Below are 56,300 nucleotides of genomic sequence, written 5' to 3'. Positions count from 1 at the left end.
CCGCACTCTACGCCACCGTTGATGATCTGGGTGGTCACGCCGAAGCCCGGAACCAGGCCGTTGGCTTTATCGTGATCGTTTGGCTGCCAGGTGCCGTCGATAACCTGCAGCATGCTTGGTTTTGGCGGCTGCGGATAGGCGAAGAAGAAGATCGCACTCGCCAGGTTCAGCCAGGTATCCGCCACCAGCTCAGGCTTGTCGAGCAGGGTGCGGACGGTGCCAAACATCGCTTCAGAGAACGGACCGTAGTTGTAGTTGTAAGACAGCTGCTTCGCGCCGCGGCCAAAGTAGCTTACGAAGTCGCCGTCTTTGTCTTTACCGCATGGCCAGGTCTGTCCCTGCCAGATGTCAGGGTTACATTCGCCGTTATAGCCGCCTTTCTGGCCTTCGGTCCACCCCATTTCACGGACGTGAACCAGAGCCTGACGCCACTCGGCTTCTGGACGCCAGCTCTCATGGCCTCCGGTTTCCTGCGCAAAGTGGGCGAACATGGTCGCCAGCTCTTTGCGGCAGATGGCGTCGCTGTCGCGACCATCGTTATAGGTCTTACACAGTGCCGGGAATTTACCAACAGCCTTCAGGAAGTTACTGTAGGTATAAGACTGAGCGCGCAGCGGGAAGAGATATTCCCAGTCGCTGGCCTTCACGATCCCTTCAACGCGCTTGACGTTGTCAGGGTTCGAGGCACGACCTGGCTCAATCTGCTCAACGAGGCTATTGTCCAGGGTCGCAATGGTATCCTTCACCGAAACCATCAGCGGGAAATTGGTCAGCTCTTTTTCCTTTTTCGCCAGATCGCTGGCTTTCATGGTGTACGGCTCACTGCTGGCCGCCTGCAGTGATGCAGCCTGGGCCATAAAGGGTGCAATACATGCCCCCGCCACGAGAACGCTCAGTAATGTCCTTTTCGTCATTTCAAATAATCCTGTATTTAAGCAACTAGGGTGAGTACATTCCCGGCTTATGTATTACTCCCTTAATAAATAAGCCAGAGAGTGTGGTTCTTTTTCATTTTCTGAAGAACACCGAAAGGAATTCTTCAAAAAATAAAAATAATGCTACGGTTATTTACCCGATTTTATTTGCTGATACTTCGCCCACACTTTATGGGCATAACGCATGCGCTGCGGATAATTTTCTTTTTTCAATCCGGCGTTATACGCGCCCACCGCTTCCCAGTTATAGCCATACACGTTTATCATCCCGGACAGGATGGAGGCGCCGACCATAATGGAGGTACAGGGCTCATTAATAAGCTGATTCTCATCAATACCCTGACGTTCTAACTCACTGAAGTGTGAGCTGTTAATCTGCATCAACCCGACGTCACGCGTGCCGTCGTGGTTCCAGCCTACCGCGTGGGGATTCATTCCGGATTCGACTTTGGCAATTGCATACAATAACCACGGATCGACATGATAATAATGTCCGGCGTTATCCCAACAGTTCGCGAATACGCTTTGACTAAACAGCAGTAAAAATATAATCACGCGTTTCATGAGCACCTGCTTTTTAAATACTGAACCTCTTTCCGCTCATCATTAGCGATAATTCTGAAGTGTTGGTCACACCCGAAGTGGGGTGTGACCAACTATTGCGGGTTGATATCATTCCCGCAATCCACGGTTCAGAAGGTTATTTGCAGTCTGTTGAAGGACCTTCTTTCACCCATACATCGCTGTTAGCCGGGTTGTCACCGCGGGTCCACCATTTGGCACGGTAAACGTTACCCTGGTAGGTTGTGGTTTCGCCGCCGTTATAAACCAGGTCAGAACGCCAGTTCATCTTCACGTTGCTGACCAGCTCCCAGGCATCCACACCGAAGCCAGGCTGGTTGCCTTGCGTCCAGTACTTCGCTTTCCACACCAGATGGTCGAAGCTCACGGTATCGCCACTGTTGTAGATTTTGCTGGCATCCCACGCGGCATATTTGCTGGCGTTAGCATCGACAGGCGCATCGCAGCTACCGGTTGCAGACCCTTCGTCAGATGGCGGGGTCACGTCATCAGACGGAGGCGTAACTTCATCAGAGGGTGGCGTTACGTCATCAGACGGAGGTGTAACCTCATCAGACGGCGGTGTAACGTCAGCCGGTTTCGGATTCACGGTAACCTGCACGTTAGACTGCACGCTGGTTTTGCCGTCGCCTACAACTACGCTCAGCGTATAGGTAGACGTGGTGGCAACGTCTGGTGCAGTAATCGTCACGTTCGCGGTATCGGTACCGGTTGCATGCATATCCGCTGGCACGCTCCAGGAGAAGGTCATCGCATCACCGTCTGGATCCACAGCCTGCGCGTGCAGAGCATAGGTTTCTCCTGCCTGCAGCGTCACTGCCTCCATTGCGTTCACGACTGGCGCCTGGTTAGCTTTTGGCGCTTTATTCACAACCTGCACATCAATGGCGTTGCTCAGGCCTTTAGCATCCGTAACCGTCAGGCGGAACACCATGGTCTGATCGCTGGTCGCTGCCGCAACGTTGAAGGTGGCTTTCGCTTTGGTGCTGTTGGAGAGAGTCACAGATGGGCCAGAAACCTGGGTCCATTTGTAGGTAATCGCATCGCCGTCTGGATCGCTGGAAGCAGAACCATCAAGCGTGACGGTTGCCGGGCCAGAGACGTTCTGATCCGCAGAAGACGCGATTGGCGCATGGTTGGTGACGACCGGATCGACCGGGGTAGAACCGCCCAGCAGACTTTCGTTCATCGCGTTCAGGATGTCGCCGGTATCAGAGTCAATAGACCAGGCAAAGAGTCCGCCCAGGTTTTTCGACAGCACATACTTGCCTTTAGCGGCGGTAGAGCGTGCATCTTCATAGGTGATCAGGTCGCCGGTAGACTTATTGAAGACATATGGCGCTTCAGCATTCGCGTCGTAACCATATTCCCAGCCAGGCTTGCCTTTGTACTCGTTAACGATCTGACGGTAGTCGACCACGCCAGGTTCCCAGGTACCTTTCACCATACCGGTTGCGGTACCCGTGAATGGATTGTCACCGGTGTAGCCATGCACGCCAGTCCAGCCGCGGCCATACATGCCCGCACCCACCACGATCTTGCCTGGCTGTACGCCCTGAGCAAGCAGCGCGTCCACGCCGTTCTCGGTGGTGTAGTTTGTGTCCGGACGCCATGACGGCGCGCGCAGTGCGGCCTGGTGGCCCAGCTCGGTGTTGCTCCAGCCACCGTAGAAGTCATAGCTCATCAGGAAGATGTGGTCGAGGTACTGCTGAGCAGCGGTGTAATCCACGTCTTCAATCTTATCGCGGCCCGCACCGATGGCGCTGGTCAGTTCATAGGTACGGCCAGTCTGTGCAGACAGCTCGTTCAGCATGGTGCGCAGGTCATGCATCAGGGCGGTATACGTCGCTTTATCCTGCTGCGGGTTACCCAGGTGTTCGCTCACGCCGCCGCCGCCAGGGAATTCCCAGTCGATATCCACACCGTCAAAGAACTTCCAGGTCTGCAGGAAATCTTTCACAGAGGAGACGAAGCGGGCACGGATTGCCGGGTCGCCCATGTGGAAGAACGGATCGGACAGCGTCCAGCCACCGATGGATGGCAGCACTTTCAGGTCCGGATGCGCTTTTTTCAGCGCCATCAGCTGGCCAAAGTTACCTTTGTACGGGTCGTCCCAGTTGGAGACGCCAGACTGCGGTTTTTGCAGCGCAGCCCACGGATCGTGAATGGCGACGGTATAGTCCGGACGGCCCGCGCAGTCGCGCTGCAGTACGGAGAAGCTGTTACCGCCTTCAACGGTTTTCAGGCCATCGTTGATGCCGTCGCCGCCACAGATTGGAATGAAGCCATAGAGGATGTGGTTAAGGTTAGCTGCCGGGATTTTATCAACCGGGAAGTTACGATCGTAAACGCCCCATTCAGGGAAATACGCCGCAACCACTTTATCAGTATGTTTGGCGAACGTTTTGTTGTTCTCCTGCAGCGGCGCGTTCAGCGGCAGCAGATGGCTGCCGTCGGTGTCCGCCACGATGATCAGCTTGCTGGCGCTTTTGGTACAGCCGCTGGCATTACAGACTTCCACCTGCTCCTGATAACGTCCGCCCTTTTTCACTTTAAAGGTGGCTGAGCCGCTTGCACCAGCTGCGCCGGTCCACACGGTTTTACCATCCAGCAGCACTTTTGCAGACGTTGGCGCGTCGCCGCTCCACACGTTCCACTCGACTTTCACATCCACGCCGTCGTTATGTACCTTGACGAGGCTGTTGTAATCCTGCGCGGCCTGATCCACCTCGACCAGCGCAAATTTGTCATTGCCGGAGCCGATGGTCGGCGCACCTGGCGCAGCAGCGAATGCAGAACCGGTTGCCGCTGCAATAAAGAGCGCCAGATATTTAGGCTTAATAAATTTCATTTTTCTTTCCTGATAAATTTATTCGTAAACGAAATTGATCCATGTCTTCCTTTAGAACATGGAATGATATTCACATAGTGCGTTTTTAAATACGCAGACAGCCGTTATCCAAACCTTAAAGACGCGTTGTATTCCTCCATTAAAAGATACAAGCTAAAAATCCGTGTAGCTTATGCCTTTTACGATACACTGAGGATAAAAGGTCGTCCTTCTCTTTCCTCGTCGAAAATATTGATAAAAAAACTTGACCCGGTTATTTAATAGGTATTCACAAATAGCTGGCAGGTATAGAGCGCTATTCCAGCAAAAGCCAGATAAGGTCCGAAAGCGATGGTTTGGTTATTTTTATTCGATTTATTTAATAGCAAATAGCCCACTATGCCACTTAATGCGGCAATTAATTCAATCGCAGGCAGTGACTGCCAGCCGCACCAGGCGCCCAGCGCCGCCAGCAGCTTGAAATCGCCGTAGCCCAGCCCTTCCCGACGGGTAAGCAGACGAAACGCCCAGTACACCAGCCAGAGCGAAAGATAGCCTGCCACCGCGCCGAGCAGCGCATCACGCAGGAGCAGCCCGTGGCTGAAGGCGTGGAACAGCAGCCCGGCCCAGAGCAGCGGCTGCGTCAGGCAGTCGGGCAGCAGCTGGTGCTGTCCGTCAATCATCGCCAGCGGCAGCAGAAAGGCCGCCAGCACCCACAGCGAGAAAAGGGATGCTAAGTCCGGTATCCACCGGGCGGTGAGGGCAAAGAACACCGCCGTCAACAGCTCGAGTAAAAATAACCGCAGCGGAATCGGCGACTTGCAGCAACGACAGCGTCCCCGCAGCGCCAGCCAGCTCAGCAGCGGGATGTTCTCCCATGCGCGCAGAGCATGCTGGCAGACGGGACAGTGTGACGCCGGGAAAAGCAGGTTGCTGCGGCTCTCCTCCTCTAGCACCATCCCCGGCACGCGATCCACCACAACGCCGAGAAAACTCCCCAGGATCGCGCCGAATACGCCGCTCATCGCGGCAAACCCGACGGGATAACTCTCCCGGACGAGTATCAGCCCGTTCATGCCACTTTTTTCCAGGTCAGCTGGATTTCGGCCTTCACGTCGCTCAGGTGATCCACGGGCGTGAGGTTCATTTTCTCCAGCCTGACGCCTGACGCGAGGTTCATCTCTCGCAGCCAGTTTTTTAATTCATACACGTTGACCCGGTTCACGACAAAGGCCAGAGTCTGACCGTCCTGACGAATATCGGTCAGCGTCAGGTTGATTTCATGCGCGCTATTCTCCACCACGCTGCGTGGATTATCGGTTTTCACCTGTAGCACCGGCAGATGATTTTTATCAATTTCTGTTTTCATCCAGTTTACCGTTTCAATTTGTCGCGCCAGCGTCGCCTGGCTATTTTTTATCATGTTATCCAGGGGAATTATCCCTGCGTAATAGATGACGGCGCTGCATAAAGCTCCCGCCGCTATTTTTAAAATGAATTTTTCTCTGGTGCTGTATTGTTGATAACGAGATGTAAACTGTGCAATTCGCGCTTTCATTTATATTTCCCTGTAATCATGGCCGTATACGGCGCGTCCTTTGAAATAGGCTGTAACGTAAAATCAAAATTCGGGCTGGCCTGATGAATGAATTCCTGTAATGCCTGCGCGTTTTGCGCACTCACGCTTAATGTCAGAGCTCCCTGCGTGTCGTCATATTCAAACAGCGTAATTTCCATCGACGGAACGGACTGACGGATCTTTTCCAGTTCGTCCATCTGCAAAAAAATGCCTTTTGGCTGCTTCTTGATGTTCTGTCCAAAATGGTACTTAAGGTTGGTCTGATGACGCATACTCGGAAAATGGTGTTGATAAAGCTCGACCATCTCCTGCTGCACCTGATTTTCCCGATCTGCCAGCATCCACGCCAGGGTGATGCGGGGGCCGAGCAGCAGGCCCAGAGAGAGAAGCCCCATCACCGCGATGGCGGCCTTCATCCCTTTCGCCGCCCTCGCGCTGGTCGCTTTCGCGCTGAACGCACCGTGCAGCACGTTGACGCGGCACGCCCGCCACTGCGGCTGGATCAGCACCAGCGGATGTTCTGCCGCCAGCTGTTCGTCAACCTCAATGCCTGGCGGGATGTCCCCGTAGCAGCGGACCTCGCCCTCTCCGGCTTTTTGCATCAGCAGCGGCAACAGGCCAACCTCAACGTTACAGGCGATATGCGGCGACAAGCGCAACCAGTAGTTCTCTTCCCGCGCAACCAGCGTGCTTCCACCCGCCGTGACCGGCAGCAGCCAGGCGTCAGGCAGGACCTGAATGACCTTCAGCCCCGCCTCGTGAAAGCGGGTCAGCCACTGCTGCAGGCGGGCGGAATCTATCGCCACGGCGTCCACCTCGGCGCCTTTTTTGTTCAGCACCGTCCAGTGGAGATCGTCCACCTCACCAATCAGAGTCTCCTCCGCCATCCACGAGAAGGCGGTCGCCTGCGACGCCATTTTCTTCGGCAGCGTAAAGTGGCGGAAGATCATCTCACTGGCGGGCAGCAGCAGACACACGCGCGCAGCAAGAGGATGGTCGGCAAGGGTATGCAGCGCCTGCGGGGTGTCCAGGGTTGTAACCTGTTCGCTTCCCGACTCACACCACATGATTTTCCCGTCCTCACGGCTGTCGGGACGAACAAAAAGGACCTGTTTCATAGCGTTCTACTTTTCTTATTCAATCATTCGGTAACGACGTTGCCACGTCACAATTTCACCGGCTTCGTTATTCACCTGAAGCTGGCTCACCACGCGAAGCGTTAACTCATCGGTATTGCCGGTGTAGTTGACGCGAAAATACCGGCTGTTGATGGAGAGCAGCCCGGCCACCTGCGGCAACTCTTCCTTCAACTGCGGGAAGGCCTGTTCCAGCGCTTTGCTGAAGACGTCCATACTTTCCCAGCCGGTTTCCGGCCGCGACGCAATCAGGCGTACGGCATCTTCCGCGGTGAGTTTTCCCGGGAACAGGGCTGCCAGTAAGGGCGCCTGCTCCGGCGTCAGAGTATTGACATCCACCTTGCTGGCCGAGTCCGGCAGCGCGCATAAGAGCTTGCTCACTTTCGGGTACGCTGCAGCAGGAAACGCCGGCAGCAGCTTGATCTCGGCAAGGGTGCGCATCATCTGATTCGCAGGCTGACGCGCCGGCACTACGCCAGACCAGGCGTCCATCTCCGCGCCCTCTTTCACCGTCGTGGCGTCGCCGTCGAGATAATCCACCAACTGCTGATAAATTTCTTCCGCCGCCGTCTGGCTGATGCCGCCGTCCGTCAGGATCTGCTCGACAATCTTCTCTTTTCGCGGTTTTTCCGGCACGGTTGACGCATTTTGATCCTGAGCCACTTTGTCTGCGGCCAGCAGGTTATTGACGTTGAAGCAGTCCTGCGCGTCGTCGACCTGGCTGACCACCGTATAGTCTTCACCCTGCGTCTCCAGCGGCTGGTGCCAGTCGCCCGCCGGGTCGAGCGGTTTGCTCTCGCCGCTGGCGTCGTTCTGCAACCGGTCTTTCACCACTTTTTCCTGCGCCTGCATTGCCCAGCGCAGCTGCTGCTGGCTCACCTGATAGTGGGTTTTCTGCAAATTACGGCAGAACTGCTGGCTGATTTTGGCCGCCAGGGCCGACATCATGACCAACAGGATCAGTACAACCAGCAGGGCAACACCGCGTTGCTGATGGACCCGGCTCATGGCTTCACGTCCGGCGCAGGCGCATTTTGCGGGGCAGGCGCGTTTTCTGCCGCCGGTGCCGCCGCTTCTGGTATCTCTCCCGGCGTGGTAAACACCCAGCGCCAGGTGTCGCCATTTTCCATGGTCAGCGTAAGCTCCACGCCGTCTGGCAGATGGGCAGAGTCACCCCAGCTTTTTTGCCAGCCCTGGTGATAAAACCGCCATTGCATCGCTTTCACCTCGCTGACGATAGGCACTTCATCGGGTTTGACGTCCGCCGGGCTGTCAATCACCGGCCAGACGTCGCGATACAGACGCCCTTCTTCCAGCCGCCAGCGCACGCGCTCCAGCTGGACCGTGCCACTCACGCCGTTCAGCGTGGTAAATTCCACGGCATCGCCATCCTGTAAAAACAGATCCGGCGCGTTGCGCGGCGCCCGCGCCTGCAGCTGGAAAAAATCGCGCTCCATCAGGCTCCAGGCACGCTGAAGCTGATTAAGCTTCGCCGCGCGGGTATCGGTTGCCGAACTGGTGCGCATCGCGCCGTCGAGAATTTGCCAGGCCAGGGTGCTGATGACCGCAAAAATGGTCAGCGCAATCATGATCTCCAGCAGGGTAAAACCGCGCTGGCGTCGACTCGTCTTCACTTGCTCTCTTCTCCCGGCCCAATGATCTGAAGCGAAATGACCGGCTGGCTTTTATCGCCTTCGGCGTAAACGCGGATGGCATTGGCCCAACCGCTATTGGCGGTTTTCACCCGCTGCTTATGCCAGTACCAGCTGCGCCCCCCCATGATTTCCGTCCCCTGCTCCTCGGCATCGGGAAAATCGGTTTTGCTAAGCTGGGCTTCAGCCAGCTGATTTTCTGCAACCCAGCTGGCCTGCAGCGTTTCGGCCAGCCCGTGGGTGAAGCGCACGTTCAGGGAGACAGAATTCATCAGCGCCAGCGCGGCGGTGGAGAAAATGACCAGCGCCACCATCACCTCCAGGAGCGTCATCCCGTTCTGCTTAACCTTGCCTTTAGTCATCGTTCTCTACCGAAACCGGGGCCGCGCCCTGCGACACCACGCGGAAGTGATGCTGTTTGTCGTAACTTTGCAGCGTCAGCGTAAAACGGCCAATCTCACCGTCCGGCAGAAAGAGGATCTGGGGGTCGGCCTCGACGTTAGCCGCCAGACGCTGAGGCGAGAGCGACACGTGCATCTCTTCCGGGAAATCGCCCTTCGTGGTAATACGGCCGGCGGATAACGGCACCCAGTGACGTTCGCCGTTTTTATCGTCGAGCGTGACCAGCTGATATTTATCGGTAGCGATCACCAGCCCGACAATATTTCCGTCCATGACCGCGCGGTCTGAACCATAATCAACGAGGGCTTTTAATTGCTGACCAAATATATCCGCACCGCTGCGTGAGGGTATTGTTGAGACAACCATCATGGCGCAACTGGCAAATATCACCAGCGCCAGAATAATTTCCAGCAACGTAAAGCCGCGTTGATTCTTCATTATTTCTCTTTCTTATCCAGAGACCAGTTCGTAATATCGTCTGCGGTGTTGGCTTCGCCATCAGGACCGGCAGAGAAGACGTCTACGGCGCCGTGTTCACCCGGGCTGACGAGCAGATAATCGTTGCCCCACGGATCCTGCGGCAGGCGGCGAATATAGCCGTCGGCGCGGTAGCCGTTGGGAATAGGCGCGATCTCAGGCTTGGTCACCAGCGCCTGCAGACCCTGCTCGGTCGTTGGGTAGCGGTGGTTATCGAGCTTATACATATCCAGCGAGCCTTCGAGCGCAACAATATCGCTGGTCGCCTTTTGCGCGTCCGCTTTTTCTTTATTACCCATTAAATTGGGCACCACCATACTCGCTAAAACGCCGAGAATAACGATCACCACCATTAATTCGAGCAAGGTGAACCCCGCCTGGCGAGCCAGACGTTTTGTTTTTATAGCCATGATTTAACCTACCATATTATTAAGTTGCAGAAGCGGCTGTAATATTGACAGCACGATGAATAAAACAATCGTCGCCATGGAGACCACCAGCGCTGGTTCAAATACCGAGAGCGTTAACGTAATACGATGCTGTAGCGCCGACTCCTGGTTTTCCGCCGCGCGGTCCATTAAGTTGCCTAACTCGCCGCTCTCTTCGCCGGAGGCAATCATGTACAGCATGGTGGGCGGGAATAATTTCGCCTGCTCCAGCGCGGCATAGAGCGAGGCCCCCTGACGCACGGTATCCGCCGCCTGCTCCAGCACCTGCCGGGCGTAGAGGTTTTCGATACCGTCCATCGCGATATACATCCCTTCAAGCAGCGGCACGCTGCTCGCCTGCAGGATGCTGAGCGTGCGGATATAGCGGGCGCTGTTGATCGCGCACACCAGCTTTTTAATCGGCGAGCCGTTCACCAGCCAGCTGTGCCAGCGAAAACGGTTTTTGGCGTTTCTGAGCCAGGTCTTAAAACCAACAAACCCGCCGCCGAGGATCCCCACGATGTAGATCCCGTACGCCTGCAGGAAATCGCTCACCGCAATCAGCGTGCGGGTGGTGATCGGCAGCTGCTGCTTCATGTGGGTGAACTGCTCGATCACCTGCGGCACCACCGCCACCAGCAGAATGCTGATGACCGCGATGGCGACCACGGTGAGGGTAATCGGGTAGACCATCGCCTGCGTCAGCTTGCTCTTCATCTTCTGGCGCTGCTCGTTGTACTCCGCTAGCTTCTCCAGCACGTCGCCAAGGTGGCCGGTTTTTTCACCGGCCATCACCAGCGTGCAGTAGAGCTTGTCAAAGGTGCGCGGGAACTGGCTGAAGGCGTCGAACAGGGTGTGACCTTCCACCACCTTCTCGCGGATCTCAACCACCATTGCCGCCAGCTTTTTGTCTTCCGTTTGCTTCGAGATCGCCTTCAGCGCGCTCTCGAGCGGCAGTGCGGCGTTGACCAGCGTGGATAACTGACGGGTAAACATCGACAGCACCGGCGTGGAGAGCCTGGCTCCGGTTTTTGCTTTTCCGGCAGACGCCGCTTCACGGGTTTCGCTGATGCTGACGGGCATCAGCTTTTGCTCGCGCAACATCTGGCGAACCTGCTTTTGCCCCTCGGCCTGCAGCGTGCCGCGCTGGGTTTTGCCTGCGACATCCGTCGCCGTCCAGGCGTAGAAGGCCATTACGCATCCCCCCGCGCTCGGCGGTCACACGCATCACCTCTTCCAGCGAGGTGACGCCGCTAATCACCTTCAGCAGCCCGTTTTCGCGCAGGCTGTAAGCCTGCTTAAAGAGCTGCGTCTCAATGGACATTTCGTCTTTATCTTCATGAATGGCGCGGCGCATGGCGCTGTCCACCACCAGGAACTCGTGAATACCGGCACGGCCCTGATAGCCGCTCTGGCGGCAGTGTTCACAGCCCACCGCGCGATAAATGGCTTTTGGCGGCGCCTCCATAAAGCTGAACAGCGCTTTTTCATTGGCATCCAGCGGACTGGTGGTCCGGCAGTGCGTACACAGCCGACGCACCAGACGCTGGGCAATGACACCGAGCAACGATGAACCGATTAAAAAGGACTCCAGCCCCATGTCCCGCAGACGCGTAATCGCCCCGGCGGCGCTGTTGGTGTGCAGCGTAGACATGACCAGGTGACCGGTGAGCGACGCCTGTACCGCAATTTGCGCGGTTTCACCGTCACGAATTTCCCCGATCATCACCACGTCCGGGTCCTGACGCAGAATAGCGCGCAGCCCGCGGGCAAAGGTCATGTCCACGCGCGGGTTAACCTGCGTCTGCCCCACCCCTTCCAGCTCATATTCGATCGGGTCTTCCACGGTCAGGATGTTGCGTTCGTGACCGTTCAGCGCCGAAAGAATGGCGTACAGGGTGGTACTTTTACCGGAGCCTGTCGGCCCGGTGACCAGGATAATGCCGTGCGGGCGCTCAATCAGCCCTTTTAACTTCTCCAGCTCTTCATCGATCAGGCCCAGCTTGTTGATGTCGGGCTTGAGATTGCTTTTATCGAGCAGGCGCATGACCACGCGCTCGCCGTACTGGGACGGAATGGTCGAGACGCGCACGTCGATCGCCTTGCGGCCAATGCGCAGTGAGATACGGCCATCCTGCGGCAGACGTTTTTCGGCAATGTCGAGTTTCGACATCACCTTGATACGCGACACCAGCAGCGGGGCGAGCTTACGCGCCGGTTGCAGCACCGGGCGCAGCACGCCGTCAACGCGGAAGCGAATGCTCAGCGTGCGCTCAAAGGTTTCGATATGGATATCCGACGCGCCGTCCTTAACCGCCTCGCCGAGAATGGCGTTGATCAGGCGGATCACCGGCGAGTTTTCGTCGTTATCAAGCAGATCTTCGTTATCCGGGATCTCCTCGGTTAACGCCATCAGGTCGATATCCGCATCCATGTCGTCCACCAGCTGCTGTGAAACGCCGCTGCTCTGCTGCCAGATTTTGGCCAGCATCTCGTCAAACGCTTCCGGCGTCACAGTAACCGGGACGAACGCGCGGCCCAACACCCGGCGCACTTCCAGCAGTGCTAACGCCGGGGTGTCCTCACGGATATAGACGTCATTGTTGTAAAGCAGAACGCCGTTATCTTTTGCGTAGCTGCTGCTACACAGTGTTTTACTCAGTTCGTCCACGTTGCCCCTCCGCCTTACTCTTTAAACGGATTGCGTGTCGCGCGGGTTTTCACCGGTGCGGCGTGAGGGCTTGCTGAAGGAAACGCGGGCAGGACGGCATTGTCGCTCGGCTCAACAATACCGAGCTTTTTCTCTTCCACGCGCTGCATCTGGCGCACCCGGATCTGGTCATATTTCTCTTTCGAGGCCGCGCTGTAGTTGTCGTCGTCACGCAGAACGGTGGTATGAATGAACACCATCAGGTTGCGCTTGGAGGTATCCTGGGAGGTGTAGCGGAACAGCTGACCGACCAGCGGGATATCGCCGAGCAGCGGCACTTTGGACACGGACTGTTTGGTCACATTTTCCATCAGACCGCCAAGCACCACCGTCTGGCCACTGTGGACCATCACTTCGTTATTGATCGTGCGCGTATTGAAGGTCGGGCCGAGGCTGGAGTCTTCCGTCGCGCTGTTGTCGACGCTGGAGACTTCCTGCTCAATCTTCAGATGGATCATGTCGCCATCGTTAATCTGCGGCACAATTTTCAGCTTGGTACCGACCGTCTTACGCTCAACGGAGTTAAAGACGTTATCACCGCTGGTGGTTTGCGAACCGGAAAGTACCGGCACATCCTGGCCCACGTTGAACGACGCTTCTTTGTTATCCAGCGTGACCACGCTTGGCGTGGAGAGGATGTCATTTTTGCCGTCGGTGGAAAGCGCAGTCACCAGCGCACCAAAATCACCGTTAAAGAAGCCGGTCGCCAGGCCAGTGAAGCTTGCCCCTTTCATGGTGCCATTTTTAATCTGGCTGATTGGCAGGCCGGTGGAGCCGAACTGCACGCCGCCGTGCTTGCTGGTCCACTGCACGCCGAGATCCAGGCCGTTCCCGTCCTGCACTTCCGCGATGATGGCTTCCACCAGCACCTGCGGACGACGGATGTCGAGCTTGTCGATCACCTTCTCAAGGGAGTTCATCACGTTAGGCTGGGCGGTAATCACCAGCGAGTTGGTTGCTTCGTCGGCGGTAATGTTCAGATCGCTGGACGCTGGCGCAGTTTTCGACTTCGGCGCGCCGGCCTTGTCCTTCAGCTGCTCGCCGATGCCGGTGAGTACCGGCACCACCTTGGTGGCGCTGGCATACTTGAGATAGAAGACGCGGGTATTCCCCTCGTTGTTCTGCTCGCGATCCAGCTGATGGATCAGGGAGCGGGTCCGCGCGCGCGCATCTTCCGAACCGCTGATCACCAGGCTGTTGGTTTCGTCATCGGCCACCACTTTGGTCGCCAGCTGCGGCGCGTTCTGCCCTTTCTGCTCTTCGTTGTTGAGGTTATTCAACATCTCCGAGAGCTCTTTGGCGGACGCAAAGCGCAGCGGCACGATTTCACGACGCTGAATACCGTCTTTGTCCACGCGCTGGACCAGATCCACCAGGCGGTTCACCACCGAAGCTTTACCGGTTAGCAGCAGGACGTTGGACGGCTCAAAGTGGACCACGTTACCGATGCCGGTGGCATCGTTGAGCTGACGCAGCAGCGGCGCCAGCTCGCGAACAGGCACGTTTTCCATGCGCACCACGCGGGTGATGATCTCGTCGCCTTTACCCGGATTTTTACCGTCGGCCAGCGGCGCACCGGCGGTGCGGGCAATGCTCGAGCGCACCACTTTAACCATGCCGTTATCCATCGGGATCACCGACAGGCCGTACAGGTCCAGCACGCTCAGGAAAAACTGGTAATATTCGTCTTCCGTCAACACGTTATAGGTTCTGACCGACACCGTGCCCTGAACGGACGGGTCGACCAGAATGGTTTTGTTCAGATTGCGGCCTACCGTATCAATAAATTCGCGGATATCGGTGTTTTTAAAGCTGGCGCTAAAGTTAGCTGCGAGCAGCGAACTGGAATATAACGACAATGCGGTCAGCGCCACGCACGCCCAAGGAAATTTCTTCATGTCTGTACACTTGTTAATTGTTTAGAACATTGACCCGAATATTTTCAAGGTGAGCGTGACGTCTGACGACGACCTCCGCTTCTTTCATTTTCGACCAGTTGGCAATAATATCTTTTGCCTTTTCTGCATCGGTCATATCGACAGAATTTACTTTTACCGCCACATCACCTTTTTCCAGACCGGCATGACTGTAGAAGTCAGAGGCATTCCTTGGATTAATGTTGTAGCCTTCCAGCTGGCCCTTTTCGATAAGTGGCTTTAACACCAGATAATCATCCAGATGCACGCTTTCAGCACCAGCATCTTTCGTCGATTGGGTTACCGGGCCGCTGTCAACGCCGCCCTTAAAATAGTCAGGTTTATTTAACGCCAGTACCTGCGTAGCACCTTCGTAATTAACCACCACATTGTCTTTGTTTATTTCCTGAATAAAGGCATCGTTAAAACCGGTCAACGCCTCGCCTTCGCGATAGCTCTTTTGACCACCCGGCGTTTTGATCACGGCGAAGGACAACCAGGCATCGTCGCTGCGGACGATCCCCTCAATTTCGGCAGCGAGCGGGGCTTTTCCGGCTGCTGGCAGGTTGTCCTGACGCACGGCGGCGGTGAAAAGTGAAAATGTCTTTTCTTCCTGACGTTTTTTTTGCGGTTTCGCCGCTGCGTTCGTGAGTTTATTCGTCACTTTTTTATAATCTTTAAAAATGACGTAGCCTTGCTGACCGCAAAAAATCAGCAATACAAACATAATACAGGGCGTTATCCACCGTGAAAAAAGTGAGAGCCTCATTATTCATCTGGCCTTTAGCAAAGCGGAAATAAGCAGCGTCATGCTGCGCCAATATGTGACATAAATAGTAATTAGCGGCCTGACAATCGACCACCTGCTTCGCCGTTAACTTTGATAAAGAAAAAGATTGACCGTCAAAAAAACCAGTGTTAGAGGTAGCCGACAGGTTATTTTTACCCTGCCCGTAAATTGACCATGACGCACCCTTGCCGTACTTTTCTGGACCATTGCTATTCATGCCCAGAGACGGTAAGTCGTTATGTATCAGAGTCATTTTAAATTTAATCACCCGCCTTTTCGAAAAATTACCCGCGCCTCGGGCGATTTCTTCGTGCCGTATCACCAGGATATTTTCAACCTGCTGAAAGAGAAAACCCAACAGGCGGGGATTATTGGGCTCTTTGCAGACGATGCCCCGCTGCTGGGCCAGTTCAGCGACGCCCTGAAATCCGCAACCCCTGACGTTGTTGCCATCAACGCGTTTCCAAAACTGAGTGCCAGTAGCCTGCTGTATAAACTCAACCCGGGAACGAAAGAGAGCAAAAACCGGCTTCAGGCGGTGGATGCCATCCTGCACCAGTGGCAGGGGGGAAAAAGCAGGACGAAAGTGCTGGTGATTAGCCATACCGATGCCATGAAAGAGACCTGTCGGGAGGTGCTGGCTCTGCTGCTGACGCGCGCGCAGGAGCTGGAGTTTCGTCTGTCCGTCGTACTGATGGGTGCAGCGGATCGGGAAGCCGTTCTGATGCAGCAGTCTGAACTGCGTGAATATGCGCATACCTGCCACACCCTGCGCCCCCTTACCTGCCGGGAGTTTCTCAGCTACGTTCAGGCGCAGTGTGAAGCGCACGGGTGTGAGCACTCGCCGTTGACCCCGGCGCGCGTGCGTAAAATGCATGCGCTGACCAAAGGGAATATCAGCAAGCTGAACGAGCTGGCGCACCTGTCGATGCTCGCAGCCTGGACCGAACGTGCAGAACAGGTTAGCCCGCGTCATCTGCGCCTGGCGGCCGGTGAGATCCTGCCTGCGAAAAAACACGGTATGCGCCTGGCTACCGTGGGGCTGTTCGCCTCCGTGCTGTTCGCTGCCTGCGGCTGGTATTTGACCTCCTCGATCGGAGCAAGACTTCCGATTCAACTGCCGGTGCCCGCGAACTGGAAACAGCAGACGCCCATCGAGCAGGCGCCGGTGGTGCCGGCTATCGACAACGAGGTGGTTAATCAGCCGGATGCGATGCATCAGCTCTATCTGATGTGGGGGTATGACGCCTCGGCGGACGATGCCCTGTGCCAGAACGCCGCGAAGGTGAACCTGATGTGTAAGCAGGGAAATGCCTCACCGGACGCGCTGGCCCAGGAAGGATATCCGTGGGTGAGTGAACTGAAAACCGGCAACCACCTTAACTATGCCGTGGTCGCCCGCGTCGGGGATAACTCACTCGACCTGCTGATGAATAACCGCACCTGGCAGGTAAGCCGTCACTGGTTTAACCAGCATGCCACCGGCAATTATACCCAGCTCCACCGCCTGACGCCGGAAGGCAAAGACGCCATCAGCGCCACCAGCGATGCGAAGGACATGGGGTGGCTGGATCAGCAGCTGAGCCAGGCCCTTGCCGAGCCGGAAACCCACGCTCAAACCTGGACGACGGAGATGGTGAAACGTACCCGCGAGTTCCAGCAAAAAATGCATCTGCGCGTCGACGGTATCCCGGGTGAAGAGACGCTGATGCAGTTGATGCGCGACACTAACACCACGCCGAGCGTGCTGCTTCAGACCCCCCATGCCGCACCGGACGCGAAAACGCAGGAGAAGCATTCCTAATGTCTACCATCTGTCTTGCGGCTCAGCGCAGCTACGTTTCCGGGGAGGCGGTCTGGTTTTCGTACCGCATTCCCCGCCTGAGAAAAATCGCTTCTAACGCCTTTTTAGGAATATTAAGCCTCTGCGTCATGCTGATGGCGGGGCTGTACGCCCACGTATACTGGCAACTGCGCCACCCTGCGCCGGAGCCGGTAAAAAAAGTGAACGTGGCGAAGCCTGAGACGCAGCTTTCCGATATGCACTACGTGTACGTGAGCAAGCCGTTCCCGCATCCGCATCCGCACCCGAAACCCGTCCCGGTGCAGGCCGACGTCCCTGCCATGCAGGATCTGCCGATTAACAGCGACGACGCCGACTGGCAGCAGATGCCTGACGGCACGGTGCCGCACGATACCTCGCGGGATACCCTCCCCGGAACGGAAGCGCACGACGATGCCGTCTCCCCCCGCACGGAGGGTGACGACGCATCATTAACCGAACTGTTTAAGCAGGCGTTAAAAGAACAAGAGCAGGATTATTCGCAAGGGAAAATACCCGCACCGCCGGTTGACGAAACGCAGGATAATACTCAGGCGGGCGCATTACATAAAGAAAGTTCCCGGTCTCCATTAAGTAAAAAGGGAGACCGGCTGGAATAGTTAATATTTTTCAGGCAGGTTGGTGATATTAAGGAGTCGACCCTTTTCCACTACAATGTATTGACCTTTTTTCAGATCGGAGAGGATTTTTATAATCGTACTGCGCGCCAGGCTGGTGTATTCCTGAATATAATCATAAACATTAATATCGCGTTGATGATGTACAATCAGTTCATTAATTTCCAGCAAAAATTCGCGCACGACAGAATAGGCGCTGCGGGCAACCAGCACGTCATCGCGCTTGCTCAGGAGACAGATATACCAGGCCAGCACCTTGGTGAGTTCAGGCCACAAGCCTTTCTCGGTCATCAGTTGAGAGAAAACGCTTTTCGGAATCGAACGCACCACGGTATTCGAGCGGACCAGGCCATACATATGGGACGAATGATAAAAAATGGAAGAGAGTCCAAAAATGCACTGCCCCTGCAGGGCGAACAAGCAGAGCTCGTCGGATTCGCGGCGGAATTCCACTTCACCGCTGACGATAATATGAATAAATTCATTATCGACGGTGGAAATTTTTTGCCATTTCTTTAACGATTTTTCTTCAAATCCTTCCGTTGCGGAAATGATTTTTTCTATTTCATGATGAGGACGTAATTTTCTGCCGTAAATACTTAACATTGTTATACCCGAATTAAGATGTAAATTTTAGATAAAAAATGGCCACGATGGAACCACCGAAACTATTCGTATAATCCTGATAAAAAACTTCAAGGAGAAGTGATAATAAAAATCACTATGCAGGTGTTATTTTTTATAAATACTTAGCAAGCTATACGTCTATCTTAAATGAGGGTACTTTTAAGTCAATTAACTAAAAATGAATTGAGAATGTACTTAAGATTAATCTCAAAAAAACTAAGGTAATACGGCCTGGTCAGGGGCAGCCCTGAGGACTACCCTTGCCCGTACTTCTCTAAAAGCGCCTCGGCGATGGCCAGGGTTTCTACGTCAGCCACGCCGTTCCACAGCGCGGGGCGGAAGTGCATCTGAAACGCGCTGATCACCCTCTTCTGCTGCTGTTCCGTGGCGTTGTCCGGCACCTCGTAGCCATAGCGTTTCAGCACATCAAGCAGCGCACCGCGCTCGACCTCCTGATAGCGCGGCCGCCCGTTAAGATAGAACGCCACGCGCGCGGGATCGGGCCAGGCTCCTATCCCCTGCTGCGCCAGCTGCTGCCACGGAAACAGCGGGCCGGGATCGTCTTTACGCTGCGGGGCAATGTCGGCATGGGCAACCACGTTCTGCGGCTGAATGTCATAGCGGGCAATAATGTCCCTGGCAAGCGGGATCAGCGCTGCAATCTGCGCAGGCGCAAACGGGGTAAAGGTTTTCACGCCGTCACGCGTTTGCCAGCCGCGGTTCTCGAGCTCAATCCCCACGGACGTATCATTAATCCGGTTGGTGCCGCGCCAGAAGCTAATGCCCGCATGCCAGGCCAGCTCGCTCTCGGGAACCAGCTGCCAGATGCGCGGCTTGCCGTCCGGCACCGGGGGGTTGGCAGGGATCAAATAGTGAGAGCTAACGTTTTTATCCGTCAGCGTGGCCAGCGAGCTGTCAAAATCATCCGCGGTGTAGTGGATCACCAGCACCTTGATGCGCGGGTAAGCCGCCTGCGCCTGATGACGCGTATCCAGCTCGTAGGCACCTTTATCGATAATCCCCTTTTCCGTAACGCATCCTGCCAGCAGCAGCGCCAGCAGGAGCGTGGCAAACGCACGCCTCATCGCAGGGTTTTCACCGCCGTACCGCTTACGCTCACCATCAGCATGCTGCCGTCTTTCCCGACCGTTTCGTAGTCAATATCGATTCCCACGACCGCATCCGCGCCGAGGGCTTCCGCCTGCTCGCCGAGCTCTTTAAAGGCGATTTCGCGTGCTTTGCGCAGCTCTTTTTCGTATGCGCCAGAGCGGCCACCCACGATATCGCGGATACCGGCAAAAAAGTCACGGAAGATATTGGCGCCGAGAATCGCTTCGCCGGTGACCACGCCGCAGTACTCGGTTATTGTCTGTCCTTCCAGGGTTGGCGTTGTTGAAAACTGCATGGTTTCTCTCCTTCTTTAGCGTTCAATGCCTTAGGCACAGCATTATCGGTTCGTTACGCTATGATTGAAAGGATAGTTAATAAATAAGGAAATCAACATGCGCTATTCAGCTTTAACACTTTTAGTGCCCTGCGCGCTGGTGCTCAGCGCCTGTACCACCACGGTCACGCCAGCCTTTAAGGATATCGGTACCCGCAGCGGCCCCTGCATTGAGGGCGGCCCGAACACCGTGGCGCAGCAGTTCTATGATTACCGGATTCAGCACCGCAGCAACGACCTCACCGGCCTGCGCCCGTATCTGAGCGATGGTCTGGCAAAACTGCTTAACGATGCCACCCGCGATCCGCAGCACAACGCGCTGCTGAAATCCGACCCGTTCTCCAGCCGCACCACGCTGCCGGACAGCGCCGAAGTGGCCAGCGCGTCAACCATCCCGAACACGGATGCCCGTAATATTCCGCTGCGCGTGAAGCTGACGCAGGGCAGCCAAACCTGGCAGGACGAAGTGCTGATGATCCGTGAAGGCCAGTGCTGGGCGGTGGACGACGTACGCTACGTGGGCGGCAGCGTGCATGCCCCGGCCGGCACGCTGCGCCAGTCGATTGAGAACCGCTGATTCATCAGTGATAAAAATGTTACCCCCGTAAAATGTCCGGCATTTCTCGCGGAATGCCGACATTTATACTCACCGCCTTTGCCCTTCGCTATTTTGTGCTATGTTTAAGAGGAAATACGGGTTATATTTAACTTTTAACGCAGAAATATTGCATAACTATTCTGTCAACGGTACTATCTGCGGCCTCAATTGCTATAGATTGCCTGGATGAGTAAAGACTGCCCCGATGAGTATTAAACTAAACGGCATTAACTGCTTCTACGGCGCACACCAGGCGCTGTTTGACATCACGCTGAACTGCCCGGAAGGCGAAACGCTGGTTTTGCTTGGCCCAAGCGGTGCAGGCAAAAGTTCCCTTCTGCGCGTCCTTAATCTGCTTGAAATGCCTCGTTCAGGTACGCTGGCAATTGCCGGTAACCAATTTGATTTCGCAAAGACGCCGTCTGATAAAGCGATACGCGAGCTGCGTCAAAACGTCGGCATGGTCTTCCAGCAATACAATCTCTGGCCGCACCTGACGGTGCTGCAAAACCTGATTGAAGCCCCGTGCCGCGTGCTGGGCTTAAGCAAAGATCAGGCCATCGCGCGTGCCGAAAAGCTGCTGGAGCGTCTGCGCCTTAAGCCCTACAGTGACCGCTACCCGCTGCACCTGTCCGGTGGTCAGCAGCAGCGCGTGGCCATTGCCCGTGCGCTGATGATGGAGCCTGCGGTACTGCTGTTTGATGAACCCACCGCCGCGCTGGACCCGGAAATCACCGCTCAGATCGTCAGCATTATTCGCGAGCTGGCGGAAACCAACATTACGCAGGTTATCGTTACCCACGAAGTGGAAGTGGCGCGTAAAACCGCCAGCCGTGTGGTGTACATGGAAAACGGGTATATCGTTGAGCAAGGTGATGCGAGCTGCTTCGCTAACCCGCAAACCGATGCCTTCAAAAACTATTTATCTCATTGATTGTGTCAGGGGAAATATAATGAAAAAAGTATTACTTGCCGTGCTGCTTGCTGGCGTTACCCTTTCCGCTACCGCAGCTCAGACCATTCGTTTCGCCACGGAAGCCTCTTACCCTCCGTTTGAATCCATTGATGCAAACAACAAAATTGTTGGCTTTGACGTGGACCTGGCTAACGCCCTGTGTAAAGAGATCGATGCGACCTGCACCTTCAGCAACCAGGCGTTCGACAGCCTGATCCCAAGCCTGAAGTTCCGCCGTATTGACGCCGTGATGGCCGGTATGGACATCACCCCGGAGCGTGAAAAGCAGGTGCTGTTCACCACCCCTTACTATGACAACTCTGCCCTGTTCATTGGTCAGAAAGGCAAATTCACCTCTGTCGATCAGCTGAAAGGCAAAAAAGTGGGCGTGCAGAACGGTACCACGCACCAGAAATTCATCATGGATAAGCATCCGGAAATCACCACCGTTCCGTATGACAGCTACCAGAACGCGAAGCTGGATCTGCAGAATGGCCGTATCGACGGCGTATTTGGTGATACCGCTGTCGTGACCGAGTGGCTGAAAGCCAACGACAAGCTGGCGCCAGTGGGCGACAAAGTGACCGATAAGGACTACTTCGGTACCGGTCTGGGGATTGCCGTTCGTCAGGGCAACACTGAGCTGCAGCAGAAATTCAACGCTGCGCTGGAAAAAGTGAAGAAAGACGGCACCTACGAAACCATCTATAAAAAATGGTTCCAGAAGTAATTCCTGATGAATGAAATTTTTCCTTTAGCAAGCGCCGCCGGGATGACCGTCGGCCTTGCCGTTTGCGCACTGATTATCGGCCTGGTGCTGGCGATGTTCTTTGCGGTGTGGGAATCCGCGAAATGGTTCCCCGTCGCCTGGACAGGCTCCGCGCTGGTCACCGTGCTGCGTGGGCTACCGGAAATTCTGGTGGTCCTGTTTATCTATTTCGGTTCCTCGCAGCTGCTGCTCACGCTCTCGGACGGCTTCACGATTAATCTCGGCTTTGCGCAGATCCCGGTGCAGATGCAGATCGACAACTTCGACGTCAGCCCGTTCCTGTGCGGCGTCATTGCGCTCTCCCTGCTCTACTCCGCGTACGCGTCGCAAACCCTGCGCGGTGCGCTGAAGGCCGTGCCGCAGGGACAGTGGGAGTCGGGTCAGGCGTTAGGGTTGTCAAAATCCGCCATCTTCTTCCGTCTGGTGATGCCGCAGATGTGGCGTCATGCCCTGCCGGGCCTCGGCAACCAGTGGCTGGTGCTGCTGAAAGATACCGCGCTGGTGAGCCTGATAAGCGTTAACGATCTGATGCTGCAAACCAAAAGCATCGCCACCCGTACCCAGGAGCCGTTTACCTGGTACATTGTGGCGGCGGCAATCTACCTGGTGATCACGTTGCTCAGTCAGTACATCCTCAAGCGTATTGACCTGCGAGCGACGCGCTTTGAACGGAGACCAGGCTGATGCTTGAATACTTTCCCGAGTTGATGAAAGGGCTGCACACCAGCCTGACGCTGACCGTGGCGTCCATTATCGTGGCGCTGATCCTGGCGCTCATCTTCACCATCATCCTGACGCTGAAAACGCCGGTGCTGGTGTGGATTGTGCGCGGGTACATCACCCTGTTTACCGGTACGCCGCTGCTGGTGCAGATCTTCCTGATTTACTACGGCCCGGGCCAGTTCCCGTCGCTGCAGGAATATCCGGTTATCTGGCATCTGCTCTCTGAGCCATGGCTGTGTGCCCTGATTGCCCTTTCGCTGAACAGCGCGGCCTATACCACCCAGCTGTTCTTTGGTGCGATCCGCGCCATTCCGGAAGGCCAGTGGCAGTCCTGCGGGGCGCTGGGCATGAGCAAGAAGGACACGCTGGCGATCCTGCTGCCGTACGCCTTTAAGCGCGCGCTCTCCTCCTACTCCAACGAAGTGGTGCTGGTGTTCAAGAGTACCTCTCTGGCCTATACCATCACCCTGATGGAAGTGATGGGACACGGACAGCTGCTGTACGGGCGCACCTATGACGTGATGGTGTTCGGCGCGGCGGGCGTGGTCTATCTGGTGGTGAACGGTCTGCTGACGCTGATGATGCGCCTTATTGAGCGTAAAGCGCTGGCGTTTGAGCGCAGGAATTAACCACGCAAGTGCATAAAACGGTATTCATGGAGCGGGTAACCTGATGGGTTATCCGCTTTTTTTCGCGCTCAACACAATACTTAATCATTTTTATTGCATATAAATTCATTAACTGGCATTGTACATCCAGGCCGCAGACACGGCGCATCAATAAGACAGACGGGAGCATTACAATGAAAAAGTTAGTTCTGGCCGCATTACTCGCCACCTTCGCCGCTGGCGCATCCGCTGCGGATAAAATCAATTTCGGCGTGTCCGCCACCTATCCGCCGTTTGAGTCGCTGGATGCCAGCAACCAGATCGTGGGTTTTGATATCGATCTGGCGAAAGCGCTGTGCAAACAGATGCAGGCAGACTGCACCTTTACCAACCATGCCTTCGACAGCCTGATCCCGTCGCTGAAGTTCAAAAAATACGACGCGGTGATCTCCGGGATGGACATCACGCCTGAGCGCAGCAAGCAGGTTGCGTTCACCGACCCGTACTACGCCAACTCGGCGGTGGTGATTGCGAAGAAAGGCGCTTATACCTCTTTCGATCAGCTGAAAGGCAAACGCATCGGGATGGAAAACGGCACCACCCATCAGAAGTACCTGCAGGACAAACATCCGGAAGTGAAGACCGTGGCCTATGACAGCTACCAGAACGCGATTATTGACCTGAAAAATGGCCGTATCGACGGCGTCTTCGGCGATACCGCCGTGGTGAACGAATGGCTGAAAACCAACCCGCAGCTGGGCACCGCAACGGAAAAAGTGACCGATCCGCAGTACTTCGGCACGGGCCTCGGCATCGCGGTACGTCCGGATAATAAAGCCCTGCTGGAAAAACTGAACGGCGCGCTTAAGGCGATTAAAGCGGACGGAACGTACCAGAAAATCAGCGAGCAGTGGTTCCCGCAGTAATGTCTTTTGCCGGGTGGCGGCTTCGCCTTACCCGGCCTACGGGGGGAGTTGTAGGCCGGGTAAGCGCAGCGCCACCCGGCACTCTCTCACAGCGGCACAAAGAACCTGAACCGCGCCCCGCTCGCCGACTCCATCAGCCTGATCCCGCCGCCGTGCAGCTCCAGCATCCGTTTCACGATTAACAGCCCCAACCCGCCGCGATTCTCTCTCGACGCCTGGGTGTTGAGCGCCGACGGCCGCTGGAACAGATCGTCGCGCAGCGAGGCATCCACGCCCGTTCCGCTGTCGGACACTTCGACCTGCAGCTGTTCATTTTCCTGCCACACCGCCAGACGAATTTCTCCGCCGCCAGGCGTATGGCGCATCGCGTTATCCAGCAGGTTGGTCACCACGCGTTCAATCATCGACACATCGGCGTTTACCATCGGCAGCGGCCCCGGCACGTCAATATGCAGATTGACCTCTCGCGTGCGGGCCGTGAGCTCAAACTTCTGCGCCACGTCGGAAATCAGCTCCGCCATTGCGAACCGCTCGCGCTGGGGTTTAATACCGCCGTGTTCAAGGCGCGCCAGCTCAAACAGCTGCTGCGAAAGATGCCGGACCTTTTGTCCCTGACGCAGGGCGGTGGCGAGATACTGCTGGTGCTCCTGCGGCGTCAGGGTGGCGGATTTGAGCGACAGGGTTTCGAGATAGCCCAGCAGCGAGGTGAGCGGCGTGCGGAGATCGTGCGAAATATTGGCGATAAACTCACGACGCTGACGATCGCTGTCGGCCAGCCGATCCCACTGTTGGGTGATTTTGCGCGCCAGCTCGATAAAGCTGTTGCGCAGGATCGCCACTTCATCTTTTGCCGCCGCGTCCGGCGTCTGTCCCGCCAGCAGCCTGATGGCGCTTAAGCTGTCCTGCTCCAGCCCGGCGACCTCCACCGTCAGCTGTTTGACCGGGCGCGTGACCCAGTACCAGACCAGCAGCCCTGCCAGCAGCCCAAACAGCGCGACCCACAGCAGCGACCACAGGACGGTACTCCACAGCGCCTTGTGCCAGGCCATTTCCGCCAGGGCGTTTGACTCCTCGCCCTGCAAAATAATGTACAGATAGCCTTTTAGCTCGCCGTCCTGCCGCAGCGGCGTGGCGCTAAAGACTTTTTGATTTTGACTGCGCGGATCGTCGCCCAGTACCGGCATGGCGGTGCCGCTCAGGAAGCTCTGCACCGGCGCCAGATCGATTTTTTGCCGCTGAATATGGCCCGGCGGGGCAGCGTCGGCGAGGATATCGCCGTCCGGGGAGACAACGTACAGCTCAACGCTCGGATTAAAGGTCATCAGCCGGCCAAACAGCGGTTTCAGCGCGCTGCGGTCGACCCTGCCCTGCGCGTCCAGAATCGGTTCGCGCTGGACGATCTGCTGCGCCAGCCCGCCCGATAACCGCTGCACCATCGCATTACCGTACTGCATGCTGCTGTAGAGCTGGACCGCGCAGGCGACGGCGGCGCAGAGCATCATCAGCAGGATGAAGAGCAGCGTCAGGCGCTGGCTCAGGCTAAAGCGACGCATCATGCTGCGGCTCCGCAAATTTGTAGCCCTTGCCCCAGACGGTGCGAATGATCTCCGGCTCGGCGGCGTCCTTCTCTATCTTGATGCGCAGGCGGTTGATATGGGTGTTGACGGTGTGCTCGTAGCCTTCGTGCTGGTAGCCCCAGACCTGCTCCAGCAGCGCCAGGCGGGAGAACACCTCGCCGGGATGACGGGCAAAGAAGTAGAGCAGCTCGAACTCGCGCGGGGTGAGGTCCACCACCTGGCCGTGAAGCAGCACGCTGCGCGCCAGCGGATCGATGGTCAGCCCGTGCGCCTGAATGTGTCCGTCGGTTTGCGCCTGCCCCATCGCCTGCTGGCGACGAAACAGCGCTTTGATCCGCGCAATCAGCTCCTGCACGGAGAACGGTTTTGCCAGATAGTCATCGGCGCCGGTTTCCAGCCCGGTAATGCGGTCGGTTTCGCTGCTGCGGGCGCTGATGATGATCACCGGCAGGTAGCGCGTCATCTGACGGATGCGGCGGCAAATCTCCAGACCGTCAACGTTGGGCAGCATCAGGTCGAGGATCACCGCATCCCACGTCTGGGCGTCAAGACGCTGTAAGGCGTTGCCCCCGTCGGGCTCGTGGGTGATGGCGTAGCCTTCGTCTTCTAAATTGAGTCGCAGAAGCGCCGCGATATCGTGGTCGTCTTCTACCAGCAGGATCTGCTTCATGGGTAAGCCTATATTCATGTCTTATGACGTAAGCTTACCTGATTTCGCCGGGATGAAGAGTTCACATTTTGTTGAACATTGTGCGGGGGTCATGCCGGGTGGCGGCTACGCCTTGCCCGGCCTACGGGTTAACAACGTCAACACTTCATAATGCGCGGTGTGCGGGAACATATCAAAAAGCTGAACGCGTTCAACGCGATAGCCCGGCAGTTGAGCGATGTCTTTCGCCATGGTCTGCGCGTTGCAGCTGGAATAGATGATGTATTCCGGCGCCATCTGGCTCAGGTAGTCGCACAGCGCATTCCCGATGCCGCGGCGCGGCGGATTAACCAGCACCAGTTCCGGCACGTTGCCCTGGCCGGTGGCGAACTGCGTGGAGTCGAGCGCCTGGAAGCGCAGATTCGTTAACCCCAGCTCAGAGGCAGACTGCTTCGCGCAGGCAATCGCTTCGGCAGAGATCTCAATCCCGGTGAGCTGCATCTCCGGCGTGGCGCAGTGCAGGCCAAACCCGCCCACGCCGCAGAACAGATCCCACATATGATGGATGTTCAACGCACGCACCCAGTCGCGGGCGGTGGCGTACAGGCTGCTTGCCACGGTCGGGTTGGTCTGGAAGAAGCTTTGCGGGCGGATCCACAGCGGCACGCCGTTGAAGCGCTCCGCCAGCGCGTGCTGGTCGGTGAAGAAAATCTCTTTCTCCCCTTCCATGATCGCCATATGCACCGGCTGAATGTTCGCCGTAATGACCTTCAGCTGCGGAAGCTGCGCCTGCAGCCAAGGCAGGGCCGCGCGCAGCTGCTCAAGCTTAGTTTCAGAGCGCAGCACGAAGCGCAGCATCATGCCGCCGTCGATCTGGCTTTCGGTCAGCAGAAGGTATTTCAGCTCGCCGCGCTTGCGGGCCACGCTGTAGGGCGTTAACCCTGCTCGGGCAATAAACGGCTTGAGTGCGGCAAAGACCGGTGCAAAGGAGTCGGGATACAGCGGGCAGCCGGTTAAGTCTTCCGGCGTGCCGTCGCGGTGCAGCATCCCCAGCAGCGGTTTTTCTACGCTGCCGCTGACCACCATTTTGGCTTTGTTGCGAAAACCCTGCTCCGGGCCGCTGACGGGTGCACACCACTCGCCCACCGCGTGTGCTGCCAGCAGCTGTTGCAGGTCGGCCATTTTGGCGGTGAGTTGTTGAGAGACCGGCTGTTCTATCCACTGACAGGAGCGGCAGCGTCCGGCGTCATAGAGTGCGCACTGCATATCAAAACCTTAAGAATCACGAGGGCTGCGATTATACACATTATTGCAGGCGGAAGAACCGCCGACTGGAGGCCGGAACGAAGAGGAGACAGAGCACCAGCATATCCGGCAGCTTTTGCATAAACAGCGCGCGCAGGATCTCGCGTTTGGACTCACCGGCAATACTGAACAGCTCCGGGTAGCCGTAGCCCAGCGAAGCGGCCCAGAGATAGCTCGCCGCGGTAATCTGCGTCAGCAGATAGATCCAGCGCGCCCAGTTTCGCCCTTTAACCAGCGAAAACGCGCAGTAGATCTCAATAAACACAAGCACCAGACTACTCAAAAAGACCAGCGTCAGATTCCACGTCTGCACGCTGCGGTGAATGAATTCACCGATGCCGCGCACGCCCAGGGTATTCAGAATCATCAGCACGTCCAGGCAGCGGATCATAATAATGGCGAGCGCCGCCACCTGAACCAGTGCAGGTACGTTAGGACGCGCGTGCGTAATACGTGATTTTTTTAATAATCCCAATGTTTTACTTCCCTGAAAAACAGTGCCGCGTCATGCGCGGCACATCACTGGAAATTTTAAATCCTTCAGCCGCGTCTTGCACGCTGGATATCGCGCACGCGCTGTTTTTCCGCGCGCGCCATCAGATACCAGGCGATAAATCCGACAATTCCGACCACGCCGAGGATGATAGAGGCCAGGGCGTTGATCTCCGGGTTGACCCCCATGCGCACGCTGGAGAAGACCAGCATCGGCAGCGTCGTCGCCCCCGGGCCGGAGACAAAGCTGGCGATAACCAGATCGTCGAGCGACAGGGTAAACGCCAGCAGCCAGCCAGAGATCACCGCCGGCATAATCATCGGCAGCGTGATGATGAAAAAGACCTTCAGCGGCGTCGCGCCGAGATCCATCGCCGCCTCTTCAATGGAGCGATCCAGCTCGCGCAGGCGCGAGGCGATCACCACCGCGACATAGGCGGTACAGAAGGTAACGTGCGCCAGCCAGATGGTGAGCATCCCGCGATCCGCCGGCCAGCCGATGGCGTGCGCCAGGGCCACGAACAGCAGCAGCAACGCGAGACCGGTGATCACGTCCGGCATAACCAGCGGGGCGGTGATCATAAAGGCGAAGCCGTTCGAACCGCGAAAACGCCCGAAGCGCACCATCACCAGCGCGGCGATCGTGCCCAGCACGGACGCCATGGTCGCCGCCAGCGCCGCAATGGTCAGGCTCAGCCCCACCGCGCTCATCATCGCATCATCGTGGAACAGCTCGCTGTACCAGCGCGTCGACCAGCCTGCCCAGACCGTCACCAGTTTGGAGCTGTTAAACGAGTAGATCACCAGCATCAGCATCGGCGCATACAGGAAGGTAAAGCCGATGACCAGGATCGCAATTCGCCACGGGGAGCGCACTACCGGTAAGTTGTTCATCCGCGATCTCCCATCTGTTTCTGCTGATGCTTGTGGAACCACATGATCGGCACGATCAGCAGCAGCAGCATGACAATCGCCACCGCCGACGCCACCGGCCAGTCGCGGTTATTGAAGAACTCCTGCCACAGCACGCGGCCAATCATGATGCTGTCTGGCCCGCCGAGCAGTTCCGGGATCACAAACTCCCCCACCGCCGGGATAAAGACCAGCATCGACCCGGCGATAATGCCGCCTTTGGTCAGCGGGACAATGACGCTGAAGAAGGTTTTTAACGGACGGGCACCGAGATCGAGCGACGCTTCCACCAGCGAGTAGTCGATACGCGTCAGCGCCGTGTAGATCGGCAGCACCATAAACGGCAGATAGGCGTACACAATTCCAATATAGACCGCGAGGTTGGTGTGCAGGATCGTCAGTGGCTGATCGATAACGCCTAACCACATCAGAAAATTGTTCAGCACGCCGTTGTTTTTCAGGATCCCCATCCACGCGTAAACGCGGATCAGGAACGAGGTCCACGACGGCAGGATCACCAGCAGCAGCAGGATGTTTCGCGTCGACGGCTTGCTGTGCGCCACCGCCCACGCCAGCGGATAGCCCATCACCAGACAGCAGAGCGTCGAGATCGCCGCCACCTGCAGCGATTGCAGATAGGCTTCGAAATAGAGCGGATCGTCGGTGAGCTGCAGGAAGTTACCCAGGTTTAAGGTCAGCGTCAGCTGCCCGTCGGCCCAGTCCAGCAGGTTGGTGTAAGGCGGGATCGCCCGCGCCATTTCCGCCAGGCTTATCTTGAAAACAATCAGGAACGGCAGCAGGAACAGCAGGATCAGCCACACGTATGGCATGGCGATCACCAGTTTGCGGCCGTGCTTCATCTGCATGCGCGTCAGCCAGTGGGCAAAGCCGCCCGGCTTTTCGACGCGGGCTGGAGGTTCAAGTGTACTCATTGGCCGCTCCTTATACCGTCAGCACAACGCAACTGTCTGCATCCCAACACAGGCGCACTTCGTCGCCCCAGGTCGGCTGCCCCTTGCGGTAGCGATGTTCGTTCTGTAACTGCGCGCTGAGCATCTGCCCGCTTTTCAGGCGCACGTGATAGATGGAGAGATCGCCCAGATAGGCAATGTGCACCACTTCGCCCACGGCAAAGTTATAGCCATCAGCAGGCGGATCCTCACAGAGCATGATCTTCTCCGGACGCAGCGCGACGTAAACCGGCACGTTATCCACCACCGAGTTATCCGGATCGACCTTAAGCGGATGCTGCAGCCCCGGCGATTCGATGACCAGACCGTCTTCCTGACGATCTTTCAGCAGCCCCTCGAAGACGTTAACCGAGCCGATGAACTCCGCGCTGTAGCGGGTGGTCGGATGCTCATAAATCTCTTCCGGCTCGCCAATCTGAACGAACTTCCCGCGGTTCATGATGGCGATACGTCCGGCCATGGTCATGGCCTCTTCCTGGTCGTGGGTGACCATCACGCAGGTCACGCCCACGCGCTCGAGGATATCGACTACTTCAAGCTGCATACGGTCGCGCAGCTTTTTATCCAGCGCGCCCATCGGCTCATCAAGCAGCAGCAGTTTCGGGCGTTTTGCCAGGCTGCGGGCCAGGGCCACGCGCTGGCGCTGGCCGCCGGAGAGCTGGTGCGGCTTACGCTTCGCGAACTCCTGCATGTGCACCAGGCTCAGCATCTCGGCCACGCGCGCGGTAATTTCAGCCTTCGGCAGCTTGTCCTGCTTCAGGCCAAAGGCGATGTTCTGCTCCACCGTCATATGCGGGAACAGCGCGTAGGACTGGAACATCATGTTGATCGGGCGCTGATACGGCGGCACGCTGGAGAGGTCCACGCCGTCGAGCACGATCTGCCCGGCGGTGGGCTGTTCAAAACCGGCCAGCATACGCAGCAGGGTCGATTTACCACAGCCAGAGGCCCCCAAAAGGGCAAAAATTTCGCCTTTATAGATCGTCAGGCTGACGTCGTCCACGGCATGCTGGCCATCGAAAGATTTGGTGAGGTTACGAATTTCAAGCAGCGGGGTCAGCGCTTTACGGACTTTCGCCTGCGGGCGGGGGATCGCGTCATTCACGGGGTGTTCTCCGGTAGAGATCAATACTGGTGCAAACGCACCGTCAGGGTGCGCATCGCCGGGCGGCGCGAACGCTTGCCCGGCCTACGGGTTGTAGAGGCCCGGTAAGCGATAGCGCCACCGGGCTGCAATACCCAACGCCGTTATTTACCGCTTTTCACCTTGGTCCAGGCGCGGGTACGCACGCGGTCAATTTTTGGATCCTGGACTTTCAGGGTGAAGAGCTTGGCGAACACATCCGCTGGCGGATAGATAGCCGGGTTATTACGGATTTCTTCGCTCACCAGCGGCACGGAGGCCTTGTTACCGTTCGCGTAGTAAACGTGGTCGCTGATGTGGGCGATAACCTCAGGACGCATCAGGTAGTTGAGGAACTGATACGCTTCGTCTTTGTTCTTCGCATCAGCAGGCATCGCGAAGACGTCGAAGAAGGCCAGCGCCCCCTCTTTCGGAATGAAGTAGGAGACGTTCACGCCGTTTTTCGCCTCTTTCGCGCGGTTTGCCGCCTGCCATACGTCCCCTGCCCAGCCGATCGCGACGCAGATGTCGCCGTTCGCCAGGTCGTTAATGTACTGGGACGAGTGGAAGTAACGAATGTTTGGACGCAGCTTCAGCAGCAGATCGGTCGCCGGGCCGGTGTAATCATCGGCCTTATTGCTGTTCGGATCTTTGCCCAGGTAGTTCAGCACGGTCGCGAAAATCTCTTCCGGCGCATCGAGGAAGGAGACGCCGCAGCTTTTCAGCTTCTCGAGGTTTTCCGGCTTCAGCACCACGTCCCAGCTGTCCAGCTTCACGTCCGGGCCCAGCGCGGCTTTGACTTTATCCACGTTGTAGCCGATACCGGTGGTCGCCCAGAGATACGGCATCGCGTATTTGTTGTCCGGGTCGTGCTTAGCAACCAGCTTCAGCACTTCCGGATCGAGATTTTTCCAGTTCGGTAATTTGCTCTTATCCAGCGGCTGGAAGACGCCTGCCGTCAGCTGGCGCTCCAGGAAGCTTGCGGAAGGCACCACGAGGTCAAACCCGGTGCTGCCCGCCATCAGCTTTCCTTCCAGCACTTCGTTGGAATCGAACACGTCGTAGACGACTTTAATGCCGGTCTCTTTTTCAAAATTTGCCACCGTGTCCGGCGCAATATAGTCAGACCAGTTATAAACGTGCAGCGTTTTTTGTTCCGCAGCGAGCGTGCCGGCAGAGACGGCCATCAGAGCACCCGCAACCAGACCCGATAACCATTTTTTATTCAAGGCGATCATAGTGTTATTCCTTCTGAAAGCTCGTTAACAAACGAACTAAAACTGTGCAATCAGGATATATGCAAAAATCATGCATAGTTTGTCGCTCTGCTCAAAATAAAAAGAAACCTCTTTACCCGGCAGCTTCCGCTCGCTTTTTTAAGCATCGCAAGAATAACTGTAGCCCGTGTCCCCGGCTATAGCCCAGACGAAAAAACGCCTTTTATCAATTTTTTATGCAGGTTAAGTCTACGTGATAAGCCGAAACGGCCTTCAGGGAGGTGAATAATTCTTTAAAGAAAGGTTAAAAGCAGCAGAAAAAATGGCCTTCTGCAGCCGCTATGGCAGCGACTGCGCAAAAGTCAGACAGGCTTAGTGAAGAAAATTGGGAGATGCATCATTATTCTCTGCATCATCTTCCGCGCTATACAGCAGATGGTGTGCATTGGCTTCCATCATAACCATGGAAATTTGCTCTTCGCTCAAGCGCATAAACCAGGCGAACTGCTTGAACGACAGCCCTGCCCCGGAGAATAAAGACTGGCAAACGACCAGTTTTGGCAGATTATCATCCTGTATGTCGAGAAATGCCTTCACCGTCAAAGAACTGGCATTGATTGCCGACAGGTCGGAAGCCAGCGCCAGCAGCGCGGAGGGCTTCACTTCGGCCAGCGCGGAGAAAAGGATCACGTCGTTAATCAGATCGATTTTGGCATCGAAAATGCCGTCGAAATTCTGCATATGAGGCAGATGCAGCGCCTGGCAGGAATCACATTCGAAGAACGTAATTCCGGCATCATCAAGCCATTGACGTAACGTATCCAGTGTAGGTACGACCTGTAAATCCATCGCGATGGGGCCTCTTTAATAAAAACTTCGCATAGGGTACTTAAAAAGCGCGCGGTAATCCATTTAACCACCCGTTTTCAGACAGTAGCCCGGCGTCGCATGACGCTCGATCCATAAGATCATTTTACCCGCAATATCGACCCCTGTGGTTTTTTCCACACCTTCCAGCCCCGGCGAGGCGTTCACCTCCATGACCAGCGGCCCGCGCGTCGCGCGCAGCAGGTCTACACCCGCCACGTCCAGCCCCAGGGTTTGCGCCGCTTTCACGGCAATTTCCCGTTCGCGATCGCTGATATCGGCGATTCTGGCAATGCCGCCGCGGTGAAGGTTAGAGCGGAAATCGCCCTCTTTGGCCTGCCGCTCGATAGCCGCTACGACCTCGTTACCCACCACAAAACAGCGAATATCGCGCCCTTTCGCCTCTTCGATATACTCCTGCACCAGAATGTGGGCATTGAGGCCCCGGAAGGCATCAATCACGCTCTCCGCCGCCTGACGGGTCTCCGCCAGCACCACGCCAATGCCCTGCGTGCCTTCCACCAGCTTGATCACCAAAGGCGCGCCGCCCACCATGTCGATCAGATCGCTGGTGTCGTCCGGGGAATGGGCAATCCCGGTGACGGGAAGATCGATCCCCTGACGGGCAAGAAGCTGCAGCGAGCGCAGCTTGTCGCGGGCGCGGGAAATGGCGACGGATTCGTTGAGCGGGTAGCTGCCCAGCATCTCGAACTGGCGCAGCGCGGCGGTGCCGTAATAGGTAATCTGGGAGCCGATGCGGGGGATCACCGCATCAAAGTGCGGCAGCTTGCGGCCTTTGTAGTGAATCGACGAGGCGGCCGGATCGATGTTCATATAGCAGGACATCGGGTCGAGGATTTCAACCTGATGCCCGCGTTTCGCCGCCGCTTCTCGCAGGCGCTTACATGAATAGAGCGTTCCATCCCGGGACAATATGGCAATTTTCACCCTGCACCTCTCTGAAGACATGGAAAAAGCCTGCGTATCATATACGCAGGCAGGCGCAGGATAAATGGACTATCGCGTCGCCCAGCCCTGTTTGTGCAGGTAATCAAGAATAAACGGGCGATTTTCTTTAATGATGGTGCGGCGAATATGGTCCGTCCAGGTGTCGCGACGGTTATTGCTGCCGCGCGTCATGTAGTAATTCGCCAGCTCTTCATCGTAGTGATTCAGGACATCCTGATCGACCGGCTGGTAGTGGTTTTCATGCACCAGCATCGCCGCAGGAATGCGCGGCTTCAGATCCGGGTTATCCGCCGGCCAGCCAAGGCACAGGCCAAACAGCGGCAGCACGTGTTTTGGCAGCTTCAGCAGGTCGGTCACGCTTTGAATGTTGTTACGCAGCCCGCCGATATAGACGCCGCCTAACCCCAGCGACTCCGCCGCCGTAAAGGCGTTTTGCGCCATCAGCGCGGTATCCACCACGCCCAGCAGCAGCTGTTCGGCCAGCCCCAGCTCGGCCTCAGGGCAGATCTGCAGGTGGCGGTTAAAGTCGGCGCAGAATACCCAGAACTCGGCTGCCTGAGCCACATGCTTCTGCCCGCCGGTCAGCGTCACCAGCTGTTCACGCATCGCCGGGTCGGTAATGCGGATAATGGAGCTGCACTGCAGGAAGCTGGAGCTGGAGGTCGCCCTTGCGCTGTTAATAATCGCTTCGCGCTGCGCATCGGTAATCGGCTCATCGGTGAAGTGGCGAATGGAACGATGGGAAAGGAGCAGGTCTATGGTTGGCGTCATCTTGTCTCTCTTTGTCTTGCTTAAACCGTATGGCAGCCAGTATAGGCAATGATATGCGCGGTGTAATTGGCGAAACATAGCTCTTAGATATTATAACGACAGGCGAAACCTTCTTTAATGACGACAGGTTATGGGGCACTATACGTGTCATTCGCCGTCAGGCTTGTTTTTTTGAGGAGAGAGAAATGTTTGCAGTTATTTTTGGTCGTCCAGGGTGCCCTTACTGTGTGCGCGCGAAAGAGTTGGCTGAGAAACTGACCGAAGAGCGCGATGACTTCAACTTCCGCTATGTGGACATCCACGCGGAAGGCATCACCAAAGCCGATCTGGAAAAAACTGTCGGTAAGCCGGTTGAAACCGTACCGCAGATCTTCCTCGATCAGAAACACATTGGCGGCTGCACCGACTTTGAAGCTTACGCCAAAGAGCACCTGGGCCTGTTTGCTGCCCAGTAATGAAATGAAAGGACGCCCTCACCGAGAGGGCGTTTTTATTTGTGGTGCCGTCGGTTATGAAGCAGACTGCGCACAAATAAGTAGCAGAGCGCGCCAAGGGCGCACCAGAAAACAGCGCTCATCAACCACGCCAGCTCCTGCCAGAAACTCCGCGTAGAGATATACAGCAAGCGCATCATCAGCAAACAGAGCGGCGCGGCCAGCATGGCGCCCAGCAGTGGCTTCACCACCTCCCCTTTACGGGAGAGAAAACTGGCAGCTGCCCCCGGCAGGGTAAAAAAGAGCAACCCGAGCTCCGGATGACCCGACGCCCTGAATGCCCCTTTCACGTTAAAAGCAAGCGACATGCATACGACCGTGAACAGCAAAAAGCAGCTGATCACCCCCGCCCAGTTTCGTTTCATATTCAACCTATCCTCCTGACTTATCTCTATCAAATACACTTTCGTCGGGTAGACGCCCAGTCAGATAAAGCAGTGCGGCAATCCTTGCCAAAGTACGCACAGGGTGATGCGATAATCAGTAGCTGTCAGTAGCTAATGCGATTAAACTACACGCCAGCTAATGTTTTAGGGAATAAAGCAGGAAACAGGGAGCGTTAACGCTTTTCCCTGACCCAAAAAACAGTAGCCCAAAAAGTCCTTTCATTCAACAACTTACTGGTAAACAAGAAGTTAGCCTCCGTGAATATAAACGTCGCAGACTTGTTAAATGGGAATTACATCCTGTTATTATTTGTGGTACTGGCGCTGGGCCTTTGCCTGGGTAAATTGCGCCTGGGTTCGGTTCAACTCGGTAATTCCATTGGCGTTTTAGTCGTCTCCTTATTATTAGGGCAGCAGCACTTCAGCATTAACACGGACGCGCTCAACTTAGGTTTTATGCTGTTTATTTTTTGTGTTGGCGTGGAAGCGGGGCCGAACTTTTTTTCTATTTTCTTCCGCGACGGCAAAAATTATCTGATGCTGGCGCTGGTGATGGTCGGCAGCGCGCTGCTGATCGCGTTAGGGCTGGGTAAACTGTTTGGCTGGGATATCGGGCTAACGGCCGGTATGCTGGCAGGCTCGATGACCTCCACTCCGGTGCTGGTGGGTGCCGGTGATACCCTGCGCCACTCCGGTATGGCCGGGGAACAGCTCTCCACCGCCCTCGACCACCTGAGCCTGGGCTATGCCCTGACCTATCTGATTGGTCTGGTAAGCCTGATCGTTGGCGCACGCTACCTGCCAAAACTACAGCATCAGGATTTGCAGACCAGCGCCCAGCAAATCGCCCGCGAGCGCGGTCTGGATACCGACTCCAAACGTAAAGTTTATCTCCCGGTGATCCGCGCCTACCGCGTCGGGCCGGAGCTGGTGGCGTGGGCTGACGGCAAAAACCTGCGCGAACTGGGGATTTACCGCCAGACGGGCTGCTACATCGAACGTATCCGCCGCAACGGCATTCTGGCGAACCCGGACGGCGACGCGGTGCTGCAGATGGGCGACGACATCGCGCTGGTCGGTTACCCGGACGCCCACGCCCGTCTCGACCCGAGCTTCCGTAACGGCAAAGAGGTGTTCGACCGCGACCTGCTCGACATGCGCATCGTCACCGAAGAGATCGTGGTGAAAAACCATAACGCCGTGGGCCGCCGCCTGGCGCAGCTGAAGCTGACCGACCACGGCTGCTTCCTCAACCGCGTGATCCGCAGCCAGATTGAGATGCCGATCGACGACAACGTGGTGCTCAACAAAGGCGACGTGCTGCAGGTCAGCGGCGACGCCCGCCGCGTGAAAACCGTGGCCGACCGCATCGGCTTTATCTCCATTCACAGCCAGGTCACCGACCTGCTGGCCTTCTGCGCCTTCTTTATCGTTGGCCTGATGATCGGGATGATCACCTTCCAGTTCAGCAACTTTAGCTTCGGCATCGGTAACGCCGCCGGGCTGCTGTTCGCCGGGATCATGCTGGGCTTCCTGCGAGCGAACCACCCGACCTTCGGTTACATTCCGCAGGGCGCGCTGAACATGGTGAAAGAGTTCGGTCTGATGGTCTTTATGGCGGGCGTGGGCTTAAGCGCGGGCAGCGGCATTGGCCACAGCCTGGGTGCCGTTGGCTGGCAGATGTTGGTTTCCGGACTTATCGTCAGCCTGGTGCCGGTGGTGATCTGCTTCCTGTTCGGCGCCTACGTGCTGCGCATGAACCGCGCCCTGCTCTTCGGGGCGATGATGGGGGCGCGTACCTGTGCGCCTGCTATGGAAATCATCAGCGACACCGCGCGCAGCAACATTCCGGCGCTGGGCTATGCGGGCACGTACGCCATTGCCAACGTACTGCTCACGCTGGCGGGTACGCTGATCATCATCATCTGGCCGGGGCTCGGATAACTCCTAAGAATGCGCGTGGCGGAAAATATTTTCGTTACGCGCAGAACTTTTTTATCAGGGGGCAGTCATAACTAGTGCCACTGCTTTTCTTTGATGTCCCCAATTTGTGGAGCCCATCAACCCCGCCGTTTTGGTTCAAGGTTGATGGGTTTTTTGTTGCCTGAAATTCCCTCACTCTCAGAATCAATCGCTTACAGCCACGCTTCTGATGTTGGGCGTCAGCTCCGGAAAAAAACCTATCCCATTACTTTCTCCTTCCAGACTTCAGAAAACTATCGCTCCCTGAAAGCAAAAGAATAAAATCAGAAAAAACGTCAGCAAGGAAAGCCGCATGTTCGATTTTTATCCCGAGAAAACCTATAGCAGAACAGAAGTAATGAGCAAACCATCGCCAGTTCCGCCAGTAAATGGCGTCTACTTCTGGTGGTTTAAGGAGATCCCTCCAGGTGTGCCGACAGAGGGCTGCATCACCTCAGACGGCTACACGCTGCTATACGTTGGTATTTCGCCCGACCAGAGAGGGAAACCTAACAGCCGTTCGAACTTAAGGAAACGAATCAAAACGCATTACAGCGGCAATGCGGCTGGATCAACACTCAGGCGCACGCTGGGTGTGTTATTGAGTGGTTTAAGTGGCTTTCCCCTGCGGCGCGTGGGTTCAGGATCCAGAATGACATTTACTCACCCTGGCGAGCAGTGGCTTGACGCCTGGATGGAAAAGAATGCAAAGGTTCACTGGCATCCTGTCGAAGCGCCCTGGGAACTTGAGGATATGCTGATTGCATCGCTTTCCTTACCACTAAACATTCAGGGAAATGCTCATGGCTTTAAAATGACGCTTTCAAGAATGCGTAGTCAGGCTGCTGCGGAGGCAAGATGGATGGAGATTGCTGATGAGCGGGGTTCCAGAAGAAGAGTAGTGGTACAGTAACAAAAGCTACGCCGGTGCGCCTGGCTCTATAAGCTCAATTTTCCTGCATTTTGTCCAGCGACTGCTTGCCCGCCAAGGCCGGATTTGCCAGCGGCGCTTTTAGTAACAACGCGTTAGTGAATATGGGTATGATCATCTACCCGCTCCCGCTGGAACTCATCGGACCGCCGCTTTGGGTAACAGTGCCGTTAATATTCATCTCGCTGTTGATGCAAGTGGTATCGGCCTCTACGACAAATCCAGCGGTTTTGAATGTGACATTGTATGTCACCTCGAACACCATAGATTTGATGCCCTAACGTGCCAGCGCACGATGGTGGGTTCGTACTCAAACAAGCTGCGGGTAATACGTCACGTTACCGCCTGCGGAATACGCAGACGGCGCAAACTGGCTGAAGGAAATAACAGGCAGTGTGAATGCAGTTTCTAAATTAATTGCCCCATCTTAATAACTACAAGCTGCCCATCCGGCTACGGACGCCACCAGGTATGAGCCCCCCACGCAGTGTAAGGCAGTTAATCTAGTTAGTTTCATTTGAAATTCGCCTACCTTTATCTGGCACAACCAGTTGCCTCGCGCCACTTCGGTCACGGTGCCGGTGCGCATTAGGTTGGGAGTAAAGCGCATGAATTCTGTGGGTTATGCGTTCAGAACAGACAAGGTGTCACAATCTAACGTTTCCGAAAATCACGAGCAATTGTATCAAGCCCCAAACAATCCTCTTTAGGAACAAGCGAATGAGTAGTAAAGTATTTCAGTTCTGACAACGAAGTTCTCAGATTAAGCAAAATAATAGGGATTTCACAATGCATATAAAAAAGGTTGAGCTAAAAAAATTCAAAAAATACAAAGACTCCTCAATAAAATTAAATAATGAGCTGAGTCTTGTAGTGGGAGGCAATAACTCTGGAAAGTCGTCTTTACTTCAAGCGATGGCAACATGGCAGTTTTGCAAAACTTTATTGGAAATTGAAAAAGGAAGATTAAGCTGGACAAGGGGAGCGACAAATCAAGGTCTGGGATTAGGTATAGTTGATTTCACCCCAATGTTCATCCCATCCCTAAGCCATTTATGGACGAATTTAAAATCCCAAAAGCAAACAGAATCAGATGGGTATACTCTTAAAATAAAATTATACTGGGATGATAAATCGGGTAATGAAAAACATTTAGAAATGGGATTATCATTAGCCAACGACAGACTTTTCATCAAAAACACAGCCAGTAACCTATCCATAACTGAAATTCAGAATACTGATGGTTCTCCAAACAATGAAAACATCCCTCAAATTGCTTACCTGCCACCTTTCGCTGGAATTACAGACCGCGAAGTCAGAATGAGCCCAGCAATGCGAAATAGATTAATAGGGCAAGGTTTGTCCGGCGGAGTAATAAGAAACTCTCTATACGACATCCATCTATCGAATCATCTCAAACGCCAAAAACTCAAAGGAACAGGAGACAGAATTTCAACAAAGAACTTAAACGAATTACGATCCCGAGATGCGTGGGAAATTTTACAAAAAACACTATTTGATATTTTTTCACTTAAAATTGAAGTCACACCATTCAATGAACAATATCATAGTTATTTAAAAATAGAATGCGTTTCAGGCGTTGCCAATGGATATCAATTCGCTAAACATAAGAATTTTAATGCTAGAGACATAATGGTTGAAGGAAGTGGCTTTCTTCAATGGTTGAGTGTTTACACCCTAGCGTTATCGGAAGAATTCAATGTGATTTTACTTGATGAACCGGATGCTCACCTACATACGCAACTGCAGAAAAACCTTACAGAACGCTTAGAAGAAATAACCATCAGGAATGGTAAGCAAGTATTATTGGCAACACATTCAACAGAGCTTATTAGAGCATATGAACCGTATAAGATACTTGCTCTTTCAAATGCAAAAGGTAAATACCTAGGCTCTGATGATGATAAAATTGGGTTGCTGAGTGGCATAGGCACAATGTTTAGCCCTAAAGTGCATAAATTAACAGAACAAAAACGATTATTAATAGTTGAAGGTGTTAGCGATGAGAGATTTTTGAAGAAAATTTTCACAAAATTAAATCTTGAATGGCCTAAAAATCTTGTAACTTGGTTTTGGACCGGAAAATCCTCTGAGAGATTTCAGCTTTACAAACAACTCAAAGCCGAGATTCCCGATTTAAAAACCATTAGCATAAGAGACCGAGATGATGACAGCGATGGTTCCGTTGATATCAATCTAAAAGATAAAGGTACTACTTATAACGACCCTAACTTCCAAGCAATGAAGTGGAGGCGAAGACACATCGAAAATTATTTCTTGGATGTTACAGCCATATCCTTAGCTGCAAATAAAAGTGAACAAAGCGTGCATAGTTTCTTTGGTCTTAGACATGCTTTGTTCATGCCGCCATCAATAGTTTCTTCGGATATAGCTCATGCCCTTAGAGATGCACGAGGTAAAGAAATTTTCATTGATGGAAAAAATAGCCTTAAACATGAATTCTCAATTACAAGAGACGATGTCCTTGAGCATATGAGCACGGATAGAATATGCGATGATATAAAAATCTTTTGCCAAAGCTTAATAAGCTTTTCTAATACATAAAGTTTTTTCTTAACAAATGGAGGACGGTATTACGGACAATGATCACAACGGCATTATTAATGCCTAAAGATCTGCGCCCCGCATACAGTGCCTCCAGCCCACCACGGCTTACATGATCATGCAAGCCGTAATGATGCACCCGCGCAATCGACAGCACCTTCCCCTCAAACTGCACACAGTTAGAATTTGCTCTGGATCTAAAACGCGCCAAAAGGTCGGGCAACTTCCACCACAACCTGTGTATGTATTTTCTCAATGGTAAAAAGGATGGCATTCAAAGCATCCCGCAGTCAGAGGTCGCGGAAAAAATGAGTTTCTGAACCTCAAAAATGTCAACCGGGGCGGCATGATTCAATCGCACAGCTTTCCGCCGAAAATGATGGTGATCATGTCGAGTAATGTTGGGGGATATAGAAAAGATAGAGAATGTATTTGTTAGACATGAATTAACCCCATACCCAAAAAATTGGAAGAAGTTAATGGCTGGTTAAATAAATTGGTCTTAGCTTACCAGCCATGCAAGTCAGATAATTTAAGCTCTTATGATGGAGAGTATTTTACCCTCATTCTATTGTGGCAATGCCATCTGCATTACTAAGGCTCACAGGTGAAATCCGATCAAATTCCCATTTAGGTAGCCTATCACTTTCTTCCAATTTATGCATATTCTGCTTAAATTTATCGGCATCTTCAATTGCTATGAGGCCTTTAATTTTTGAGAAGTAACCTTTTGATTTAGATTTGGCAAAAATCTCAAAAGGAAAATAACCTCTTACATAAAGTAATGTTGTGGGCCACCACATGTAGTAGTAGTCTGCAGATTGAATTACTGAACGGAGATAACAAACAAAGTCAGCTTGATTTATATCAGTGAACGTAATTGGAACCGAATGACATCTCTCTTTCAAAAGATCCGCGTGAAGCGAAAGCCGCCTTAATTTCTTATGTTCATTCCTCCATTGTAGGATTTCCACATACGCCCTGATATCAATAAATGAAGAAAGTGGATCATTACCTCTTTCGATTTTTCTAGATATATAAAAACCACTAAACAAATCAAGGCATTCATTAAAACGCTCATTTTTCAGTAATGCAGCAATTGAATATAAATATAACTCATGAATCAGAAATTTATAATTATCAAAATCATAATTATGGTAAGCACCAACATTCTCTTGGGGATAATAATAACTAAGTGCAGCCTCAAAGAACTTGTGAAGACTCTTAGAGTAATCCATGCCTGTATTATATCTTGCAGCCAAGTAAGTTAAATTAATAAATTCATTTCTCGCTGGGATAAAAGACTCTATATTTTTAAGAAATGCTTCATCAGGTTCATCATGTTCTGCCGTACGAAATCTTATACGTTCAAGGTTATTAGCCAAGACAGTTAAGTATTCATCATAACATCCTGCTGCGGTAATCTTACCGTTGCGTATAGCATCCATAGCCCTGGTATAATATGCTGTCGTTCCGAGGGAAACTTCAGACGGTTCGTCAAGAAACGCAGGTTTCTTTCCCAGTTCCGGCTTAACAAAAACAGGTCTATCGAATATCCATCTTAGAATCCTTTCAACTCCTTCAGACATGGAACTTGAGTCGGTCATATCAATGAATAAACGACCTTTATAAAAGTTCGGCACATAGAACCGTCCTTCGTCATCCTTTTCTGTGACGACAACGACAAACTTCGTTTGCTCTGCAGAAGAATAAATTTCTGGTGAAATTATTTGAGTTTCTGTACCAACCCCACCTTTTCGATTATTAGCTTTCTCTGCATATCCTTTATCGCTGATGATCAATACTTTACTAATAGTTTTGTCATTGACCATGCTTTCCATAAATGCATAAGAGTCTTGCCCATCACGAAGACACCATTTATCTATTATTACATCCACACCTGAGCTAACTAAATCCTCAGCCAGCTTAATTACAAAATCTTCATGCTCAGGAGTTGTCCAACTATATGATACAAAAACTTTTGGGGGGTTAGCTTCCATATTGACTCCAAATTAAGAAAGCAAAAAAAAATCAGAGTAACTTCCGTATTAGCCTACAAAAAATGACGGCAAGCTAAAGCTTTGTTATAACATCTAGAATGTTGCTACGTCCATAACTCAAGCCAAACTTGAATATCAGCTTGCAAATTTCTTGTTCGCGCTCATATTCCCACCACGCCTACCCGCTTTGTATAGTGCTTTTCATGCAAGTGAATGGCGCGCCAGTTAAGGGGGCCACAACCCATTGAGATCCTTTTTGGATAATGCGAATCCATGCACTATAGACATGCACAGCTTTCTAAAATGTAGTTTAGTTAAAAATATCAGCTACATCTAATTCTCAGCGAACCAACCAAAAATTCATCCACCTCTGATTTTTGCCGCTCCATACGAAAGCACATAACCCGCTATCAATGCGCCAAAACACCCAGCGAATTTCATCCAAGTACTTTCAAACCAAAAAAGAACCCATACTAAAAATCACAGCCAAAAAGGTAATGCTTCCCTCAATTGCGTGGGACATTAACGATTTTTTATAAATTTTATTCTGAATTGCTTTGCAATCAATAGGATGCCCTTCAATGAACACGAGGTAAGGCTCTAGCTGTTGTTCAACGAAGAAGTAGACCATATCCAGGTTCTCTTTTGACACCATGGCGTATGTAGTCGGATATTTGGTTTGCACCTTTCTTGATGCTCTGGCTGACTCTTCAATAATCCCCTGGAACATCACGACGTTTAACGCAGCTGAAGCACTAAACCGAATAAAATGTTTGTACGCCTGATCAATCGCCAGGCGATCCAACATCAGACTAGCGGTTGTCTGTGCCAGTACGATTTGTCCAGCTGTTCGCCCACCAACACTTCCGGCACCATAACCCAATTTATTGTTTACAGCCTCTTTACCTTCATCATTGAGTTTCTTATAGAAGGATGTGAAAACAATAGTAATTAGTCTGCGTAAAGGTGACTCAGCATTACCCAGACTTTTGAGCATATAGAAAAAACGCTCTGTCTCGGCCTGGTTTCTTTGTTTGGCGCTATCACCGGCAAGTCCGCTCCCCTCCCAGCTTCTTACAACCCCCATGTAAGCTGTATTTGGTATGGAGGAGATCCCATCGAGAATCCCTAATGCAACCTGTTTAGCATCCATATCTCGTCCTTAGTAACCCTGTCCCGCACAAAGAATAACCAAAGCTCATTTGCGATTCCAGCCGATTTTTTACAGTTTAACAGCAGCCTGGTCTCCTCCCCTCTTCCATCCCCCACATCAAACATATATGATTTATCGAATATGTATTAACTACCCGAAGGTTTGATCATGCTCCACCCACTCCACCTCTTCAAAACCCTCTCCGACGAAACGCGGCTCGCCATCGTCATGCTGCTCCGCGAAGCGGGCGAGCTGTGCGTCTGCGATCTCTGCGCCGCCACCGCCGAATCTCAGCCTAAAGTCTCCCGCCACATGGCGCTGCTGCGCGAGTCCGGGCTGGTGATCGACCGTCGCGAGGGTAAGTGGGTCCATTACCGTCTCTCTCCCAACATGCCTGCATGGGCGGCAGCCGTTATCGACACCAGCTGGAACTGCCTGCGGGAAGAGACGCGTATGAAGCTGAAAAACCGGCTTCCGGGTTCGTGCTAATCAAAACACATTCACAAAAACAGATACAACGGAGTAAGCGATGTTTCTGGCAGGGGCAATTTTTCTGTTTACGCTGGTGCTGGTCATCTGGCAGCCCAAAGGACTGAGTATCGGCTGGAGCGCGACTATCGGCGCCGTGCTGGCGCTGGCTAGCGGCGTGATTCACATTAACGATATTCCGGTAGTCTGGAATATCGTCTGGAACGCCACGGCAACGTTTATCGCCGTTATCATTATCAGTCTGCTGCTGGATGAGTCCGGCTTTTTCGAGTGGGCAGCGCTGCACGTCGCTCGCTGGGGGAAAGGTCGGGGGCGATTGCTGTTTACCTGGATTATCCTGCTGGGCGCAGCCGTCGCAGCGCTGTTTGCTAATGACGGCGCGGCGCTGATCCTCACGCCTATCGTCATCGCCATGCTGCTGGCGTTGGGGTTCAGCAAGCAGGCCACGCTGGCGTTTGTGATGGCGGCAGGTTTTATCGCCGATACCGCCAGCCTGCCGCTGATTGTCTCCAACCTGGTCAACATCGTCTCGGCAGACTTCTTCGCGCTGGGGTTCAGCGAGTACGCTTCGGTGATGATCCCGGTGGATATCGCCGCGATTGCCGCAACGCTGGTCATGCTGCACCTGTTCTTTCGCAAGGAAATTCCTCCAGAATATGACCTGGCGAAACTCCAGGAGCCTGCGCGGGCCATTCACGACCTCCCGACGTTCAGAACGGGCTGGATCGTCCTCCTCCTTCTGCTCGTCGGTTTCTTCGTGCTTGAACCTCTCGGCATTCCGGTCAGCGCCATTGCGACCGTCGGCGCGCTGATTTTATTCGCTGTCGCAAAACGCGGACATGCGATAAATACCGGAAAAGTGCTGCGCGGCGCGCCGTGGCAGATCGTCATCTTCTCGCTGGGGATGTATCTGGTGGTGTATGGCCTGCGTAATGCCGGGCTGACGGACTCTCTCACAGGCGTACTGAATAGCCTGGCCGGACACGGGCTGTGGGCCACCACGCTGGGAACCGGGTTCATCACCGCGTTCCTGTCATCCATAATGAACAATATGCCCACGGTGCTGATTGGCGCGCTGTCCATTGACGGCAGCACGGCAACAGGGTTGATAAAGGACGCGATGATTTACGCCAACGTGATTGGCTGCGATCTGGGGCCAAAAATCACGCCTATTGGTAGTCTCGCCACCCTGCTCTGGCTTCACGTGCTGGCGCAGAAAAACATGACGATTACCTGGGGCGGCTATTTCCGGACGGGCATCATCATGACGCTGCCGGTCCTGTTTGTGACGCTCGCCGCCCTGGCACTTCGTCTCTCCTTCACACCGTAATGAGCCACTGATATGAGCCACATCACCATTTACCACAACCCCGCCTGCGGCACCTCGCGCAACACGCTGGAGATGATCCGCAACAGCGGCGCGGAGCCAGAGATTATTCTCTATCTGGAAACGCCACCGTCGCGCGATACGCTGACCGCCCTGATTGCCGATATGGGCATTTCGGTGCGCGATTTGCTGCGTAAAAACGTGGAGCCCTATGAACAGCTCGGCCTGGCCGAAGACAGCTTCACCGACGACCAGCTTATCGATTTTATGCTGCAACACCCGATCCTGATTAACCGTCCGATTGTGGTGACGCCGCTGGGCACCCGCCTGTGCCGCCCGTCTGAAGTCGTCCTCGACATTCTGCCGGACGCGCAAAAAGGGGCGTTTACGAAAGAGGATGGCGAAGCGGTGGTGGACGCCAGCGGGAAGAATATCCTGAAAAAATAATCCATCCTCAGGTGGACGACAGGGCCAGCGCCCGGCGGGCCCTGAACGCCTGGAGAAAACAACCGCCCGCTAGCTCGCCACGCAGACCCGGTTGCGCCCCTCACGTTTTGCACGATAAAGCTCACGATCGGCTCGCGCCAGGGCTGACTGCACGCCATGTTCAATCTCCAGTTCATCCGGCGTCATGCATACGAGCCCCATGCTGGCGGTGAAGCGGATCGTCTGCCCGTTGAAGTCGACGTTCTGGCTGGCAAGGCTCATCCGTACGCGCTCGGCGATCTCAGCGGCCGTCTCCAGAGAGGTCTGCGGCATTGCCACGACAAACTCTTCCCCGCCGAAGCGGGCGACAATGTCGCTGCCTCTCACCAGTGCCGGAAGCGCGTTGCCAATATGCTTCAGCACCGCATCGCCGCCGTCATGGCCCCAGGTGTCGTTAATACGCTTGAAGAAATCCAGATCCATGCTCATCAGGCACAGGGGCTGCTGATGCCGACGGGCAAGATTGCAGGCCCGCAAAGACCACTCATCAAACTGGCGACGGTTTGCCAGCCCGGTGAGCGGATCGAGCCGCGCCTCCTGCTGGAAACGCGCCCGCTGCAGGGCGTTGACGTGAATGTAATGCATCAGAAACCACTGCGTAATGGAGATAACCAGAATCGCCAGCGCCGTCCACAGAGCCTGATAATACCAGCCGTGCAGCACGTCTTTTCTGGCCAGCCCGACGGCCAGCACCCATTTGCGTTCGTTGAGGTTAAGAAATACTCCCATACGTTCAACGCCATCAATCGGAGAGGTATATCGTTGGACCTGTGCGGTATCGCTTGCGTATTCCAGCAGCTTCGCGAGGCGCGGGTCGGAGGTGTTCAATTGCGAACCGTCATTCGCCCCCATACGGGCAAGCTGCACCGCATTGTCACGATCAAGGACCGCCATCGCCCCACCCTGACCTAAATCGAAGCCCTGCGCTTCCATTTTGCGAAACATATCGTTCATGGTGTTACCATTGAAGAAACCCAACGCACCACCAAGAAAGCGACCATGTGCATCGCGCACTGCACGGAACATCACGAAGCCCAACGTGTTTTTATCCGTGCCGTTGCTCTGCCAGTAAAACAAACTTTCGGTAACTTCATCCCGGCGAAAATCAGTAAACAGAGGGTGCTGCCGAAAGCTGGCCTGCGCAAGCGTAGAGGCGTCCAGAGCGCGCTCAAAAGGAAATAGCGCGCGGCTGCTGAGAAAATCACCGTCTTCATCAAAGACGACAACGCCATCCAGCCAGGCGCGCTTGAGCTCCCCTTGCAGGAATGGCTGCGCGTTTTCAGGCGTGACCGTATGGTTGAGCAGAAAGGCATTCCCGATAAAGCGCATCTGGTAGCGCATCGCGTTAAGGCTGGTATCAAACTGCTGGGACTGGAGTATGGCCGTATTGCGAAGGATACGTGCGGCGTTATCCTCCACATAGCCGCGCTGGTAGAGCAGATGCCCAATCAGCAGACTCGCCTGAACCAAAATCAACAGTACTAACAACGCTCTCTTTTTTGCCAGACTGACCTGCACGAACCAGGTACTTACTTTTTCACCCAACGCCAACCTCAACCACTGAACAGTAAATAACCACCGCGGTGGATAGTCACGTGTTAGGTCCGGATTGTCAACATGGAGAAAAATCGTAATACATTGAAAAATATGAACTAATTTTCTTTATTTAACGGTGTAATGCCCGCAATCCTCCCCACCATCGCCCGAATCTCCTCCCGGCTTAACGGCGCCCGGTCGGTGACATAGTGCAGCGTCATCCCTTCAATAAACGCGTCCAGCGCGCGGGTGGTGACCGGGTCGAACCACTGCTCCAGCGTGGTCTGGCTCATCTTCATCCAGTCCTGCATCACCGTTTTCAGCGCCGCGCTGCGGTGCATAAAGGCGTAGAGCTGATACATCAGCGCCATGTTGTGCGGCGTGGTCACCTGCGAGCTGTGGATCAGCGTGGTGATGGATTCGCACGCCATTTCCGGCCCGGTGACGCCCGCGAAGAAATCCCGGTACTGCTGCGACATCTGGCGGGTAAACCACGTGAAGGCCTCCTCCAGCAGCGGCTCCATGCCGTCGAAATAGTAGGTCATCGACCCCAGCGGCACGCCCGCGCAGGTGGCGATTTTACGGTGCGTGACGGCGTGAATGCCGTGCTCAGCAATGGTGTCGAGCGTCGCCTGCAGGATCTTCTCCCGGCGACGCGGATCGTTGGGTGGTCTGCTCATCAATTCCTCACCTGGTTTGTGTACAAATGTACACAAACTTGCTAGTGTTGTCGCTATTGTTGTACTTCTGGTGCTATCCCGATGACGCTGACCTCTCCCCGCAAAGCCCTGCAGCTCCGCCTGTGGGCGCTGTTTATGTTCTTCTTCATTCCCGGCCTGCTGATGGCCTCCTGGGCCACGCGCACGCCCGCCATTCGCGATATTTTGTCCGTCTCTACCGCGGAAATGGGCATCGTGCTGTTCGGCCTGTCGATAGGCTCCATGAGCGGCATTCTCTGCTCCGCGTGGCTGGTAAAGCGCTTCGGTACGCGAGCGGTGATCCGCACCACCATGTGCTTCGCGGTGTTCGGGATGATGGTGCTGAGCGCGGCGCTGTGGTTTGCCTCACCGGTGCTGTTTGCGCTGGGGTTGACGGTGTTTGGCGGCAGCTTCGGCTCGGCGGAAGTGGCGATAAATGTGGAAGGGGCAGCGGTCGAGCGCGAGATGAACAAAACCGTGCTGCCGATGATGCACGGCTTCTATAGCCTCGGCACGCTGGCCGGTGCGGGCGTGGGGATGGCGCTGACGGCCACTGGCGTGAGCGCGAATCTGCATATTCTGCTGGCGGCGCTGGTGTGCATCATTCCCATTCTGACCGGCATCCGGGCCATCCCGGACGGCACCGGTAAAAACTCCGCGGACGAACAGCATTCTGCCGAAAAAGGGCTGCCCTTCTACCGCGATTTCCAGCTGATGCTGATCGGCGTGGTGGTGCTGGCGATGGCGTTCGCGGAGGGGTCCGCCAACGACTGGCTGCCGCTGCTGATGGTGGACGGTCACGGCTTTAGCCCGACCTCCGGCTCGCTGATTTACGCCGGGTTTACGCTGGGGATGACCGTCGGGCGCTTCACCGGCGGCTGGTTTATCGACCGCTACAGCCGCGTGGCGGTAGTGCGCGCCAGCGCCCTGCTCGGCGGGCTGGGTATCGCGATGATCATCTTTGTGGACGTGGACTGGATTGCCGGCGTCTCGGTGATCCTCTGGGGGCTGGGTGCATCCCTCGGCTTCCCGCTGACCATCTCTGCCGCCAGCGACACCGGCCCGGATGCCCCGACGCGCGTCAGCGTGGTGGCGACAACCGGCTATCTCGCCTTCCTGGTCGGGCCGCCGCTGCTCGGCTTCCTCGGGGAGCACTACGGGCTGCGCAGCGCCATGCTGGTGGTGTTAGGGTTGGTCATCATCGCGGCGCTGGTGGCGCGCGCGGTGGCAAAGCCGGAAACGAATCAAACGACACTGGAGAAGGGATATGAGCGTTAAACTGATCGCCGTCGACATGGATGGCACATTCCTGAGCGATGCCAAGACCTACAATCGCCCGCGCTTTCTGGCGCAGTACGCGCGCATGAAGGCGCAAGGCATTCGCTTCGTGGTCGCCAGCGGCAACCAGTACTACCAGCTCATCTCCTTTTTCCCGGAGATTGCGCATGAAATTTCATTCGTCGCCGAAAACGGCGGCTGGGTCGTGAGCGAAGGTGAAGACGTCTTTAACGGTGAACTGTCGAAAGCCCATTTCGAGACCGTCGCGAGCGTCTTAAACGACGTGCCGGGCATTGAGATTATCGCCTGCGGGAAGAGCAGCGCCTATACGCTGAAGTGCTATGACGAGGGCTTTAAGGCCATCGCGGCGAAGTACTATCACCGTCTGGAAATGGTCAGCGATTTCGACAACCTGAACGATATTTTCTTCAAGTTCGGACTCAACGTGTCCGATGATGAAATTCCGCGTATTCAGGCGCTGCTGCATGAAAAGCTCAGCGACATCATGGTGCCCGTCACCACCGGTCACGGCAGTATCGACCTGATTATCCCCGGCGTGCATAAGGCCAACGGCCTGCGGATCCTGCAACAGCGCTGGGGCATAGAGAACAGCGACGTGGCGGCCTTCGGCGACAGCGGCAACGACGTGGAGATGCTGCGCCAGTCCGGGTTCAGCTTTGCGATGGCGAATGCCAGACCGCATATCAAAGCGGCGGCGCGCTTTGAAGCGCCGCACAATAACGAGGAAGGCGTGCTGGATGTGATTGAGAAGGTGTTGAACGGGGAGGCACCGTTTAATTGACCGCGTGCGGTCTGGTGCCCTTACCCTAGCCCTCTCCCATAGGGAGAGGGCATAAGAATTAAGGTTGCAGAGCGTTTCCGACGCGCTTGTCTTTCAGGAATACCACCATCAGGCCAACCCACAGCACGCCATTGGCGAGGTTAAACAGGCTGAACAGCCCGTTACCGCCCATCGCGTAGGCATGCTTGCTCACCTCGATACCGACGGTAAAAATCAGCATCTGTAGCATCCCCATCGCCGCGGAGACCGTGCCCTTACTCATCTCGCTGGCAAACAGCGTCAGGCGCACCAGCCCGGCGTTCGCCACGCCAATCCCGAAGGCGTAGATACTCAGCCCCGCCGTCATCCACAAATAAGCGTGAGATGACGCGACGGTTGCCACTGCCGCCAGAATCAGCCCTGCCGCAATCGGCCAGCCGCCCATGATAATCAGCGAGCGCACGGTGCGGCGTGACGTCAGACGTGCCAGCACCAGGTTACCGATAATCAGCGCGCCAAAGATCGGCACCTGCAGCAGGCCGTACTCGTAGCTGCTGAGCTTTTCACCGCTGATGATAATGACCGGAGACTGGGCAATCCACGCCAGCAGCGGCAGGCTAACAAACCCGGTCGCCAGCGCGCCCGCTACAAAGCGGCCGTTTTTCAGCACCTCTTTGTAATCCCGACCCAGCTCTTTCAGCGAAAGTTTCTCGCCGATGCGGGTGGCGGTTTCCGGCATCGCACGGTGCAGGCCAAAGAACGCGATGGCGGCGAGAACGGCAAACAGCACAAACATCCCTTCCCAGGGGGCCATATGCACCCATGCGGCGCCCACCAGCGGCCCGAGCAAGGGAGCGATCAGCGCCACGTTCGCCATCAGCGCGGTGATTTTGATACACACCGCCTCTTCAAACGACTCCTGAATGGCCGCATACCCCACGGCGCCGATAAAGCACAGGCTCACCCCCTGCAGGAAGCGCAGCAGGGTAAATTGTTCAATATTTTGCGCCAGCAGCGTGGCAAGACAGGTCACGATAAACCACACCACGCCCGTCAGCATCACCGGACGACGGCCAATACGATCCGACAGCGGGCCTAACAGCCACTGTAAAAACATGCCGCCGGCCAGATAGGCGGTCATGGAGGTCGGTACCCACTCAATTCCGGCGTTGTACTGCGCCACCACGGCCAGCATACCGGGTTGAATCATATCGTTGCCGATATAGGTAGAAAATTCGTAGAGCACCAGACACAGGGGGAAAAGCAACGCCTGACGACCCAGACGTGAACCTGAAGAAGAACGGTTTAACATGCAATCTCTTTATAATGACAAAATCGCGACGAGTGTAATGAAATGCCGCAGCCCGAGATAGTGATTTATCGAGGATAAACAGAAATAAAGCACATATCGTCTTCGTTTAAGGTTTCCTTAATTTGACAGATTTATGATAGCCCCATTACTCGTCAACGACCCCAAATTATGTCTCTCACCTCCAGCCGTTCAGAATTGTCTAAGTTACAGACAAATAAGACAAAACGCCTTTACCGCTTGCCGGCCCGCTTTTATGGTTATCAGCTTTTCATACTGATAGTCCTTGCCGTGGTGTTCACATGGCTATCGCGCAATGAAGCGCTCGACAGATGGATCACCGGCTTCTGGTATGACGCGGCGACGCAGAGCTTCCCGCTGCAGAAAGACCACCTGCTGGATCTGCTCAACCATCGTCTGGCGAAGTACATTGCCATCGCTTTAGGCGCCGTGGCGCTGTTTTACGGCGCGTACAAGCGTAACGCGAGGCTGGTTACGGCGGCGCTGCTGATGGGGCTTGGCGCGCTGGTCGTGGGCGTGCTGAAAAGCATGAGCCATCACAGCTGCCCGTGGGACCTGGTGGAATATGGCGGTAAGGCGATGTCCTATCCCCTGTTCAGCGCCGTCCCGGCGGACAGCGGACCGGGGCGCTGCTTCCCCGGCGGCCATTCTTCCAGCGGCTTTATGGTGATGGGACTGTTTTTTGCCTTCTGGCGCGAGCGGCCGCGTCTGGCCTGGAGCTTTGTCGTTCTCGGCATTTTGCTGGGTCTGGCGATGGGCTTCGGTCAGGTCATGCGCGGGGCGCATTTTTTCTCTCACAACCTGTGGGCCGGGTGGTGGGTCTGGTTTTCCCAGGTGGCAGTCTACGGGCTGGTTTCCACCCGGTTTGCTAAAGAGTGATAACGCTATGCTAGAGAATCTGAATTATCAGCTGTTTTATCTGATCAACGCCACCCCGGCCTCGCCCGAGTGGATGATCGACTTCGCCACCTTTCTGGCAAAAGATCTGATCAGTATCGTGCCCGCGCTGGCAGCCATCCTCTGGCTGTGGGGACCGCGTAGCCAGGTGAAAGCGCAGCGCAAGCTTGTAATCAAAGTGGCGATGGCTCTCGGCGTAAGCGTCCTGGCAAGTTACATTCTGGGCCATGCGTTCCCGCACGATCGTCCGTTTGTCGATCACGTCGGCTATACCTTCCTGCACCATGCGCCGGATGACTCTTTCCCGAGCGATCACGGTACGGTGATTTTCACCTTCGCACTGGCCTTCCTGTTCTGGCATCGCCTGTGGTCGGGTGCGGTGCTGATGGTGGTCGCTGTGGCCATCGCCTGGTCTCGCGTGTATCTGGGCGTCCACTGGCCGCTGGATATGGTGGGCGGCTTCCTGGTGGGGCTGATTGGCTGCGTGAGCGCGGCTATCCTGTGGAGCCTCATCGGGGAAGCGCTCTACCGTGCGCTTTCTTCACTCTATCGCGCCATTTTCGCCATCCCGATCCGCAAAGGCTGGATACGTGACTAACCCCGACCTGACAGGTTACACTTGAACCCCCGCCCTGCGGGGGTTCATTTTTTTATGCCGAGGAACTATGGAAACACGTCGCGATGACCGCATTGCTCAGCTGCTACAGGCGCTGAAGCGCAGCGATAAGCTGCATCTTAAGGAAGCCGCCAACCTCCTCGGCGTCTCGGAGATGACCATTCGTCGGGATCTGAACAGCGAGAGCGCACCCGTCGTGCTGCTGGGCGGATACATTGTGCTTGAGCCGCGTAGCGCCAGCCATTATCTGATCAGCGACCAGAAGACGCGCCTGGTGGAAGAGAAACGCAAAGCCGCGCGGCTTGCGGCTTCCCTGGTACAGCCGCACCAGACGCTGTTTTTTGACTGCGGTACCACCACGCCGTGGATTATCGAAGCCATCGACAGCAGCATTCCGTTTACCGCCGTCTGTTATTCCCTGAACACCTTTCTGGCGCTTCAGGAGAAACCCGAGTGCCGGGTGATCCTCTGCGGCGGTGAGTTTCACGCCAGCAACGCGATCTTTAAGCCGCTCAACCTGCAGGACACGCTCAGCAACCTCTGCCCGGACATCGCGTTTTATTCCGCCGCGGGCGTCAATGTGCGTCAGGGGGCAACCTGCTTTAACCTGGAAGAATTACCGGTCAAGCACTGGGCGTTAAGCGCCGCGCAGTACCATGTGCTGGTGGTCGATCACAGTAAGTTTGGTAAGGTGCGTCCGGCAAGAATGGGCGAGCTGGCGCAGTTCGATGCCATCGTCAGCGATTGCCGCCCGGACGACGAGATTGTGGCCCACGCGAAAGCGCAGCAGGTGAAGTTGATGTATTGAGGTTATGCCGGGTGGCGGCTTCGCCTTACCCGGCCTACAACGGCTCGAACGTAGGCCGGGTAAGCGCAGCGCCACCCGGCAAAAAACTTAGCTAAACCAGCTGCCAAACCACCCGTGGAATTTCATCATCACGAAATCCCACATCCGGCTGAAAAAGCCGCCCTCTTCCACTGCTTCCATCACAATCAGCGGACGCTGTTCAATCGACTTACCGTTAAGCTGGAAATCAATCGTCCCAACCACCTGGCCTTTTTTCAGCGGGGCGGTGAGCTGCGGGTCGGTCAGAGTGTAGCTGGCCTTCAGGTTTTTCAGCTGGCCGCGCGGAATGGTTACCGAGCCCGCCTCACCCGCGCCCAGGTTCACCTCGCTCTTGTCACCAAACCAGACGCGCTGGCTGACGAACGTGGCATCCGGTTTAATCGGCGTCACGGTTTCATAAAAGCGGAAGCCCCAGGTCAGCAGTTTTTCTGATTCGTTAAAGCGAATGCGGTCGGTTTTGGTGCCCAGCACTACCGAAATCAGGCGCATGTCGCCCTGGGTCGCGGAGGCCACCAGGTTATAGCCTGCACCCGCCGTGGTGCCGGTTTTCATCCCGTCCACGTTGACGTTGCTGCTCCACAGCAGGCGGTTGCGGTTCGGCTGGCGAATTTTGTTGAAGGTAAACTCTTTCTCTTTGTGGATGGCGTATTCATCCGGTACGTCGTGGATCAGCGCTTTCCCCAGCAGCGCCATGTCGCGCGCGGTGCTGAACTGGCCCGGCGCATCCAGGCCGTGAACCGTTTTGAACGTGGTGTTGGTTAAGCCCAGCTTCTGCGCGTAACCATTCATTAAGCCAATGAAAGAATCCTGGCTGCCGGCAACGTAGTCGGCCAGCGCGATGCACGCATCATTTCCCGACTGAATAATCACCCCCTTATTCAGATCGGAAACGGAGACCTGATCCCCTGGCTTCAGGAACATCACGGAAGATCCGCGCAGGGCCGGGTTGCCGGTCGCCCAGGCGTCTTTCCCGATGGTCACCATATCGTCCAGCTTGATCTTGCCCGCTTTCAGCGCCTGGCCCACCACATAGCTGGTCATGATTTTGGTCAGGCTTGCCGGATCGAGTTTCTCATCCGCATTCCCTTCCGCCAGCACTTTAC

General features: G+C 55.0%; 57 protein-coding genes and 2 pseudogenes (2 of these 59 only partly in view). 20 read left to right on the top strand and 39 right to left on the bottom strand.

The genetic code is table 11. The annotated features are described in order from the left end of the window. From BFV67_RS06950 to BFV67_RS24140, 16 genes and pseudogenes are all read right to left on the bottom strand, one after another. A protein-coding gene (locus tag BFV67_RS06950; RefSeq protein ID WP_008500007.1) for a chitinase crosses the window boundary here: on the bottom strand, nt 1–914 show its 5' portion. 898 nt of this gene lie to the left of the window's left edge; 914 of the gene's 1,812 nt are visible here — the first part of the coding sequence; its start codon is at nt 912–914; its stop codon lies beyond the left edge, outside the window. Between the two features lie 150 nt (nt 915–1,064). Then, nucleotides 1,065–1,499, bottom strand: a complete 435-nt coding sequence (gene iagB, locus BFV67_RS06945) for a type III secretion system invasion protein IagB (protein ID WP_008500008.1) — start codon at nt 1,497–1,499, stop codon at nt 1,065–1,067. Between the two features lie 136 nt (nt 1,500–1,635). After that, nucleotides 1,636–4,368 carry a glycosyl hydrolase family 18 protein gene (locus tag BFV67_RS06940; protein WP_008500009.1) on the bottom strand — a complete coding sequence of 911 codons (2,733 nt, stop codon included), beginning with the start codon at nt 4,366–4,368 and terminating at the stop codon, nt 1,636–1,638. 257 nt (nt 4,369–4,625) lie between these two features. Then, entirely contained in the window at nt 4,626–5,423 is a 798-nt protein-coding gene (locus BFV67_RS06935; protein ID WP_069598051.1) for a prepilin peptidase, read from the bottom strand. Next, nucleotides 5,420–5,905 carry a type II secretion system protein GspM gene (gene gspM, locus BFV67_RS06930; RefSeq protein ID WP_021240906.1) on the bottom strand — a complete coding sequence of 162 codons (486 nt, stop codon included), beginning with the start codon at nt 5,903–5,905 and terminating at the stop codon, nt 5,420–5,422. The genes BFV67_RS06935 and gspM overlap by 4 nt, the downstream gene beginning before the upstream one ends. Then, a complete protein-coding gene (gspL, locus tag BFV67_RS06925; protein ID WP_059358973.1) occupies nt 5,902–7,044 on the bottom strand; it encodes a type II secretion system protein GspL in 1,143 nt (380 codons plus the stop codon). Before gspL ends, gspM begins: the two co-directional genes overlap by 4 nt. A gap of 15 nt (nt 7,045–7,059) precedes the next feature. Continuing rightward, complete coding sequence (gene gspK / locus BFV67_RS06920; RefSeq protein WP_069598050.1) at nt 7,060–8,070, bottom strand: type II secretion system minor pseudopilin GspK; 1,011 nt, start codon at nt 8,068–8,070, stop codon at nt 7,060–7,062. Further along, complete coding sequence (gene gspJ / locus BFV67_RS06915) at nt 8,067–8,696, bottom strand: type II secretion system minor pseudopilin GspJ (protein ID WP_025912913.1); 630 nt, start codon at nt 8,694–8,696, stop codon at nt 8,067–8,069. The genes gspK and gspJ overlap by 4 nt, the downstream gene beginning before the upstream one ends. Then, a complete protein-coding gene (gspI, locus tag BFV67_RS06910) occupies nt 8,693–9,076 on the bottom strand; it encodes a type II secretion system minor pseudopilin GspI (protein ID WP_023292909.1) in 384 nt (127 codons plus the stop codon). Before gspI ends, gspJ begins: the two co-directional genes overlap by 4 nt. Continuing rightward, nucleotides 9,069–9,554 carry a type II secretion system minor pseudopilin GspH gene (gene gspH, locus BFV67_RS06905; RefSeq protein ID WP_008500017.1) on the bottom strand — a complete coding sequence of 162 codons (486 nt, stop codon included), beginning with the start codon at nt 9,552–9,554 and terminating at the stop codon, nt 9,069–9,071. The genes gspI and gspH overlap by 8 nt, the downstream gene beginning before the upstream one ends. After that, nucleotides 9,554–10,003, bottom strand: a complete 450-nt coding sequence (gene gspG, locus BFV67_RS06900; RefSeq protein ID WP_008500018.1) for a type II secretion system major pseudopilin GspG — start codon at nt 10,001–10,003, stop codon at nt 9,554–9,556. Before gspG ends, gspH begins: the two co-directional genes overlap by 1 nt. A 3-nt stretch (nt 10,004–10,006) precedes the next feature. Next, nucleotides 10,007–11,215, bottom strand: coding sequence for a type II secretion system inner membrane protein GspF (gene gspF, locus BFV67_RS06895; RefSeq protein WP_023343664.1), 1,209 nt, complete (start codon nt 11,213–11,215; stop codon nt 10,007–10,009). 7 nt (nt 11,216–11,222) lie between these two features. Next, nucleotides 11,223–12,692: pseudogene (gene gspE, locus BFV67_RS06890) on the bottom strand (type II secretion system ATPase GspE); the annotation flags it as partial. 14 nt (nt 12,693–12,706) lie between these two features. Next, entirely contained in the window at nt 12,707–14,629 is a 1,923-nt protein-coding gene (gene gspD, locus BFV67_RS06885) for a type II secretion system secretin GspD (protein WP_023343662.1), read from the bottom strand. Nucleotides 14,630–14,642: 13 nt separating this feature from the next. After that, nucleotides 14,643–15,374 (bottom strand): type II secretion system protein GspC, encoded by a 732-nt coding sequence (gspC, locus tag BFV67_RS06880; RefSeq protein ID WP_069598049.1) that lies wholly within the window; start codon nt 15,372–15,374, stop codon nt 14,643–14,645. Then, nucleotides 15,325–15,690 carry a hypothetical protein gene (locus BFV67_RS24140; RefSeq protein WP_126287221.1) on the bottom strand — a complete coding sequence of 122 codons (366 nt, stop codon included), beginning with the start codon at nt 15,688–15,690 and terminating at the stop codon, nt 15,325–15,327. The genes gspC and BFV67_RS24140 overlap by 50 nt, the downstream gene beginning before the upstream one ends. Here BFV67_RS24140 and BFV67_RS06875 point away from each other — a divergent pair. Together BFV67_RS06875 and BFV67_RS06870 are read left to right on the top strand one after the other, a co-directional pair. Then, nucleotides 15,676–17,241, top strand: coding sequence for an ExeA family protein (locus BFV67_RS06875; RefSeq protein ID WP_069598048.1), 1,566 nt, complete (start codon nt 15,676–15,678; stop codon nt 17,239–17,241). The two genes, BFV67_RS24140 and BFV67_RS06875, sit on opposite strands and share 15 nt — an antisense overlap. Continuing rightward, a complete protein-coding gene (locus BFV67_RS06870; protein WP_063435798.1) occupies nt 17,241–17,879 on the top strand; it encodes a hypothetical protein in 639 nt (212 codons plus the stop codon). Before BFV67_RS06875 ends, BFV67_RS06870 begins: the two co-directional genes overlap by 1 nt. Here the strand turns inward: BFV67_RS06870 and BFV67_RS06865 are convergent, their stop codons facing one another. The 3 genes from BFV67_RS06865 to BFV67_RS06855 form a co-directional block, all read right to left on the bottom strand. After that, nucleotides 17,880–18,503: a helix-turn-helix domain-containing protein gene (locus BFV67_RS06865; protein WP_021240918.1), complete on the bottom strand. Its 624-nt coding sequence runs from the start codon at nt 18,501–18,503 to the stop codon at nt 17,880–17,882. Between the two features lie 275 nt (nt 18,504–18,778). Beyond that, the gene (locus BFV67_RS06860) at nt 18,779–19,609 is read right to left on the bottom strand and encodes an N-acetylmuramoyl-L-alanine amidase (protein ID WP_069598047.1); all 831 of its coding nucleotides are present in this window, start codon (nt 19,607–19,609) and stop codon (nt 18,779–18,781) included. Next, nucleotides 19,606–19,929, bottom strand: coding sequence for a heavy metal-binding domain-containing protein (locus BFV67_RS06855; protein ID WP_008500028.1), 324 nt, complete (start codon nt 19,927–19,929; stop codon nt 19,606–19,608). The genes BFV67_RS06860 and BFV67_RS06855 overlap by 4 nt, the downstream gene beginning before the upstream one ends. Before the next feature lie 97 nt (nt 19,930–20,026). On the opposite strand from BFV67_RS06855, the gene BFV67_RS06850 reads away from it, so the two are divergent. From BFV67_RS06850 to artJ, 6 genes are all read left to right on the top strand, one after another. Continuing rightward, nucleotides 20,027–20,545, top strand: coding sequence for a lipoprotein (locus BFV67_RS06850; RefSeq protein WP_069598046.1), 519 nt, complete (start codon nt 20,027–20,029; stop codon nt 20,543–20,545). A 226-nt stretch (nt 20,546–20,771) separates the two neighbouring features. Next, nucleotides 20,772–21,500, top strand: coding sequence for an arginine ABC transporter ATP-binding protein ArtP (artP, locus tag BFV67_RS06845; protein WP_069598045.1), 729 nt, complete (start codon nt 20,772–20,774; stop codon nt 21,498–21,500). A gap of 19 nt (nt 21,501–21,519) precedes the next feature. Next, entirely contained in the window at nt 21,520–22,251 is a 732-nt protein-coding gene (gene artI, locus BFV67_RS06840) for an arginine ABC transporter substrate-binding protein ArtI (RefSeq protein ID WP_008500032.1), read from the top strand. 6 nt (nt 22,252–22,257) lie between these two features. Further along, nucleotides 22,258–22,974, top strand: a complete 717-nt coding sequence (gene artQ / locus BFV67_RS06835) for an arginine ABC transporter permease ArtQ (protein WP_008500033.1) — start codon at nt 22,258–22,260, stop codon at nt 22,972–22,974. Further along, on the top strand, nt 22,974–23,642 hold the full coding sequence (gene artM, locus BFV67_RS06830) for an arginine ABC transporter permease ArtM (protein WP_008500034.1): 669 nt from the start codon (nt 22,974–22,976) through the stop codon (nt 23,640–23,642). Before artQ ends, artM begins: the two co-directional genes overlap by 1 nt. Nucleotides 23,643–23,815: 173 nt before the next feature. Continuing rightward, nucleotides 23,816–24,547, top strand: a complete 732-nt coding sequence (gene artJ, locus BFV67_RS06825) for an arginine ABC transporter substrate-binding protein ArtJ (RefSeq protein WP_021240923.1) — start codon at nt 23,816–23,818, stop codon at nt 24,545–24,547. A gap of 86 nt (nt 24,548–24,633) precedes the next feature. On the opposite strand, the gene BFV67_RS06820 is transcribed toward artJ, so the two are convergent. The 11 genes from BFV67_RS06820 to nfsA all read right to left on the bottom strand — a co-directional run bounded on the left by BFV67_RS06820 (nt 24,634) and on the right by nfsA (nt 35,400). After that, nucleotides 24,634–26,103 (bottom strand): sensor histidine kinase, encoded by a 1,470-nt coding sequence (locus tag BFV67_RS06820; RefSeq protein ID WP_069598044.1) that lies wholly within the window; start codon nt 26,101–26,103, stop codon nt 24,634–24,636. Further along, nucleotides 26,087–26,794: a response regulator transcription factor gene (locus tag BFV67_RS06815; RefSeq protein ID WP_021240925.1), complete on the bottom strand. Its 708-nt coding sequence runs from the start codon at nt 26,792–26,794 to the stop codon at nt 26,087–26,089. Before BFV67_RS06815 ends, BFV67_RS06820 begins: the two co-directional genes overlap by 17 nt. A 105-nt stretch (nt 26,795–26,899) precedes the next feature. After that, nucleotides 26,900–28,039, bottom strand: a complete 1,140-nt coding sequence (rlmC, locus tag BFV67_RS06805; RefSeq protein ID WP_069598043.1) for a 23S rRNA (uracil(747)-C(5))-methyltransferase RlmC — start codon at nt 28,037–28,039, stop codon at nt 26,900–26,902. Between the two features lie 40 nt (nt 28,040–28,079). Further along, a complete protein-coding gene (locus tag BFV67_RS06800; RefSeq protein ID WP_047073438.1) occupies nt 28,080–28,553 on the bottom strand; it encodes a YbjO family protein in 474 nt (157 codons plus the stop codon). A gap of 65 nt (nt 28,554–28,618) precedes the next feature. Then, entirely contained in the window at nt 28,619–29,464 is an 846-nt protein-coding gene (gene potI / locus BFV67_RS06795) for a putrescine ABC transporter permease PotI (RefSeq protein ID WP_008503447.1), read from the bottom strand. Beyond that, nucleotides 29,461–30,414 (bottom strand): putrescine ABC transporter permease PotH, encoded by a 954-nt coding sequence (gene potH / locus BFV67_RS06790; protein WP_021240928.1) that lies wholly within the window; start codon nt 30,412–30,414, stop codon nt 29,461–29,463. The genes potI and potH overlap by 4 nt, the downstream gene beginning before the upstream one ends. A gap of 10 nt (nt 30,415–30,424) precedes the next feature. Further along, entirely contained in the window at nt 30,425–31,558 is a 1,134-nt protein-coding gene (gene potG / locus BFV67_RS06785; RefSeq protein ID WP_021240929.1) for a putrescine ABC transporter ATP-binding subunit PotG, read from the bottom strand. Between the two features lie 143 nt (nt 31,559–31,701). Next, nucleotides 31,702–32,814, bottom strand: a complete 1,113-nt coding sequence (gene potF, locus BFV67_RS06780; protein ID WP_008503444.1) for a spermidine/putrescine ABC transporter substrate-binding protein PotF — start codon at nt 32,812–32,814, stop codon at nt 31,702–31,704. A 351-nt stretch (nt 32,815–33,165) separates the two neighbouring features. Then, nucleotides 33,166–33,642, bottom strand: coding sequence for a YbjN domain-containing protein (locus BFV67_RS06775; protein WP_003858385.1), 477 nt, complete (start codon nt 33,640–33,642; stop codon nt 33,166–33,168). A gap of 63 nt (nt 33,643–33,705) precedes the next feature. After that, nucleotides 33,706–34,608 carry a 30S ribosomal protein S6--L-glutamate ligase gene (gene rimK, locus BFV67_RS06770; protein ID WP_021240931.1) on the bottom strand — a complete coding sequence of 301 codons (903 nt, stop codon included), beginning with the start codon at nt 34,606–34,608 and terminating at the stop codon, nt 33,706–33,708. Between the two features lie 69 nt (nt 34,609–34,677). Further along, nucleotides 34,678–35,400, bottom strand: coding sequence for a nitroreductase NfsA (gene nfsA / locus BFV67_RS06765; RefSeq protein WP_008503442.1), 723 nt, complete (start codon nt 35,398–35,400; stop codon nt 34,678–34,680). A 185-nt stretch (nt 35,401–35,585) separates the two neighbouring features. On the opposite strand from nfsA, the gene BFV67_RS06760 reads away from it, so the two are divergent. Next, nucleotides 35,586–35,855 (top strand): GrxA family glutaredoxin, encoded by a 270-nt coding sequence (locus BFV67_RS06760; RefSeq protein WP_006809455.1) that lies wholly within the window; start codon nt 35,586–35,588, stop codon nt 35,853–35,855. A gap of 35 nt (nt 35,856–35,890) precedes the next feature. On the opposite strand, the gene BFV67_RS06755 is transcribed toward BFV67_RS06760, so the two are convergent. Continuing rightward, the gene (locus BFV67_RS06755; RefSeq protein WP_025912901.1) at nt 35,891–36,265 is read right to left on the bottom strand and encodes an inner membrane protein YbjM; all 375 of its coding nucleotides are present in this window, start codon (nt 36,263–36,265) and stop codon (nt 35,891–35,893) included. 273 nt (nt 36,266–36,538) lie between these two features. Between BFV67_RS06755 and BFV67_RS06750 the strand changes: the two genes are divergently transcribed. Together BFV67_RS06750 and BFV67_RS24590 are read left to right on the top strand one after the other, a co-directional pair. Then, nucleotides 36,539–38,224 carry an aspartate:alanine antiporter gene (locus BFV67_RS06750; protein WP_008503440.1) on the top strand — a complete coding sequence of 562 codons (1,686 nt, stop codon included), beginning with the start codon at nt 36,539–36,541 and terminating at the stop codon, nt 38,222–38,224. 331 nt (nt 38,225–38,555) lie between these two features. Next, the gene (locus tag BFV67_RS24590) at nt 38,556–39,155 is read left to right on the top strand and encodes a GIY-YIG nuclease family protein (RefSeq protein WP_071965077.1); all 600 of its coding nucleotides are present in this window, start codon (nt 38,556–38,558) and stop codon (nt 39,153–39,155) included. A 113-nt stretch (nt 39,156–39,268) separates the two neighbouring features. Here BFV67_RS24590 and BFV67_RS24585 read toward each other — a convergent pair. Continuing rightward, nucleotides 39,269–39,783: pseudogene (locus BFV67_RS24585) on the bottom strand (phage baseplate assembly protein V). A 179-nt stretch (nt 39,784–39,962) separates the two neighbouring features. On the opposite strand from BFV67_RS24585, the gene BFV67_RS06735 reads away from it, so the two are divergent. Next, on the top strand, nt 39,963–41,759 hold the full coding sequence (locus BFV67_RS06735) for an AAA family ATPase (protein WP_069598041.1): 1,797 nt from the start codon (nt 39,963–39,965) through the stop codon (nt 41,757–41,759). On the opposite strand, the gene BFV67_RS23225 is transcribed toward BFV67_RS06735, so the two are convergent. From BFV67_RS23225 to BFV67_RS06725, 3 genes are all read right to left on the bottom strand, one after another. Beyond that, entirely contained in the window at nt 41,749–42,033 is a 285-nt protein-coding gene (locus BFV67_RS23225) for a phage virion morphogenesis family protein (protein ID WP_071965075.1), read from the bottom strand. The two genes, BFV67_RS06735 and BFV67_RS23225, sit on opposite strands and share 11 nt — an antisense overlap. 289 nt (nt 42,034–42,322) lie before the next feature. Beyond that, nucleotides 42,323–43,759 carry an SEFIR domain-containing protein gene (locus BFV67_RS06730; RefSeq protein WP_069598040.1) on the bottom strand — a complete coding sequence of 479 codons (1,437 nt, stop codon included), beginning with the start codon at nt 43,757–43,759 and terminating at the stop codon, nt 42,323–42,325. A 451-nt stretch (nt 43,760–44,210) separates the two neighbouring features. Next, nucleotides 44,211–44,912 (bottom strand): hypothetical protein, encoded by a 702-nt coding sequence (locus BFV67_RS06725; RefSeq protein ID WP_069598039.1) that lies wholly within the window; start codon nt 44,910–44,912, stop codon nt 44,211–44,213. Nucleotides 44,913–45,080: 168 nt separating this feature from the next. Between BFV67_RS06725 and BFV67_RS06720 the strand changes: the two genes are divergently transcribed. From BFV67_RS06720 to arsC, 3 genes are read left to right on the top strand one after another with little or no spacing between them, the layout of a single operon-like run. Continuing rightward, nucleotides 45,081–45,401, top strand: coding sequence for a metalloregulator ArsR/SmtB family transcription factor (locus BFV67_RS06720; RefSeq protein ID WP_008503437.1), 321 nt, complete (start codon nt 45,081–45,083; stop codon nt 45,399–45,401). Nucleotides 45,402–45,441: 40 nt separating this feature from the next. Then, nucleotides 45,442–46,731, top strand: coding sequence for an arsenic transporter (locus BFV67_RS06715; protein WP_069598038.1), 1,290 nt, complete (start codon nt 45,442–45,444; stop codon nt 46,729–46,731). Nucleotides 46,732–46,743: 12 nt separating this feature from the next. After that, the gene (arsC, locus tag BFV67_RS06710) at nt 46,744–47,175 is read left to right on the top strand and encodes a glutaredoxin-dependent arsenate reductase (protein WP_055321937.1); all 432 of its coding nucleotides are present in this window, start codon (nt 46,744–46,746) and stop codon (nt 47,173–47,175) included. Between the two features lie 69 nt (nt 47,176–47,244). On the opposite strand, the gene BFV67_RS06705 is transcribed toward arsC, so the two are convergent. Together BFV67_RS06705 and BFV67_RS06700 are read right to left on the bottom strand one after the other, a co-directional pair. Continuing rightward, nucleotides 47,245–48,702 (bottom strand): sensor domain-containing diguanylate cyclase, encoded by a 1,458-nt coding sequence (locus BFV67_RS06705; protein ID WP_235610624.1) that lies wholly within the window; start codon nt 48,700–48,702, stop codon nt 47,245–47,247. Nucleotides 48,703–48,866: 164 nt separating this feature from the next. After that, entirely contained in the window at nt 48,867–49,430 is a 564-nt protein-coding gene (locus BFV67_RS06700; protein ID WP_069598037.1) for a TetR/AcrR family transcriptional regulator, read from the bottom strand. Between the two features lie 81 nt (nt 49,431–49,511). Between BFV67_RS06700 and BFV67_RS06695 the strand changes: the two genes are divergently transcribed. Together BFV67_RS06695 and BFV67_RS06690 are read left to right on the top strand one after the other, a co-directional pair. Next, the gene (locus tag BFV67_RS06695; RefSeq protein WP_023326980.1) at nt 49,512–50,726 is read left to right on the top strand and encodes an MFS transporter; all 1,215 of its coding nucleotides are present in this window, start codon (nt 49,512–49,514) and stop codon (nt 50,724–50,726) included. After that, the gene (locus tag BFV67_RS06690; RefSeq protein WP_069598036.1) at nt 50,716–51,528 is read left to right on the top strand and encodes a Cof-type HAD-IIB family hydrolase; all 813 of its coding nucleotides are present in this window, start codon (nt 50,716–50,718) and stop codon (nt 51,526–51,528) included. Before BFV67_RS06695 ends, BFV67_RS06690 begins: the two co-directional genes overlap by 11 nt. Before the next feature lie 58 nt (nt 51,529–51,586). Here BFV67_RS06690 and BFV67_RS06685 read toward each other — a convergent pair whose 3' ends face one another. Beyond that, entirely contained in the window at nt 51,587–52,819 is a 1,233-nt protein-coding gene (locus BFV67_RS06685) for an MFS transporter (RefSeq protein ID WP_021240942.1), read from the bottom strand. Between the two features lie 168 nt (nt 52,820–52,987). Here BFV67_RS06685 and BFV67_RS06680 point away from each other — a divergent pair, with 168 nt between their 5' ends. The 3 genes from BFV67_RS06680 (at nt 52,988) to deoR (ending at nt 55,158) form a co-directional block, all read left to right on the top strand. Then, complete coding sequence (locus BFV67_RS06680; RefSeq protein ID WP_023326979.1) at nt 52,988–53,716, top strand: phosphatase PAP2 family protein; 729 nt, start codon at nt 52,988–52,990, stop codon at nt 53,714–53,716. 7 nt (nt 53,717–53,723) lie between these two features. Further along, complete coding sequence (gene ybjG, locus BFV67_RS06675; RefSeq protein WP_021240944.1) at nt 53,724–54,332, top strand: undecaprenyl-diphosphate phosphatase; 609 nt, start codon at nt 53,724–53,726, stop codon at nt 54,330–54,332. Nucleotides 54,333–54,399: 67 nt separating this feature from the next. Beyond that, complete coding sequence (gene deoR / locus BFV67_RS06670) at nt 54,400–55,158, top strand: DNA-binding transcriptional repressor DeoR (RefSeq protein ID WP_023292922.1); 759 nt, start codon at nt 54,400–54,402, stop codon at nt 55,156–55,158. Nucleotides 55,159–55,245: 87 nt separating this feature from the next. Here deoR and dacC read toward each other — a convergent pair whose 3' ends face one another. Further along, nucleotides 55,246–56,300, bottom strand: the 3' portion of a protein-coding gene (gene dacC, locus BFV67_RS06665; protein WP_008501207.1) for a serine-type D-Ala-D-Ala carboxypeptidase. Its footprint extends 151 nt past the window's final position; the window shows 1,055 of its 1,206 coding nt (coding positions 152–1,206); its start codon lies beyond the right edge, outside the window; it ends in the stop codon at nt 55,246–55,248.

Source organism: Enterobacter roggenkampii, assembly GCF_001729805.1.
Classification (GTDB): Bacteria; Pseudomonadota; Gammaproteobacteria; order Enterobacterales; family Enterobacteriaceae; genus Enterobacter; species Enterobacter roggenkampii.
Note: the sequence above shows the minus strand (reverse complement) of the source record. Positions and strands in the feature narration are given on the sequence as shown.

Excerpts from the sequence above, each read along its gene's own strand:
- gspD (WP_023343662.1), bottom strand. The coding sequence starts at position 14,629 with ATGAAGAAATTTCCTTGGGCGTGCGTGGCGCTGACCGCATTGTCGTTA.
- ybjG (WP_021240944.1), top strand. The coding sequence starts at position 53,724 with ATGCTAGAGAATCTGAATTATCAGCTGTTTTATCTGATCAACGCCACC.
- artP (WP_069598045.1), top strand. The coding sequence starts at position 20,772 with ATGAGTATTAAACTAAACGGCATTAACTGCTTCTACGGCGCACACCAG.
- BFV67_RS06715 (WP_069598038.1), top strand. The coding sequence starts at position 45,442 with ATGTTTCTGGCAGGGGCAATTTTTCTGTTTACGCTGGTGCTGGTCATC.
- gspF (WP_023343664.1), bottom strand. The coding sequence starts at position 11,215 with ATGGCCTTCTACGCCTGGACGGCGACGGATGTCGCAGGCAAAACCCAG.
- BFV67_RS06820 (WP_069598044.1), bottom strand. The coding sequence starts at position 26,103 with ATGATGCGTCGCTTTAGCCTGAGCCAGCGCCTGACGCTGCTCTTCATC.
- BFV67_RS06760 (WP_006809455.1), top strand. The coding sequence starts at position 35,586 with ATGTTTGCAGTTATTTTTGGTCGTCCAGGGTGCCCTTACTGTGTGCGC.
- BFV67_RS06865 (WP_021240918.1), bottom strand. The coding sequence starts at position 18,503 with ATGTTAAGTATTTACGGCAGAAAATTACGTCCTCATCATGAAATAGAA.
- gspM (WP_021240906.1), bottom strand. The coding sequence starts at position 5,905 with ATGAAAGCGCGAATTGCACAGTTTACATCTCGTTATCAACAATACAGC.
- BFV67_RS06815 (WP_021240925.1), bottom strand. The coding sequence starts at position 26,794 with ATGAAGCAGATCCTGCTGGTAGAAGACGACCACGATATCGCGGCGCTT.
- BFV67_RS06725 (WP_069598039.1), bottom strand. The coding sequence starts at position 44,912 with ATGGATGCTAAACAGGTTGCATTAGGGATTCTCGATGGGATCTCCTCC.
- BFV67_RS06690 (WP_069598036.1), top strand. The coding sequence starts at position 50,716 with ATGAGCGTTAAACTGATCGCCGTCGACATGGATGGCACATTCCTGAGC.
- rlmC (WP_069598043.1), bottom strand. The coding sequence starts at position 28,039 with ATGCAGTGCGCACTCTATGACGCCGGACGCTGCCGCTCCTGTCAGTGG.
- BFV67_RS06870 (WP_063435798.1), top strand. The coding sequence starts at position 17,241 with ATGTCTACCATCTGTCTTGCGGCTCAGCGCAGCTACGTTTCCGGGGAG.
- gspH (WP_008500017.1), bottom strand. The coding sequence starts at position 9,554 with ATGAAGAATCAACGCGGCTTTACGTTGCTGGAAATTATTCTGGCGCTG.
- BFV67_RS06875 (WP_069598048.1), top strand. The coding sequence starts at position 15,676 with ATGTATCAGAGTCATTTTAAATTTAATCACCCGCCTTTTCGAAAAATT.
- BFV67_RS24590 (WP_071965077.1), top strand. The coding sequence starts at position 38,556 with ATGTTCGATTTTTATCCCGAGAAAACCTATAGCAGAACAGAAGTAATG.
- artI (WP_008500032.1), top strand. The coding sequence starts at position 21,520 with ATGAAAAAAGTATTACTTGCCGTGCTGCTTGCTGGCGTTACCCTTTCC.
- gspI (WP_023292909.1), bottom strand. The coding sequence starts at position 9,076 with ATGACTAAAGGCAAGGTTAAGCAGAACGGGATGACGCTCCTGGAGGTG.
- gspK (WP_069598050.1), bottom strand. The coding sequence starts at position 8,070 with ATGAGCCGGGTCCATCAGCAACGCGGTGTTGCCCTGCTGGTTGTACTG.
- BFV67_RS23225 (WP_071965075.1), bottom strand. The coding sequence starts at position 42,033 with ATGCCATCCTTTTTACCATTGAGAAAATACATACACAGGTTGTGGTGG.
- BFV67_RS24140 (WP_126287221.1), bottom strand. The coding sequence starts at position 15,690 with ATGACTCTGATACATAACGACTTACCGTCTCTGGGCATGAATAGCAAT.
- potH (WP_021240928.1), bottom strand. The coding sequence starts at position 30,414 with ATGAGTACACTTGAACCTCCAGCCCGCGTCGAAAAGCCGGGCGGCTTT.
- BFV67_RS06735 (WP_069598041.1), top strand. The coding sequence starts at position 39,963 with ATGCATATAAAAAAGGTTGAGCTAAAAAAATTCAAAAAATACAAAGAC.
- BFV67_RS06695 (WP_023326980.1), top strand. The coding sequence starts at position 49,512 with ATGACGCTGACCTCTCCCCGCAAAGCCCTGCAGCTCCGCCTGTGGGCG.
- BFV67_RS06935 (WP_069598051.1), bottom strand. The coding sequence starts at position 5,423 with ATGAACGGGCTGATACTCGTCCGGGAGAGTTATCCCGTCGGGTTTGCC.
- BFV67_RS06850 (WP_069598046.1), top strand. The coding sequence starts at position 20,027 with ATGCGCTATTCAGCTTTAACACTTTTAGTGCCCTGCGCGCTGGTGCTC.
- potI (WP_008503447.1), bottom strand. The coding sequence starts at position 29,464 with ATGAACAACTTACCGGTAGTGCGCTCCCCGTGGCGAATTGCGATCCTG.
- artM (WP_008500034.1), top strand. The coding sequence starts at position 22,974 with ATGCTTGAATACTTTCCCGAGTTGATGAAAGGGCTGCACACCAGCCTG.
- deoR (WP_023292922.1), top strand. The coding sequence starts at position 54,400 with ATGGAAACACGTCGCGATGACCGCATTGCTCAGCTGCTACAGGCGCTG.
- BFV67_RS06940 (WP_008500009.1), bottom strand. The coding sequence starts at position 4,368 with ATGAAATTTATTAAGCCTAAATATCTGGCGCTCTTTATTGCAGCGGCA.
- gspL (WP_059358973.1), bottom strand. The coding sequence starts at position 7,044 with ATGAAACAGGTCCTTTTTGTTCGTCCCGACAGCCGTGAGGACGGGAAA.
- BFV67_RS06730 (WP_069598040.1), bottom strand. The coding sequence starts at position 43,759 with ATGGAAGCTAACCCCCCAAAAGTTTTTGTATCATATAGTTGGACAACT.
- artQ (WP_008500033.1), top strand. The coding sequence starts at position 22,258 with ATGAATGAAATTTTTCCTTTAGCAAGCGCCGCCGGGATGACCGTCGGC.
- artJ (WP_021240923.1), top strand. The coding sequence starts at position 23,816 with ATGAAAAAGTTAGTTCTGGCCGCATTACTCGCCACCTTCGCCGCTGGC.
- gspC (WP_069598049.1), bottom strand. The coding sequence starts at position 15,374 with ATGTTTGTATTGCTGATTTTTTGCGGTCAGCAAGGCTACGTCATTTTT.
- BFV67_RS06720 (WP_008503437.1), top strand. The coding sequence starts at position 45,081 with ATGCTCCACCCACTCCACCTCTTCAAAACCCTCTCCGACGAAACGCGG.
- BFV67_RS06860 (WP_069598047.1), bottom strand. The coding sequence starts at position 19,609 with ATGAGGCGTGCGTTTGCCACGCTCCTGCTGGCGCTGCTGCTGGCAGGA.
- BFV67_RS06680 (WP_023326979.1), top strand. The coding sequence starts at position 52,988 with ATGTCTCTCACCTCCAGCCGTTCAGAATTGTCTAAGTTACAGACAAAT.
- BFV67_RS06685 (WP_021240942.1), bottom strand. The coding sequence starts at position 52,819 with ATGTTAAACCGTTCTTCTTCAGGTTCACGTCTGGGTCGTCAGGCGTTG.
- BFV67_RS06700 (WP_069598037.1), bottom strand. The coding sequence starts at position 49,430 with ATGAGCAGACCACCCAACGATCCGCGTCGCCGGGAGAAGATCCTGCAG.
- BFV67_RS06855 (WP_008500028.1), bottom strand. The coding sequence starts at position 19,929 with ATGCAGTTTTCAACAACGCCAACCCTGGAAGGACAGACAATAACCGAG.
- potF (WP_008503444.1), bottom strand. The coding sequence starts at position 32,814 with ATGATCGCCTTGAATAAAAAATGGTTATCGGGTCTGGTTGCGGGTGCT.
- BFV67_RS06775 (WP_003858385.1), bottom strand. The coding sequence starts at position 33,642 with ATGGATTTACAGGTCGTACCTACACTGGATACGTTACGTCAATGGCTT.
- nfsA (WP_008503442.1), bottom strand. The coding sequence starts at position 35,400 with ATGACGCCAACCATAGACCTGCTCCTTTCCCATCGTTCCATTCGCCAC.
- iagB (WP_008500008.1), bottom strand. The coding sequence starts at position 1,499 with ATGAAACGCGTGATTATATTTTTACTGCTGTTTAGTCAAAGCGTATTC.
- arsC (WP_055321937.1), top strand. The coding sequence starts at position 46,744 with ATGAGCCACATCACCATTTACCACAACCCCGCCTGCGGCACCTCGCGC.
- gspG (WP_008500018.1), bottom strand. The coding sequence starts at position 10,003 with ATGGCTATAAAAACAAAACGTCTGGCTCGCCAGGCGGGGTTCACCTTG.